General features: G+C 52.8%; 52 protein-coding genes. 39 read left to right on the top strand and 13 right to left on the bottom strand.

Annotation, left to right across the window (positions count from 1 at the left end):
- Positions 1 to 852: 852 nt before the first annotated feature.
- A complete protein-coding gene (gene queG, locus H511_RS0120735) occupies positions 853 to 1,983 on the bottom strand; it encodes a tRNA epoxyqueuosine(34) reductase QueG (RefSeq protein WP_051288340.1) in 1,131 nt (376 codons plus the stop codon).
- Between the two features lie 195 nt (positions 1,984 to 2,178).
- Here queG and H511_RS0120730 point away from each other — a divergent pair, with 195 nt between their 5' ends.
- The 18 genes from H511_RS0120730 to rplI all read left to right on the top strand — a co-directional run bounded on the left by H511_RS0120730 (position 2,179) and on the right by rplI (position 20,516).
- On the top strand, positions 2,179 to 3,684 hold the full coding sequence (locus H511_RS0120730) for a bifunctional ADP-dependent NAD(P)H-hydrate dehydratase/NAD(P)H-hydrate epimerase (RefSeq protein ID WP_027254062.1): 1,506 nt from the start codon (positions 2,179 to 2,181) through the stop codon (positions 3,682 to 3,684).
- Between the two features lie 14 nt (positions 3,685 to 3,698).
- Positions 3,699 to 4,163: a tRNA (adenosine(37)-N6)-threonylcarbamoyltransferase complex ATPase subunit type 1 TsaE gene (gene tsaE / locus H511_RS0120725; RefSeq protein WP_027254061.1), complete on the top strand. Its 465-nt coding sequence runs from the start codon at positions 3,699 to 3,701 to the stop codon at positions 4,161 to 4,163.
- A gap of 4 nt (positions 4,164 to 4,167) precedes the next feature.
- Positions 4,168 to 5,877, top strand: coding sequence for an N-acetylmuramoyl-L-alanine amidase (locus H511_RS0120720; protein WP_027254060.1), 1,710 nt, complete (start codon positions 4,168 to 4,170; stop codon positions 5,875 to 5,877).
- A gap of 14 nt (positions 5,878 to 5,891) precedes the next feature.
- A complete protein-coding gene (mutL, locus tag H511_RS0120715; RefSeq protein WP_027254059.1) occupies positions 5,892 to 7,991 on the top strand; it encodes a DNA mismatch repair endonuclease MutL in 2,100 nt (699 codons plus the stop codon).
- Positions 7,984 to 8,919 carry a tRNA (adenosine(37)-N6)-dimethylallyltransferase MiaA gene (miaA, locus tag H511_RS0120710; protein WP_027254058.1) on the top strand — a complete coding sequence of 312 codons (936 nt, stop codon included), beginning with the start codon at positions 7,984 to 7,986 and terminating at the stop codon, positions 8,917 to 8,919. Before mutL ends, miaA begins: the two co-directional genes overlap by 8 nt.
- A gap of 77 nt (positions 8,920 to 8,996) precedes the next feature.
- The gene (gene hfq / locus H511_RS0120705; RefSeq protein ID WP_027254057.1) at positions 8,997 to 9,263 is read left to right on the top strand and encodes an RNA chaperone Hfq; all 267 of its coding nucleotides are present in this window, start codon (positions 8,997 to 8,999) and stop codon (positions 9,261 to 9,263) included.
- 25 nt (positions 9,264 to 9,288) lie between these two features.
- Positions 9,289 to 10,578, top strand: coding sequence for a ribosome rescue GTPase HflX (hflX, locus tag H511_RS0120700; protein WP_027254056.1), 1,290 nt, complete (start codon positions 9,289 to 9,291; stop codon positions 10,576 to 10,578).
- Positions 10,579 to 10,632: 54 nt separating this feature from the next.
- Entirely contained in the window at positions 10,633 to 11,787 is a 1,155-nt protein-coding gene (hflK, locus tag H511_RS0120695) for an FtsH protease activity modulator HflK (RefSeq protein WP_027254055.1), read from the top strand.
- Between the two features lie 2 nt (positions 11,788 to 11,789).
- Complete coding sequence (hflC, locus tag H511_RS0120690; RefSeq protein WP_027254054.1) at positions 11,790 to 12,788, top strand: protease modulator HflC; 999 nt, start codon at positions 11,790 to 11,792, stop codon at positions 12,786 to 12,788.
- A 91-nt stretch (positions 12,789 to 12,879) separates the two neighbouring features.
- The gene (locus H511_RS0120685; RefSeq protein ID WP_027254053.1) at positions 12,880 to 13,074 is read left to right on the top strand and encodes a DUF2065 domain-containing protein; all 195 of its coding nucleotides are present in this window, start codon (positions 12,880 to 12,882) and stop codon (positions 13,072 to 13,074) included.
- Positions 13,075 to 13,196: 122 nt separating this feature from the next.
- Positions 13,197 to 14,495 carry an adenylosuccinate synthase gene (locus H511_RS0120680; protein WP_027254052.1) on the top strand — a complete coding sequence of 433 codons (1,299 nt, stop codon included), beginning with the start codon at positions 13,197 to 13,199 and terminating at the stop codon, positions 14,493 to 14,495.
- Between the two features lie 191 nt (positions 14,496 to 14,686).
- On the top strand, positions 14,687 to 15,313 hold the full coding sequence (gene motX, locus H511_RS0120675) for a flagellar protein MotX (protein WP_027254051.1): 627 nt from the start codon (positions 14,687 to 14,689) through the stop codon (positions 15,311 to 15,313).
- Between the two features lie 259 nt (positions 15,314 to 15,572).
- Positions 15,573 to 18,116, top strand: a complete 2,544-nt coding sequence (gene rnr, locus H511_RS0120670; protein ID WP_027254050.1) for a ribonuclease R — start codon at positions 15,573 to 15,575, stop codon at positions 18,114 to 18,116.
- Positions 18,116 to 18,853, top strand: coding sequence for a 23S rRNA (guanosine(2251)-2'-O)-methyltransferase RlmB (rlmB, locus tag H511_RS0120665; RefSeq protein WP_027254049.1), 738 nt, complete (start codon positions 18,116 to 18,118; stop codon positions 18,851 to 18,853). Before rnr ends, rlmB begins: the two co-directional genes overlap by 1 nt.
- Before the next feature lie 230 nt (positions 18,854 to 19,083).
- Positions 19,084 to 19,473 carry a 30S ribosomal protein S6 gene (rpsF, locus tag H511_RS0120660; RefSeq protein WP_027254048.1) on the top strand — a complete coding sequence of 130 codons (390 nt, stop codon included), beginning with the start codon at positions 19,084 to 19,086 and terminating at the stop codon, positions 19,471 to 19,473.
- Between the two features lie 7 nt (positions 19,474 to 19,480).
- On the top strand, positions 19,481 to 19,783 hold the full coding sequence (gene priB, locus H511_RS0120655) for a primosomal replication protein N (protein ID WP_027254047.1): 303 nt from the start codon (positions 19,481 to 19,483) through the stop codon (positions 19,781 to 19,783).
- A gap of 16 nt (positions 19,784 to 19,799) precedes the next feature.
- Complete coding sequence (gene rpsR / locus H511_RS0120650; RefSeq protein ID WP_002539422.1) at positions 19,800 to 20,027, top strand: 30S ribosomal protein S18; 228 nt, start codon at positions 19,800 to 19,802, stop codon at positions 20,025 to 20,027.
- 36 nt (positions 20,028 to 20,063) lie between these two features.
- Complete coding sequence (gene rplI / locus H511_RS0120645) at positions 20,064 to 20,516, top strand: 50S ribosomal protein L9 (protein WP_027254046.1); 453 nt, start codon at positions 20,064 to 20,066, stop codon at positions 20,514 to 20,516.
- 101 nt (positions 20,517 to 20,617) lie between these two features.
- Here the strand turns inward: rplI and H511_RS0120640 are convergent, their stop codons facing one another.
- Positions 20,618 to 21,385 carry a DUF481 domain-containing protein gene (locus H511_RS0120640; protein WP_248616631.1) on the bottom strand — a complete coding sequence of 256 codons (768 nt, stop codon included), beginning with the start codon at positions 21,383 to 21,385 and terminating at the stop codon, positions 20,618 to 20,620.
- Positions 21,386 to 21,642: 257 nt separating this feature from the next.
- Here H511_RS0120640 and H511_RS0120635 point away from each other — a divergent pair, with 257 nt between their 5' ends.
- Together H511_RS0120635 and alr are read left to right on the top strand one after the other, a co-directional pair.
- Positions 21,643 to 23,043 (top strand): replicative DNA helicase, encoded by a 1,401-nt coding sequence (locus H511_RS0120635; protein ID WP_027254044.1) that lies wholly within the window; start codon positions 21,643 to 21,645, stop codon positions 23,041 to 23,043.
- Positions 23,044 to 23,068: 25 nt separating this feature from the next.
- Complete coding sequence (gene alr / locus H511_RS0120630; protein ID WP_027254043.1) at positions 23,069 to 24,148, top strand: alanine racemase; 1,080 nt, start codon at positions 23,069 to 23,071, stop codon at positions 24,146 to 24,148.
- A 105-nt stretch (positions 24,149 to 24,253) separates the two neighbouring features.
- Here alr and H511_RS0120625 read toward each other — a convergent pair whose 3' ends face one another.
- Complete coding sequence (locus H511_RS0120625; protein WP_027254042.1) at positions 24,254 to 25,720, bottom strand: RimK family protein; 1,467 nt, start codon at positions 25,718 to 25,720, stop codon at positions 24,254 to 24,256.
- 75 nt (positions 25,721 to 25,795) lie between these two features.
- On the opposite strand from H511_RS0120625, the gene H511_RS0120620 reads away from it, so the two are divergent.
- On the top strand, positions 25,796 to 26,881 hold the full coding sequence (locus tag H511_RS0120620) for a GNAT family N-acetyltransferase/peptidase C39 family protein (RefSeq protein ID WP_027254041.1): 1,086 nt from the start codon (positions 25,796 to 25,798) through the stop codon (positions 26,879 to 26,881).
- 47 nt (positions 26,882 to 26,928) lie between these two features.
- On the opposite strand, the gene H511_RS0120615 is transcribed toward H511_RS0120620, so the two are convergent.
- On the bottom strand, positions 26,929 to 27,525 hold the full coding sequence (locus H511_RS0120615; RefSeq protein ID WP_027254040.1) for an NADPH-dependent FMN reductase: 597 nt from the start codon (positions 27,523 to 27,525) through the stop codon (positions 26,929 to 26,931).
- Positions 27,526 to 27,584: 59 nt separating this feature from the next.
- Between H511_RS0120615 and H511_RS24725 the strand changes: the two genes are divergently transcribed.
- Positions 27,585 to 27,890: a hypothetical protein gene (locus H511_RS24725; protein WP_155804974.1), complete on the top strand. Its 306-nt coding sequence runs from the start codon at positions 27,585 to 27,587 to the stop codon at positions 27,888 to 27,890.
- 221 nt (positions 27,891 to 28,111) lie between these two features.
- A complete protein-coding gene (pgi, locus tag H511_RS0120605; protein ID WP_036760151.1) occupies positions 28,112 to 29,764 on the top strand; it encodes a glucose-6-phosphate isomerase in 1,653 nt (550 codons plus the stop codon).
- 71 nt (positions 29,765 to 29,835) lie between these two features.
- On the opposite strand, the gene H511_RS0120600 is transcribed toward pgi, so the two are convergent.
- The 4 genes from H511_RS0120600 to ypfJ form a co-directional block, all read right to left on the bottom strand.
- Positions 29,836 to 30,045 (bottom strand): cold-shock protein, encoded by a 210-nt coding sequence (locus H511_RS0120600; RefSeq protein ID WP_027254038.1) that lies wholly within the window; start codon positions 30,043 to 30,045, stop codon positions 29,836 to 29,838.
- Positions 30,046 to 30,294: 249 nt separating this feature from the next.
- On the bottom strand, positions 30,295 to 30,759 hold the full coding sequence (locus H511_RS0120595) for a chemotaxis protein CheX (RefSeq protein WP_027254037.1): 465 nt from the start codon (positions 30,757 to 30,759) through the stop codon (positions 30,295 to 30,297).
- Between the two features lie 36 nt (positions 30,760 to 30,795).
- Positions 30,796 to 31,242, bottom strand: a complete 447-nt coding sequence (zur, locus tag H511_RS0120590) for a zinc uptake transcriptional repressor Zur (RefSeq protein ID WP_027254036.1) — start codon at positions 31,240 to 31,242, stop codon at positions 30,796 to 30,798.
- Positions 31,243 to 31,592: 350 nt separating this feature from the next.
- A complete protein-coding gene (gene ypfJ, locus H511_RS0120585) occupies positions 31,593 to 32,486 on the bottom strand; it encodes a KPN_02809 family neutral zinc metallopeptidase (RefSeq protein WP_027254035.1) in 894 nt (297 codons plus the stop codon).
- Positions 32,487 to 33,008: 522 nt separating this feature from the next.
- Between ypfJ and H511_RS0120580 the strand changes: the two genes are divergently transcribed.
- The 9 genes from H511_RS0120580 (at position 33,009) to H511_RS0120540 (ending at position 42,591) form a co-directional block, all read left to right on the top strand.
- A complete protein-coding gene (locus tag H511_RS0120580) occupies positions 33,009 to 34,586 on the top strand; it encodes a S8 family peptidase (RefSeq protein ID WP_027254034.1) in 1,578 nt (525 codons plus the stop codon).
- A gap of 203 nt (positions 34,587 to 34,789) precedes the next feature.
- Positions 34,790 to 35,194, top strand: a complete 405-nt coding sequence (locus H511_RS0120575) for a DUF3597 domain-containing protein (protein WP_027254033.1) — start codon at positions 34,790 to 34,792, stop codon at positions 35,192 to 35,194.
- A 332-nt stretch (positions 35,195 to 35,526) separates the two neighbouring features.
- Positions 35,527 to 36,555 (top strand): tRNA dihydrouridine(20/20a) synthase DusA, encoded by a 1,029-nt coding sequence (gene dusA, locus H511_RS0120570; protein WP_027254032.1) that lies wholly within the window; start codon positions 35,527 to 35,529, stop codon positions 36,553 to 36,555.
- Positions 36,556 to 36,777: 222 nt separating this feature from the next.
- Positions 36,778 to 37,029 carry an envelope stress response protein PspG gene (gene pspG / locus H511_RS0120565; RefSeq protein ID WP_027254031.1) on the top strand — a complete coding sequence of 84 codons (252 nt, stop codon included), beginning with the start codon at positions 36,778 to 36,780 and terminating at the stop codon, positions 37,027 to 37,029.
- A gap of 128 nt (positions 37,030 to 37,157) precedes the next feature.
- On the top strand, positions 37,158 to 37,814 hold the full coding sequence (locus H511_RS0120560; RefSeq protein ID WP_027254030.1) for a TIGR04219 family outer membrane beta-barrel protein: 657 nt from the start codon (positions 37,158 to 37,160) through the stop codon (positions 37,812 to 37,814).
- Positions 37,815 to 37,925: 111 nt separating this feature from the next.
- On the top strand, positions 37,926 to 38,159 hold the full coding sequence (locus H511_RS0120555) for a hypothetical protein (RefSeq protein ID WP_027254029.1): 234 nt from the start codon (positions 37,926 to 37,928) through the stop codon (positions 38,157 to 38,159).
- Between the two features lie 166 nt (positions 38,160 to 38,325).
- The gene (locus H511_RS0120550) at positions 38,326 to 40,146 is read left to right on the top strand and encodes an assimilatory sulfite reductase (NADPH) flavoprotein subunit (protein WP_027254028.1); all 1,821 of its coding nucleotides are present in this window, start codon (positions 38,326 to 38,328) and stop codon (positions 40,144 to 40,146) included.
- Entirely contained in the window at positions 40,146 to 41,837 is a 1,692-nt protein-coding gene (gene cysI, locus H511_RS0120545) for an assimilatory sulfite reductase (NADPH) hemoprotein subunit (protein WP_027254027.1), read from the top strand. Before H511_RS0120550 ends, cysI begins: the two co-directional genes overlap by 1 nt.
- Positions 41,830 to 42,591, top strand: a complete 762-nt coding sequence (locus H511_RS0120540) for a phosphoadenylyl-sulfate reductase (RefSeq protein WP_027254026.1) — start codon at positions 41,830 to 41,832, stop codon at positions 42,589 to 42,591. Before cysI ends, H511_RS0120540 begins: the two co-directional genes overlap by 8 nt.
- A gap of 144 nt (positions 42,592 to 42,735) precedes the next feature.
- Here H511_RS0120540 and H511_RS0120535 read toward each other — a convergent pair whose 3' ends face one another.
- The gene (locus H511_RS0120535; protein ID WP_237584192.1) at positions 42,736 to 43,224 is read right to left on the bottom strand and encodes a DUF2780 domain-containing protein; all 489 of its coding nucleotides are present in this window, start codon (positions 43,222 to 43,224) and stop codon (positions 42,736 to 42,738) included.
- 173 nt (positions 43,225 to 43,397) lie between these two features.
- Complete coding sequence (locus H511_RS0120530) at positions 43,398 to 44,018, bottom strand: BamJ family beta-barrel-assembly machinery protein (RefSeq protein WP_027254024.1); 621 nt, start codon at positions 44,016 to 44,018, stop codon at positions 43,398 to 43,400.
- A 137-nt stretch (positions 44,019 to 44,155) separates the two neighbouring features.
- On the opposite strand from H511_RS0120530, the gene H511_RS0120525 reads away from it, so the two are divergent.
- On the top strand, positions 44,156 to 44,869 hold the full coding sequence (locus H511_RS0120525; protein ID WP_027254023.1) for a LysM-like peptidoglycan-binding domain-containing protein: 714 nt from the start codon (positions 44,156 to 44,158) through the stop codon (positions 44,867 to 44,869).
- Between the two features lie 8 nt (positions 44,870 to 44,877).
- On the opposite strand, the gene H511_RS0120520 is transcribed toward H511_RS0120525, so the two are convergent.
- From H511_RS0120520 to H511_RS0120510, 3 genes are all read right to left on the bottom strand, one after another.
- On the bottom strand, positions 44,878 to 45,342 hold the full coding sequence (locus H511_RS0120520; RefSeq protein WP_027254022.1) for a GNAT family N-acetyltransferase: 465 nt from the start codon (positions 45,340 to 45,342) through the stop codon (positions 44,878 to 44,880).
- 77 nt (positions 45,343 to 45,419) lie between these two features.
- Positions 45,420 to 45,992, bottom strand: coding sequence for a Crp/Fnr family transcriptional regulator (locus tag H511_RS0120515; RefSeq protein ID WP_027254021.1), 573 nt, complete (start codon positions 45,990 to 45,992; stop codon positions 45,420 to 45,422).
- 97 nt (positions 45,993 to 46,089) lie between these two features.
- A complete protein-coding gene (locus tag H511_RS0120510) occupies positions 46,090 to 48,045 on the bottom strand; it encodes a bifunctional 2',3'-cyclic-nucleotide 2'-phosphodiesterase/3'-nucleotidase (protein ID WP_027254020.1) in 1,956 nt (651 codons plus the stop codon).
- Positions 48,046 to 48,441: 396 nt separating this feature from the next.
- Here H511_RS0120510 and cysG point away from each other — a divergent pair, with 396 nt between their 5' ends.
- Genes cysG through cysQ form a run of 6 tightly spaced genes read left to right on the top strand, consistent with a single transcriptional unit; the run spans position 48,442 to position 55,346 of the window.
- Positions 48,442 to 49,854: a siroheme synthase CysG gene (gene cysG / locus H511_RS0120505; protein ID WP_027254019.1), complete on the top strand. Its 1,413-nt coding sequence runs from the start codon at positions 48,442 to 48,444 to the stop codon at positions 49,852 to 49,854.
- A gap of 13 nt (positions 49,855 to 49,867) precedes the next feature.
- Positions 49,868 to 50,776, top strand: coding sequence for a sulfate adenylyltransferase subunit CysD (cysD, locus tag H511_RS0120500; RefSeq protein ID WP_027254018.1), 909 nt, complete (start codon positions 49,868 to 49,870; stop codon positions 50,774 to 50,776).
- An 11-nt stretch (positions 50,777 to 50,787) separates the two neighbouring features.
- Positions 50,788 to 52,212 (top strand): sulfate adenylyltransferase subunit CysN, encoded by a 1,425-nt coding sequence (gene cysN, locus H511_RS0120495; protein WP_027254017.1) that lies wholly within the window; start codon positions 50,788 to 50,790, stop codon positions 52,210 to 52,212.
- A 5-nt stretch (positions 52,213 to 52,217) separates the two neighbouring features.
- Complete coding sequence (locus H511_RS0120490) at positions 52,218 to 53,945, top strand: SLC13 family permease (protein WP_027254016.1); 1,728 nt, start codon at positions 52,218 to 52,220, stop codon at positions 53,943 to 53,945.
- A 24-nt stretch (positions 53,946 to 53,969) separates the two neighbouring features.
- Positions 53,970 to 54,587: an adenylyl-sulfate kinase gene (cysC, locus tag H511_RS0120485; protein ID WP_027254015.1), complete on the top strand. Its 618-nt coding sequence runs from the start codon at positions 53,970 to 53,972 to the stop codon at positions 54,585 to 54,587.
- Positions 54,588 to 54,602: 15 nt separating this feature from the next.
- Entirely contained in the window at positions 54,603 to 55,346 is a 744-nt protein-coding gene (cysQ, locus tag H511_RS0120480) for a 3'(2'),5'-bisphosphate nucleotidase CysQ (RefSeq protein ID WP_027254014.1), read from the top strand.
- Positions 55,347 to 55,974 lie beyond the last annotated feature (628 nt).

Here is a 55,974-nt window from a genome sequence, read left to right as displayed (position 1 = left end):
CGCAACCTTGCCAAGGTTGAGGTCACGCCCGGTTCCTTGAAGATCAGGAACCTCGTGTGTCGCTCAAAATTTCCTACTTGATAGGAAGATCACAGCTTAGTACATTGAAAGCTGTAGAATCACACAACCATTACTGTGAAGTAATAGTCTTTGAGGTCAGAGCTTTGCCTCGCGAGGTTCTATCGGACAATGTCCTGACCACCTCAAGCTTACATAAGTATCAGTGAGCTGAAATCAACATCATCCCAAACCAGTCAAGACAGCCGAAAGGTTGTTTTTTTGTCTGAGAATAAGATGCTCTGTACTCCCATACTGAGAAGTATTGGCGACCATCAATGATGACAGTCAATGTTGTTTAGCCAATATGGGCTACACTACAATATTGTCTGCACGTCAAATCAGCCCCAAGGCACATGAGTGTTTATACACTTGGGTCTGCTGTTATCCAAACTAAATTCTGAATTTGCATCATCTAATGCACAGAGTTATCCACATCATTTTGTATGTGGATAAGTCGGTTGATTAGTTGTGCTGTCTATCTGTGCATAACTCTGTGCATGTAAATAATTATCCCCAGTATCTACAGAAAAACAATCTTTCTTTGATTGTTTAACTCATTGTTTTTTATGTGTTTAATTGTAGTGATTTCAAAGTTGTGAACAGGGTGATCAGATAATGATCATAGTGAATAACATTATTAAATCAAACAGCTTCAGCTTGTGCTTAATAACCAGTGTTCATAACCAAAATGGTGCAAATGAAATTGTTTTCCACATACAAAAAAGGCTGATCGGGATCGCGTTTTGTAGCCCGTGATTCACCCGCAAACGAAGGTGACGTGCGGTACTGGTGTCAGGCGTCTCGGGGAAGTCCTTTTTCGACGATACGGATCAGCCGCTTGGTTTTATTGGCTACGACATCCACACGGGCTTCATCCCGCCTGGCTATTTGACGATGGATTGACCAGTCAAGGTGTTCATCCAGCATACTGTCCAACCCTTTACGTTCAATCAAGGCGTTCAGCAGTGCCGGAGTGTAGGGAGCATTACCAATAGCGACACTGAGATTGCGTAGCCACTTGAGATGGCCGATGCGCCGAATGGGCGAGCCTTCGGTGTTTTTCAAGAACGTGGCTTCGTCCCAGTTGAATAATGTCAGCAGATCTTGCTGATAGAGCTGCGGCCGGCAGTGGTAATCCTGTTCATCCGTGATCGCCGACTCCCGGTTGTAGGGGCACACCAGTTGGCAGTCATCGCAGCCGTAAATCCGGTTACCCATGGCTTCGCGGAATTCTTCCGGAATAGGACCGTCCAGCTCTATGGTCAGGTAGGAGATACAGCGGCGCGCATCGACCACACCTTCAGCGACAATGGCCTGAGTCGGGCAGCTGGTGATGCAGGCCACACATTTACCGCATTGATTGTCTACGGGCTCATCTGTGGGCAAGGGTAAATCAATCAGAAGCTCACCGAGAAAGAACCAGGAACCTGCATCCTCACTTAATATGAGGGAATGCTTGCCCGTCCAGCCTAATCCGGCTTTTTCCGCGAGCGGGCGCTCCAGAATGGGCGCTGAATCGACAAAAGGCCGGTAGCCAAAAGCACCGGTAACCTGCTCGATTTTCTGGCCCAGCTGTTTGAGGCGGTTACGGACCAGCTTATGGTAATCACGGCCGAGGGCATAACGGCTGATATAGGCTTTCTCGGGCTGTTTCAGGGTCTGGGCAAAGCCGGCTTCCGGTGGCAGGTAGTTCATCCTGACACTGATGACTCTGATCGTTCCGGGCAATAATTCCGCCGGACGGGCCCGCATCATGCCATGACGAGCCATCCAGTCCATCTCTCCGTGATAGCCGGCATCCAGCCAGCGTTGTAGCTGCGCCTCGTGCTTTGACAAGTCAACATCGCAGATACCGACATGCTGAAAACCCAGGTCTTTCCCCCATTGTTTGATGTCGTTAGCGAGCTGTTGATAGTCGAGCATGATGTGGCTGCCGTCTGATGGATGAATTGGGGGCCGGAGTGTAGCACAGTTCGCACAGTGAAAAATAATCGGCGATGGCGAAAAATACAGCACGGATTGTTGTGCCCGGAAACGCTTTTCGGCACTATTTTAAAGTATATGCCCAGTATGGTGTGCTTTGATAAGCAGACGTAAAGCGAAGGAAGTCGTACCGACATGACAGAAACGTCGTTACCCAGCTCCGCGTTTCGGGCCGGGCAGGTTCGAGAAGGTGAGAAGCAGGCGGCACAAAAGCTGGGCTGGCCTATGTATCAGTTAATGGAAAACGCGGGGTTGGCAGTGTTTGAGTGCCTTCAGCATTGCCATTCCGCGGCAAAACATGTGCTGGTGTGTTGTGGCGGTGGTAACAATGGCGGCGACGGCTATGTGGTTGCCCGCCTGGCACGTGAAGCCGGGCTAACAGTCACGCTGTGGCAGTTGGGGGAGGCTTCCCGTTTACAGGGCGATGCGGCGCTGGCCCGGGATGCCTGGCTGGCCTGCGGTGGCAAGATTGACACGCCGAAGCCACATATTGATGCAGCGGTCGATGTGATTGTCGATGCTATCCTGGGGACCGGGTTGTCCGGTGCCGTGCGTGGTAATGCTGCTGCACTGATAACAACGCTCAACGCCGCTGCTAAGCCTGTTATTTCCGTGGATATACCGTCGGGCTTGTGTGCCGATACCGGCCAGATATTGGGTGAGACGGTAAAAGCCTGGCAGACAGTCACCTTTATTGGCATGAAAAGAGGATTGCTGACCGGGCAGGCCGCCTTGTACCGGGGGGAGTTAATCTTTGCCGGGCTGGGCGTTGCCGAGCTGCTGGAGCAGCTGCAACCGGCCAGTGTCAGAGTGATTCAGCAAGATGACATTGCCGTCATGCTGCCTCCGCGCTCACGGACAGCTCATAAGGGCAGTCACGGCCGGGTGCTGTGCCTGGGAGGCGATCAGGGGATGGGCGGTGCGGTTCGTCTGGCATCTGAAGCCTGTGCCAGAGCTGGCGCAGGTCTGACGGCAGCCGTCACACATACTGACAATGTGCTGGCAATTGTGGCCGCGCGTCCTGAGATAATGGCTCAGGGCTGGCAATGGGGGCTGGACCAGGCTAATCAACAGCTCCACAGCCGAATTGGCTGGGCCGATGTTGTAGTATTAGGTCCAGGTCTCGGTCAGCGCGCATGGGGAAAAGCGCTCTATGCCAGTCACAGTGTGGTACGACAGGATCAGTCACTGGTACTGGATGCAGATGGATTGAACTTATTGGCTCAGACATCAGACTATAAAGAGAACCGCATTTTGACGCCTCATCCTGGTGAGGCCGCCCGATTACTCAATCTGACCGTCGCAGAGGTCGAAGCCGATCGTTTTGCCGCCGCAGAACAGATCCAGCGGCGTTATGGTGGGGTCGTAGTGCTGAAAGGAGCCGGTACTGTGGTGTATGATGGCTGGCAGCATTATGTCTGTATAGCCGGAAACCCCGGCATGGCGACGGGTGGAATGGGGGATGTATTAGCGGGCCTGATAGGCGGACTGCTGGCGCAGGGGCTGACGCTATCGCAAGCTGGCCGGGCTGGTGTGTGGATTCACAGCCGGGCGGCGGATCTGGCTGCCGAGTCAGGGGAACGCGGCTTGCTGGCTGGTGATCTCTTTGCGTATATTCGACAATTGATAAATCTAAGATAAAGATAACGACAACAATGCAGACATTGAATATTGTGTTGGCCGATGAAGCGGCAACCGTGACCTTTGGTCAACAATTGGCTCAGGCCTGTGAGCGGCAGACGACGATTTACCTTCACGGTGATTTAGGTGCCGGTAAAACGACCTTTTGCCGGGGCTTTATCCGCGCGCTGGGCCATCAGGGCAATGTAAAAAGCCCGACTTATACCCTGGTGGAACCTTATGAACTGCCGCCCTGGCAGGTGTACCATTTTGATCTTTACCGTCTGGCCGATCCGGAAGAACTGGAATTTATGGGGATCCGTGACTATTTCACCCCGGATGCCATCTGTCTGGTTGAATGGCCGGAAAAAGGCACCGGATTATTGCCGGCACCGGATCTGGATATTGAACTTCGCTACGTAGATCAGCACCGTCAGGTCGAAGTGACGGCAAACAACGGCTACGGGATGGCATTGTTAAAGAAACTGGAGCAGAGTTGATTCCATGGGGTGGCGCAGAAGTTTTTCTTTGACGGTTTTTTTTGCCGGGATAGCGAGTGGCTCAGTTCTGGCTAATGAAGTGGAAGGGATTCGTGTATGGCCTGCCCCGGATGAAACCCGGGTGGTGCTGGACATGGAGGAAGAGCCGACTTTTACCTACTTCACGCTGACGAAACCTGATCGTCTGGTGATTGATCTGAAGGAAACTTCGTTGAAATCGTCGTTACCGGTTGTGGTCAAAGACAGCGATGTGTTGACGAAAATTCGCAGCAGCAGCCCGCCGGAAACCGGGACATCCCGTCTGGTGTTTGAAACCCGCTCCACCACATCCCCCAAGATTTTTAAACTGCCACCCACTCCGGATGGTCATTATAGTCATCGTCTGGTGCTGGATCTGCCGCACGCCGCTAAAGCCGAAACCGTCAAATCGGCGGCAGCGGGCAGCAAGGCAACAGCGGTCGACAGCATTCATCTGCCTTACGGCAATGACGATATTATCGTGGCTATCGATGCCGGTCATGGTGGCGAAGATCCCGGCTCTATCGGCCCGAGCCGGAAATATGAAAAAAATGTCACTTTGACCATTGCACGTAAGGTGGCGGATCGCATTAACGCCACACCTGGCATGAAAGCGGTCATGACCCGTCGCGGGGACTACTTCGTCAATCTGAACAAACGCTCCGAAATCGCCCGCAAGAACAAAGCGCATTTGCTGGTTTCCATCCATGCGGACGGCTTTCATAAACCGCAGCCGCAAGGGGCGTCTGTCTGGGTATTGAATACCCGCCGAGCCAATACCGAAATCGGCCGCTGGCTCGAACAGCACGAGAAGCAGTCTGAATTGCTGGGCGGTGGCGATGTGCTGTCCGGTGGTCAGGACGATCAGTACCTGAGTATGGCGGTGCTGGATTTGCAATTCAGCCATTCACAAAAGGAAGGCTATGACGTTGCCAGCCGGGTGCTGAACGAAATGGCCAAAGTGACTAAGCTGCATAAGTCGAAGCCCGAGCATGCCAGTCTGGCGGTGCTGAAATCGCCGGATATTCCTTCCCTGCTGGTTGAAACCGGGTTTATCACCAATCCGCGCGAAGAGCGTTTGCTCAACAGCACCAGCCATCAGAACAAACTCTCCGAGGCGGTGTATAAGGGAGTGCTGGCTTATTTCAATGATAAACCACCGGAAGGGACCTTATTTGCCGCCCGCAAGCACGGCATCAAACACAAGGTCGCCAGCGGCGAGTCATTGAGCGTGATCGCCGATAAATACAGCTCGTCTGTCCAGGGCATCCGTCAGATGAACCAGCTGTCATCCAATGTGGTGAAAGTGGGCCAGATACTGCGCATTCCGGCCGGTAAAACGACCAGCCACAGCAGCGGCACCAACAGCAGTGCCGCCGTGGCCAGCATCACGCAAAGCATTGTGGTACACACCGTGCAGCGGGGCGAGTTTTTGGGTAAGATCGCCAGCCAGTATAAAGTGACACTCGACAGCATTCGTCAGGCCAGCGCTTTGCGCTCCGATGAACTGGCTGTCGGCCAGAAGCTGAACATTCCGGTTCAGCGCAAGCTGGTTGAGCATACGGTACGCCGCGGTGAATTTCTCGGTAAAATTGCTGCCCGTTATGGGGTCAGCGTCAGTAGTATCCGGCAAGCGAATCAGCTAAGCTCAGATACACTGGCGGTGGGCCAGAAACTTAAAATTCCAAGCACTTAATTGCAGACCTGATTATGCCCATTCAGATATTACCTGCCAGGCTGGCTAACCAGATCGCCGCTGGTGAAGTAGTGGAACGCCCTGCTTCTGTGGTGAAAGAGCTGGTGGAAAACAGTCTGGATGCTGGCGCAACCCGTATTGAAATCGACATTGATAAAGGCGGCAGCCGCACCATTCGCATCCGTGATAACGGAGTAGGAATAGTGAAAGAAGAGCTGCAACTCGCGCTCAGCCGTCACGCCACGTCAAAAATTACCACGCTGGATGATCTGGAAGCTATCGCCAGCCTGGGTTTCAGGGGCGAGGCACTGGCGAGTATCAGCTCGGTATCCCGTCTGACGCTGACATCCCGTACCGACGCGCAACCGGAAGCCTGGTCGGCCTATGCCGAAGGGCGTGACATGACGGTGCAGCTGAAACCGGCCGCCCACCCGGTCGGGACGACAGTGGAAGTCTTGGATCTGTTTTTCAATACGCCGGCTCGCCGTAAATTTCTCCGTACCGAAAAAACCGAATTTGCCCATATTGATGAGCTGCTCAAGCGCATTGCACTGAGCCGGTTCGACGCCAGTATATTGCTGCGTCACAACGGTAAACTGATCCGTCAGTACCGTGCGGCAGAGACGCAGGCGCAAAAAGAGCGCCGGCTGGCCGCCGTGTGCGGGCAGGGATTTCTGCAACATGCGCTGTCACTGGAGCTGGGGCACGGCGACCTGCGTCTGTCGGGCTGGATCTGTACCCCGCAAGGGGCGCGGGCACAGAACGACATTCAGTACTGTTACGTCAATGGCCGGATGATGAAGGATAAGCTGATCAATCATGCTATCCGTCAGGCCTTTGAAGGCGCCCTGGCCGCAGAGCAGTACGCAGCTTATGTGCTGTTTATTGAGGTTGACCCGCACCAGGTGGATGTCAACGTTCACCCGGCCAAGCATGAAGTGCGCTTTCACCATGCCCGTCTGGTGCATGATTTTATCTATCAGGGCGTGCAAAGTGCATTGCAGCAGAGTGGAGCTGAAACCAGCCTGTACTCGGCACCAGAGCGAGCATCGGCCCGCGGCGATGCCACCCAGCCGGATGCCTGCCAGATCAAAGAGCCGATGCCGCTCAGCAGACAGTCGGATCCGGCACCAGACGGCGATAGCTCGCGCGCCCCTTCTTCCAACGCTCTGGATGCCATTGCCAATACCCCGGCCTATCCGCGACAAGCGCCGGCAAAAGAATGGCGCCAGAGCGATGAGTCTGCCACTTCAGCCCGCCCGGCTGGTCGTCCAGAGCAGGAGAAGGCCGCTGTTGCCTCGTCGCTGTCAGCCCGCCCGGCTGCCAGTGCCCGGAGTCACTCGCCTCGTCAGTATGGCGGAGAATCGCCTGCCAAAGCGGAAGTCGCGGCCTATCAGGCATTGATGCAGACACCGCCTGTATCGGCACCTGAGCAGGTACCACACCAGCCGCAGAATACGTCACCTGCCAACGCCTGGCGTGACACGCCGGAGCCGGCCAAACGCGATCCGGTACTCAACAGCCAGCCGGAGCACGGACTGGGCAAAGCGCTGACCGTGATTGCCGAGCGTTATCTGCTGGTCAGTCATGGTACTGATGTGGCTTTGTTGTCGCTCACCGAGGCGGATCAGCTGCGCATTAAAGGGCAGTTGCAATTTGCCCGTCATGACGGCCTTAAACCTCAGCCATTGCTGATCCCGCTGGTGATCCCAACCACACAGTGCTTAAGCCAGAGTGCCGGGCAGCACAGCGCGGTATTGCAGAAACTGGGTATCCAGATCCGGGCAAAAGGGCAGGATAAACTGGTGATCCTGGCGGTGAGCCTGCCGCTTCGCCAACAGAACCTGCAAGTGCTGATCCCGGCGCTACTGGCGCAGCTCAGCACGCTGTCAGAGGCCGGGGAACAACTGAGTCACGCTGATTACTGGGAAGCTTTGCTGGATTGGCTCTCCGCCGAACTGTCGGCTCACAGTGAACGCTTCAGCCTGTCTCAGGCCATCACTTTGCTCGGTGAGCTCGAACAACTCTGGGGGAGTACCCTGGAATCTTATTATTCCCGGTTGCTGCGTCCGGTCGATTTGCAGCCGGCATTAGAAGCGTTTAAACATGACTAAATCTCTTCCACAGGCCATTTTTCTGATGGGGCCTACCGCGTCGGGAAAGACCGACCTGGCAATCCGTTTACGTCAGCAGCTGCCTGTTGAACTCATCAGTGTGGATTCCGCACTGATTTACCGTGATATGGATATCGGTACCGCGAAGCCGGATGCCGCTGAGCTGGCGCAGGCGCCGCATCGGCTGATCGATATTCGTGATCCGTCACAAAGTTATTCAGCCGCCGATTTTCGTGAAGATGCCCTAAAAGAAATGGCAGATATCGTGGCGGCTGGTCGCATTCCATTATTGGTCGGCGGCACTATGCTCTACTTTAAAGCATTGCTGGAGGGGCTTTCGCCACTGCCGCAGGCTGATCCGGCTATTCGTGCTGAGATTGAGCAACAAGCCCGGGAGCAGGGTTGGCTGGCTTTGCATCAAGAATTGCAACAAATTGATCCCGTCTCTGCGACACGGATCCATCCAAATGATCCACAACGATTGTCGCGGGCATTGGAAGTTTTCCGAATTTCAGGTAAAACTTTAACTGAGTTGACCCAAACGCAGGGGGAAACATTACCTTACCAGGTACACCAATTTGCGATAACACCCATGGATAGGGCTGTTCTGCATCAGAGGATCGAACAGCGCTTTGACAAGATGATCAAAGCAGGCTTTGAACAGGAAGTTCGAGCCTTGTACGAGCGGGGGGATCTGCATCCGGATCTCCCGTCAGTGCGCTGTGTTGGATACCGACAGATGTGGGATTACTTTGACGGTAATTGCACGCTGGATGAAGCGGTTTTTCGCGGAATCTGTGCGACCCGTCAGTTAGCCAAGCGGCAAATTACCTGGCTTCGCAGCTGGAAAGCGCTGACTTGGTTGGATAGCAGTGATGTAGAGAAAGCGTTACAAACAGTCACAAACTCCGTTAGCCGTGAGGTTTGATTAACGTGTATACTCATCTCTGCTTTGCGTATTGTTTATTGCAACATACAACTACAAACAAATAAGGAAAAGAAAGAATGGCTAAGGGGCAATCTCTACAAGACCCGTTTTTGAATGCGCTGCGTCGTGAAAGAATCCCGGTTTCTATTTACTTGGTCAATGGTATTAAGCTCCAGGGACAGATTGAGTCGTTTGACCAGTTCGTTATCCTGCTGAAAAACACTGTCAACCAAATGGTGTACAAGCACGCTATTTCTACTGTCGTACCGGCTCGCCCGGTCAATCACCACCATTCAGGTGATCGTCCGACAACAGAACGTGGTCAGGAAAAAACAGAAGAATAATATTCTTCGATAAGGAGTTGATTGCTTGTTTGACCGTTATGAAGCCGGTGAACAGGCAATTCTTGTTCATATCAACTTCACGCAAGACGGGGAATGGGAAGATCTCAGCGAGTTTGAAATGCTGGTCTCCTCGGCGGGAGTCAATAAGCTGCGTGTGATCACAGGCAGCCGACAGTCTCCCCACCCTAAGTATTACGTGGGAGAAGGTAAAGCACAGGAAATTGCCGATGCGGTCAGGGCGGAAAACGCCGAGATCGTCATTTTTAACCATTCACTCTCGCCTGCCCAGGAGCGAAACCTGGAGCGGCTGTGCAAATGCCGGGTTCTGGACAGAACCGGATTGATCTTGGATATCTTCGCTCAGCGCGCGCGTACCCATGAGGGTAAGCTGCAGGTCGAGCTGGCGCAGTTACGTCATATTTCTACGCGTTTGATCCGCGGCTGGACCCACCTTGAACGACAGAAGGGCGGGATAGGTCTGCGCGGACCGGGTGAAACTCAGCTTGAAACTGACCGTCGTTTACTGCGCGAAAGGATCAAGGCGATTCTGCGCCGTTTGGATAAGGTATCCAAACAGCGGGATCAGGGCCGCCGGGCCAGAAGCCGGGCAGATATTCCGACAATTTCGCTAGTCGGTTATACCAACGCCGGTAAGTCCACCCTGTTTAACCGGGTGACCGATGCCGGGGTGTATGCCGCGGATCAGCTGTTCGCCACCTTGGATCCGACGTTGCGGAAAATCGATGTGGACGATGTGGGGACCAGTATCCTGGCCGATACGGTCGGATTTATTCGTCATCTTCCTCATGATCTGGTGGCCGCGTTTAAAGCCACACTGAAAGAAACCCAGGAAGCCGCGTTGTTGTTACATGTGGTGGATGCCAGTGATGAGCGTTATCGGGAAAATATCGATGCGGTCAACACGGTACTGGAAGAGATCGATGCCAGTGATGTCCCGGTGCTGGTTGTCATGAATAAGATCGACAACCTGGAAGAGGCTGAGCCGCGTATTGAGCGCGACGAAGACGGTATTCCACGGCGGGTCTGGGTTTCTGCCCGTGAAGGAACAGGTATTGATGTGCTGTTCACGGCACTGACGGAACGGCTGTCCGGGACTATGGTCACCCATACTCTGTGCCTGCCGCCGGCGGTGGTTGGTCGCTTCCGGAGCAAGTTTTATCAGCTTGGGGCGATTGTCAGGGAAGAGTATGAAGAAAATGGTAACCTGATACTGGATGTACGTTTACCCATCGCAGAATGGGCTCGACTGCAAAAAAGAGAGCACCAGGGGCTGGATGACTTTATCCTTGCCTGATGGACTGCTAGAGTAATAAAAACTGTCGTCATATCATATTGATGGAGTTCTATAATGGCGTGGAATGAGCCTGGAAACAACGGTGGCCGCGATAAGGACCCTTGGGGGAACAATAATCGTGGTGGTCGTGAACAAGGGCCGCCTGATCTCGATGAAGTGTTTGCAAAACTGAGTCGTAAGTTTGGTGGTATTTTTGGGAATAAGCGTGGACCTTCAAGCGGCGGCGGTGCTGTCGGCTTAGGTGTTATTGCTGTTATCGCGGCTGCGATTTGGGGATTTTCTGGGTTTTACACTGTTGGCGAAGCAGAGCGTGGCGTCGTACTTCGGTTTGGTAAATTCTATGAAATGGTCGATCCTGGTCTGAACTGGAAACCTACCTTCATCGACGATGTTGAGTTGGTCAACATACAGGCGATTCGTTCTTTGCGCAGCTCAGGCCTGATGCTGACAAAGGATGAAAACGTACTGAGAGTTGAAATGGAAGTCCAGTACAGGGTGTCTGACGCACAGAAGTATCTGTTCAGTGTGACCAATGCGGACGACAGTTTGCATCAGGCGACGGATTCAGCTCTGCGTGCGGTGATCGGTGACTCCACGATGGATGAAGCCCTGACCCGTGGTCGCCAGACTATTCGTGCCAATACTCAGACTGATATCGATAAGATTATCGATAAATATGATATGGGTATTCTGGTGGTGGACGTGAACTTCCAGTCGGCCCGTCCGCCGGAAGCGGTACAAGATGCATTTGATGATGCGATTGCGGCCCGTGAGGATGAGGAGCGCTTTGTGCGCGAAGCAGAAGCCTACAGCAACGATATCCTGCCGAAAGCGACAGGCCGTGCTGAGCGTCTGAAGAAAGAAGCGGAAGGTTATACCGAGAAAGTGGTTAACGGTGCACTGGGTGAAGTGGCTCAATTTGAGAAACTGTTACCTGAGTACAATGCCGCGAAAGAAGTAACTCGTAATCGCTTGTACCTGGACACCATGGAGCGCGTTTACTCCAACACCAGCAAAGTGATGGTGGACTCGGAATCCGGTGGCAATCTGTTGTATCTGCCTTTGGACAAGCTGATCAATCAGTCCGGAGACAGTAAGCAGCAAATGAGTCCATCCAGCTCGTACGGTATTGAGTTAGAGAAGACGGAAAATGCGAATCCTACTTCGGTGGCACCTCGTGCTGATACTGGTCGTCAGGGGAGATATTAATTATGCGTAAGTTAATTATCCCGCTCGTAGTCATTCTCATCGCTCTGGTGTTGATGTCCCTTTTCGTCGTCAAAGAAGGCGAGCGTGGTATTGTGGTTCGCTTCGGGCGAATCATTAAAGATGACACTAGCAACATGACGCGTGTGTATGAGCCTGGCCTGCACTTCAAAGTACCGGTATTTGATCGTGTCCGTAAACTGGATGCCCGCATTCAGACCATGGATGATCAGGCTGACCGTTTTGTCACTTCTGAGAAAAAAGACGTGATCATCGATACCTATGTGAAGTGGCGTATCCAGGACTTCGGTCAGTATTATCTGGCAACCGGTGGCGGTAATACCGCAACGGCGGAAGGACTGCTGAAACGTAAAGTTGTTGACAGCCTGCGAGCTCAGATCGGTGCGAAAGAGATCAAACAGATAGTGTCTGGTCCGGATCGTGGCAACAACGTGGATGATGGCGCTGCTGCACCCGTTGATGAAAGTGTGGCCATTGCATCTGAAATTGTTCAGGAAGTGGCTCCCAAGCGAGAGCTGGAAGGCGAACGTGACCAGATCATGGCAGATGTACTGGCTGAAACTCAGATCAGTGCCCGTGACCTTGGTATCGAAGTGGTTGATTTCCGGATGAAGAAAATCAACCTGCCGGATGAGATCAGCGAGTCTATCTATCGCCGTATGCGCGCCGAACGTGAATCGGTTGCCCGTAAGCACCGTTCTCAGGGCCGTGAAAAAGCCGAGGTTATCCGTGCTCAGTCTGAGCTGGAAGTCGCCAAGATTATTTCTGAAGCAGAACGTATTGCCCGTATTCAGCGCGGTGATGCCGAAGCGAAAGCCGCAGATATCTATGCGACTGCGTTTAACAAGGATCCGGAGTTTTACAACTTCCTGCGTTCTTTGAAAGCGTACGAAAACAGCTTCAGTTCCAAACAGGATATTCTGGTGGTGGATCCGAACAGTGATTTCTTCAAATACATGAAAGAGTCGAACGGCCTGAACTAATAGGGTTCAGTGCGGACAAAAAAGACAAGGCGCTGGCCTTGTCTTTTTTTTGTCCGATACCTGGGGACTGTGAGCCGATAGCGGGGTAAAGATGAGTCAAACATTCTGGCTGGCCGTCGGGCTGGTACTGATTCTGGAAGGCTTGGGGCCATTGCTGGCACCCAGAGGCTGGCGCGAACTGATTCATCAGTTGAGCAGCCAGGATGATCAGACATTACGCCGTATAGGCGGTTGTTTAGTTGTCGCTGGCAGCGTTATTGCTTATATCATGTTCAGCCAGCTGTAAATCCTGATGTGGGGTATTCGTGAAGCCTGCCTTTCGATTTTCTGGGTCATGGTCAAAAAATGACTGCAAGCAAATTTGTAAGGTGCTAGAATCCATTTTTAACTACTGATAGACGAAGAAAGATGGCAAACAATGTAGTCGTTCTCGGCACCCAGTGGGGTGACGAAGGTAAGGGCAAGATCGTTGATCTGCTGACTGAAGATGCACAATATGTGGTTCGCTACCAGGGCGGTCACAACGCAGGTCACACCCTTGTCATAGATGGTGAAAAAACTGTCCTGCACTTAATCCCTTCAGGTATCCTGCGTAACAACGTGAAATGCATTATCGGTAACGGTGTCGTCCTTTCTCCTGATGCTCTGCTGAAAGAAATGGAGCCACTGGAAGCGCGTGGTATTCCAGTTCGTGAGCGTTTATACCTGTCAGAAGCTTGTCCGCTAATTCTTCCGTATCATATTGCTCTGGACCAGGCTCGTGAACTGGCTCGTGGTAAGAAAGCAATCGGTACGACTGGCCGTGGTATCGGTCCTGCCTATGAAGATAAAGTTGCTCGTCGTGGTCTGCGTGTTGGCGATTTGTTCGATAAAGAGGCATTTGCCGAGAAGCTTAAGGAAGTGATGGCTTACCATAACTTCCAGCTGGAGCATTATTACAATGTTGAGCCTGTAAGCTACGAAGACGTACTGGAAACTGTGCTGGCTCAGGCGGACATCCTGACATCTATGGTTATTGATGTAACCCAGGAGCTGGATGACGCACGTAAGCGTGGCGACAAGATCATGTTCGAAGGTGCACAAGGCACACTGCTGGACATCGACCACGGTACTTACCCGTATGTAACGTCTTCTAATACTACGGCGGGCGGTGTTGCTGCCGGTTCTGGTTTCGGTCCTCGCTACCTGGGTTACATTCTGGGTATCGCCAAAGCCTACTGCACACGTGTTGGTGCAGGCCCGTTCCCGACAGAGCTTGATGACGCAGTCGGTGAGCACCTGGGTGTTAAAGGTAACGAGTTTGGTGCCACCACAGGCCGTAAGCGTCGTTGTGGCTGGTTTGATGCCGTTGCAATGCGCCGTGCCGTGCAAATCAACTCAGTGACCGGTTTCTGTCTGACTAAGCTGGATGTGCTGGATGGTCTGGAAGAAATCAAGATCTGTACCGGTTACAAACTGCCGGATGGCAAGATCCTGACTGTGTCACCTATGGCGGCTGATGCATTCGAAAACGTAGAGCCTATTTACGAAACGATGCCGGGCTGGACAGAGACTACCTTTGGTGTGAAAACACTGGAAGAGCTGCCGCAGGCGGCACTGAATTACATCGCACGTCTGGAAGAGTTGACAGGTGTACCTGTCGATCTGATCTCAACCGGTCCTGATCGTAACGAAACCATCATCAAGGTTCATCCTTACGCAAGCTGATTGCTGAGCGATTTGACCTGATGCTCAAAAGCCAACCTTAGGGTTGGCTTTTTGTTGTTCGCTTTCTGAAATTTTGGCTAAAGTCTGTTTGCCTCTGGTCGATAAGGTTCATACCGCCGGGTTTTTATCGTTTTCAGCGAAGAAATGTGGCTGAGTCCAGTCGTAATGTTTCAATGTAAAGAGAGAGCGGAATGGTTCTGCGTGCAATAGTGCTTTCAGCGTTAATGGCGGCGATGCCGGCCAAAGCGATTACAGATGTTGGGGATGCTGTGCCTTTGTATTCAGAGGCGGAACTGATCCATCTGTTTGAGAGCAACCAGCAGTTACAGCGCGTGAAAGCCGATGAGTGTCAGTTGGTACAGGATATTGAAGTGCGGGCAGAGCGTGTTGAACTGCCGGCGTATCAGTTTCTGTATGGTGACATGCTGGCCTGGGGCGTGTGTGTGCAGCGTGACGTTGAACTGGGTCTCTATTACATGGAAACCGCGGCTCGCCAGGGCCTGCCTTCGGCGCTGGAACAGCTGGGCCGTTACTATGCCAGGGGCACACTGGTGCAGCAGGATCGGGAACGTGCGATTCCTTATTTGCGTGAAGCGGCGGCCATGGGACATCTGGCAGCACGTATTCAGCTTGCCGAGTTGCTGCTCAATGACTATGGCAGCCCGTTGGATTACGAAGATGCCTACCGCTGGCTGTATCAGTCGGTCACGGCAGACGGCCGCACCCACAAAAAGATTACTCAGTTACGCCGCAATTTAGAGCAGCGTATGCCTTCCAATGTGATTGCTCGCGCGAAGCGACGAGAGAGCTTCTGGTAACCTCCCTCTTACCGTGGTGATTTTTGGCCTGCGGTATCTTTTCAGGCAGTTAGCGCTTAGAATGTGATCTGAGCGGCATTTAACTTGTCGCGTTGCTTGAGTTGCCGGTGACAGGCAGGCTCACAAAACAAGCGTGTAAGCGACTGATTCACACGCAGATATTATCTTCATTTATTGGAGCGGAATTTGACCTGCTCCCAACTAATTATTGATGGCAGGGATATACTTAGGGTATCTGGCTGCCAATACGGATTATTTTATGTCCAAAGGTACAACTGATTTACCCGTCGATCCTTTCCGCGAGCGGGAAGCTCAAAATTACGAAAACCCAATCCCAAGCCGTGAATTCATTCTGGAAGTGGTTCGCGGCTTTAGTACACCTGTTAATCGCGACCAGCTGTTTACCGAGCTGAAATTGCAGGGCGAAGACCAGTACGAAGGCCTTCGCCGCCGATTGCGCGCCATGGAGCGCGACGGCCAGCTGGTGTATACCCGCCGCCAGTGTTACGCACTGCCGGAAAGGCTGGATTTGATTAAAGGCCATGTTATCGGCCATAAAGACGGCTTTGGCTTTGTGCGCCCTGAAGGCAGCGGCATGGCCCGTCAAGATGACCTGCTGTTACCGTCTCATCAGATGCGCGGTGTTATTCATGGTGATTACGTTCTGGTTCAGGTGGCAGGCGTTGATAAGCGTGGCCGCCGTGAAGGGCGGATTGTCCGTGTGCTGCAGGAATACAGCGGCCAGATTGTCGGTCGCTATTTTATTGAAGACGGTATGGGCTTTGTCGTGCCGGATGATTCACGCATCTCGCAGGATATCGTGATCCCGCAGGAAGTGCGCCAGGGTGCCCGCATGGGTAACGTCGTGGTGGTGGAAATCACCCAGCGCGCCACCCGTCAGTACAATGCTGTCGGTAAAATTGTGGAAGTGTTGGGCGAGAACATGGCACCGGGCATGGAAATTGAAATTGCCCTGCGTACCTATGATATTCCCCATGTCTGGCCGGCAGAGGTTGAGAAGCAGGTCGCGACACTGAAAGAAGAAGTGCCGGAAGAGGCCAAGAAAGGCCGTGTTGATCTGCGGGATTTGCCGCTGGTGACTATCGACGGTGAAGACGCCCGTGACTTCGATGACGCTGTGTTCTGTGAAAAGAAAAAATCCGGTGGCTGGCGTTTATGGGTGGCTATTGCCGATGTCAGCTACTATGTGCGTCCTGACAGCGCGCTGGATAAAGAAGCGATAAACCGTGGTAACTCGGTCTACTTCCCGGCTCAGGTGATCCCTATGCTGCCTGAAGTGCTGTCGAACGGCCTGTGCTCGCTCAACCCTCAGGTTGACCGTCTGTGTATGGTCTGCGAGATGACCATTTCAGCGGCCGGCAAACTGTCCGGCTACCGGCATTACGAAGCCGTGATGAACTCCCATGCCCGTCTGACGTACACCAAAGTCAGCAAGATGCTGGAAGGGGACGAGGAGCTGCGTCAGCGTTATGCGCCTCTGGTGCCGCACCTGGAAGAGCTGTACAGCATGTACAAAGTACTGAAGCTTGCGCGTGAACAGCGCGGTGCCATTGAGTTTGAAACGCTGGAAACCCAGTTCATTTTCAATGCGGATCGTAAGATTGACCGTATTGTGCCGTCAGAGCGTAACGATGCCCACAAGATCATCGAAGAATGTATGATCATGGCCAATGTGGCTTCCGCCAAGCTGGTGGAAAAAGCCAAAGAGCCGGCGCTGTACCGGGTGCATGATACCCCGGGCGAAGAACGCCTGACAGGCTTCCGGGATTTCCTCGGCGAGCTGGGCCTGAATCTGACCGGTGGTCTGGAGCCTGCTCCGAGTGATTATGCTCACCTGGCAGCGGCGATCCAGAATCGCCCGGACAAAGAACTGATCCAGACCATGCTGTTACGTTCCATGAAGCAGGCGGTGTATCAGGCAGAGAACCTGGGTCATTTCGGTCTGGCCCTGAACTCGTATGCGCACTTTACCTCGCCGATCCGCCGCTATCCTGATCTGGCTCTGCATCGTGCTATCAAGTATCTGATTGCCAAAGAGAACGGCACCAATAAAGATCGCTGGACCCCGACCGGTGGCTACCACTATTCCTTCGACGACATGGATGTGCTGGGCGAGCAATGCTCAATGACAGAGCGTCGTGCCGATGATGCCACGCGTGATGTGGCTGACTGGCTGAAATGTGAGTACATGCAGGACCACGTCGGTGATGAGTTTGAAGGCGTGATTGCCAATGTCACGGGCTTTGGCTTCTTTGTCCGCCTTAATGAGCTTAATATTGACGGCCTGGTACACATCTCAAATCTCGATAACGATTACTATCAGTTCGATCCTATCGGTCAGCGACTGGTGGGGGATGCCTCCGGCAAAATTTACCGTCTGGGTGACACGGTTCAGGTCAAAGTCGCGGCGATCAACCTCAATGACCGCCAGATTGATTTCGAGCTGGTGGGCGGCGGCAGAAAGTCCCGCCGGCCGGGTAAAACCGCGCAAACCCGTGAGAAGCAGCAACGGATGCGCAAAGCGGAAGGGTTGCAGCGTCAGAACCTGAAAGCGTACCGCGTTGAAAACGGTGAAGCGCAACAGGAGCACAAAGCGGAAGCGAAGAAAGAGCGCACTTCTGTCCGTCAGCAGCTGAAAGCCGGTGTGATAGCCAAGCCTGGCAGCGAAGACGACAGGAAAGGCAAAAAAGCCAAGAAAAAAGACAAGGCGAAAAAGAAATCGGTCAAGGCGCGCAAGCCGCGGGCCGGTAAGAAAGAACGAGCGGCGAAGAAGACTAAGTAATGCGTAATGATATGATTTTCGGCATTCATGCCGTCAGCGCTGTGCTGGGTGCCGACCCGGCACGCTTCATTGAAGTCTTTGTGCTGAAAGGGCGTCAGGACGAGCGTGTATTGCCGCTGCTGAACGAATTGCAGCGATTAGGGGTGACTATCCAGCAGACCGGCCGTAAGGCACTGGACGATAAAGCCGACGGCGGCAGCCATCAGGGTATTGTGGCGCGGGTAAAACCGGGTAAACAGTACAATGAACAGGATCTGGATGACCTGCTTGAAGGCAGAGACAATCCGTTGTTGCTGATACTGGATGGCGTGACCGATCCGCATAACCTGGGCGCGTGTCTGCGTAATGCCGATGCCGCCGGTGTGGTGGCGATTATCGTGCCGAAAGACAGGGCCGCCCAGTTGAACGCGACTGCGTCTAAAGTGGCCTGTGGCGCTGCTGAAGTGGTGCCGCTGATCCGGGTGACCAATCTGGCCCGTACTATGCGTGCCTTGCAGGACAAAGGGATTTGGATTGTCGGCACCGCCGGTGAAGCGACTCATGACCTCTATCAAAGCAAACTGACCGGGCCGCTGGCCATAGTGATGGGCGCGGAAGGGGAAGGGATGCGTCGTCTGACCCGCGAGACCTGTGATGATCTGATTAAGATCCCGATGGCGGGCACTGTCTCCAGCCTGAATGTGTCGGTTGCAACGGGGATCTGCCTGTTTGAAGCAGTGCGCCAGCGTCAGGGATAAAACAAAAAGACCTGCCAAATCAAATCAAATGCCATCCATTCGGGTGGCATTGCTGTCTGCGGTGAAAATAAACACCAGCACAGGGCGATATCGCTGTTCTTTTAGTTGCGCTGAGCGGTGTAATTCTGTACTATCTCGCGCCTAAATTCTCGGTTTTATTTTTTCGTTCCTTGCTTCCCCAGGATAACCGAGCTGAACAGGGAAGCTGAATAATCCGTAAGGAGCAAACCATGCGTCATTACGAAATCGTATTTATGGTGCACCCTGATCAAAGCGAGCAAGTTGCTGGCATGATCGAGCGTTACACTGGTGCTATCAAAGATTCTGGCGGTCAAATCCACCGTCTGGAAGATTGGGGCCGTCGTCAACTGGCTTACCCAATCAACAAACTGCACAAAGCACACTACGTTCTGATGAACGTTGAAGCTGAGCAGTCTGTGGTCGACGAGCTGGAGTCAAGCTTCCGCTTTAACGATGCTGTGATCCGTAACATGATCATGCGCACTAAAGGCGCTATCACTGAGCCATCTCCAATGATGAAGGCTAAAGAAGAGCGTGCCCCACGTCGTGAAGATCGTGCCGATGCACAATCTGAAGGTCACATGGCCGACGCTGAGTAATCATTGAATGACCAATCGTCTGGAGCTGTCTGGCACTGTTGCCAAGCATCCCAAACGAAGCCAGTCCCCGGCGGGCGTTCCTCATTGCCATTTTGTGCTTGAGCATCGTTCCAACCAGGTGGAAGCTGACTTAACACGGCAGGTGTATTGTTACATCAATGTGGTGGTCAGCGGCAAAGGTCAGCAATTACTCACTCATGATTTAGCTGTCGGAAGCAACATTAAAGCCGGGGGATTTATCTCGTGGCAAACCGGCCGGAATGGCATAGGTAAGTTAGTGTTGCATGCCGATCATATTGAAAAAATTTAGTTCAGGAGATAAGCCCATGGCACGTTTCTTCCGTCGTCGTAAGTTCTGCCGTTTTACTGCAGAAGGCGTACAAGAGATTGACTACAAAGATGTAGCCACTCTGAAAAACTACATCACTGAAGCTGGTAAAATCGTACCAAGCCGTATCACAGGTACTCGCGCTAAGTACCAGCGTCAGCTGGCTCGCGCTATCAAGCGTTCACGTTACCTGGCTCTGCTGCCATATACTGACAAGCATCAGTAATAGGCCCGGTTTAATTAAGTTTAAGAGGACAAGATAATGCAAGTTATTCTACTTGATAAAATCGGTAACCTGGGCAGCCTTGGTGATCAGGTAAGCGTTAAAGCTGGTTATGCTCGTAACTTCCTGATCCCTCAGGGTAAAGCAGTTATGGCTACCAAATCTAACGTTGAAATGTTTGAAGCTCGTCGTGCTGAGCTGGAAGCAAAAGTTGCAGAGCAACTGTCTGCTGCTCAAGCTCGCGCTGAGAAAGTTAACGCTCTGGAAGCTGTCGTTATTGCTTCTAAAGCGGGTGACGAAGGCAAACTGTTCGGTTCAATCGGTACTCGTGATATCGCTGATGCAGTAACTGCTGCTGGCGTTGAAGTTGCGAAAAGCGAAGTACGTCTGCCAGAAGGTGCTCTGCGCACTACTGGCGAATATGAGATCAGCCTGCAGCTGCACTCTGACGTATTTGCAACAGTTAAGCTGGAAGTTGTTGCTGCTGAGTAATCAGCACCGGCACTTCTGCGAAAAAACCAGCCTCAGGGCTGGTTTTTTTATGTCCGGAGAACGGCTGTCAGCAGGATGGCGCAGCTCAGTAATGAGGCTGATCAGTAATGAAATAGCAGGTTGATTGTCATGGTACCGTCGCGTTTTTGCAGGCCGTCCGGTACCCAGCTGTTGAACTTCTGAGTGTTGCTGAGCTTGATGGCGATATGCTCTGAGATTGCACTGGTGAGAGACACCTGGGTTTCCAGCGTGCTGTTACTGTTACCGGCTATGCCGGTCAGCCGGACATTCAGTTCGACATCTTTGGACGGTTTCCAGATCCAGCGGGTGCTGCCACGCAGGATCAGCTCATCGACGGTTTCAGGGACTATGATGTCGTCATCGTCTATTTCGTCGATGTTCGGTTCCTGATGCCGGTAACCCGGGCCGGCTTCTATCTCCATCATCATGCTTTCCAGCCGGATCACCCGGTAGCCGATACCGGTTGCCAGGGTGAAATCCCTGAAGTAGGGGCCGTATTTGTCGTCGATATAGCTGGTATTGCCCAGCACATACGCCCGTTCATTAATGATGAAGTCGCTCTGCAATTCGAGCTGGCCTTTGCGTTTTTCTTCCTCACCGTCTTCTTCTGCCAGCAGGTATTTGGCTTCGACCTGCTGACGAAACTGATCTTTGACATAGGTCAGCCCCAGCCGGGTATTGAGCGATTTGGTATTCGAGTTGCCGGAAAGCGACTGGTATCCCAGCTCCAGTTCACTGGACCAGGGCGAGGTGATCGGAGGGAGCTCTGGCACCTCTTCTGCGCTGGCCTCAGCCATCATGAGCAGGCCGGATACCAGCACAGGAAGCAGTATGCATTTATTTGCCACGTGCCCTCCCAACTACTGACACAAGAAACGACGGCTTACACACAAAAAAGTGCAGAAAAGGTGTAGGCGGCGGAGTGTAGCTGAAAAATGTCAGCTGATCGTCAGGATGTTGCGCTATTAGACATAAATTTTGCTGAAGTGCCGTAAGATTGGGCAGCGCAGCTTTTACCGGGTCTTTTTTGTCTGGATGGCTGCCAGCTCGCAGGAATGTTCAGGTATACTAACAGGCCGGATTCAGGTCAAACGTGCAAGTGGTTATGGCAGAGAAAAGTAAACCCAATCGCCCCAAAGACAGTCAGATGGATGCGCTCAAAATGCCGCCTCATTCGCTGGAGGCAGAGCAGTCAGTGCTTGGCGGCCTGCTGCTGGATAATGAGCGCTGGGACAGCGTCGCAGAAAAAGTGGTCGCGCGTGATTTTTACAGCCGTCCGCACCGGATGATTTTTGAGTCTGCCGCCGGGTTGCTGGAATCCGGCCAGCCGCTGGATTTGATCACCCTGTCAGAACGTCTTGAGCTGCATGATCAGCTTGAGGATGTCGGTGGCTTTGCCTACCTGGCCGAGTTAGCCAAGAACACCCCTTCTGCGGCCAATATTACCGCCTATGCTGAGATTGTCAGGGAGCGTGCGCTGATCCGCGACATGATAGGGGTCGCCAACGAGATTGCCGATGCCGGTTATGACCCTCAGGGCAGAACCAGCGTCGATCTGCTCGATATGGCAGAAAGTAAAGTGTTTGCCATTGCCGAGCAGCGTACCAATGAAAATGAAGGTCCGCAGAATGTCGATACCATTCTGGAAAAAACCCTGGAACGTATCGAACTGCTGTATCAGTCGCCTCAGGATGGTGTCACCGGGGTCTCAACCGGCTTTACCGATCTGAATAAGAAAACTGCAGGCCTGCAGGGATCGGATCTGATCATAGTGGCAGCCCGTCCGTCGATGGGTAAAACGACGTTCGCGATGAACCTGTGCGAAAACGCAGCCATGGAGCAGGAAAAGCCGGTGCTGATTTTTTCGCTGGAGATGCCCGCCGAACAAATCATGATGCGTATGTTGGCCTCGCTGTCGCGGGTGGATCAGACCAAGATCCGTACCGGTCAGCTGGACGATGAAGACTGGGCGCGCATTTCGTCGACCATGGGCATACTGATGGAAAAAAAGAACATGTACATTGATGACAGTTCTGGCCTGACCCCGACAGATGTCCGCTCTCGTGCCCGCCGTATTGCCCGTGAACATGGCGGGCTCAGCATGATCATGGTCGATTACCTTCAGCTGATGCGGGTGCCTGGCTTGCAGGATAACCGTACGCTGGAAATTGCCGAGATCTCCCGCTCGCTCAAAGCCCTGGCGAAAGAGCTGAATGTACCTGTGGTGGCGCTGTCTCAGCTTAACCGCTCGCTGGAGCAGCGGGCCGATAAGCGTCCGGTAAACTCGGACTTGCGTGAATCTGGTGCCATCGAGCAGGATGCGGACTTGATCATGTTCATCTACCGTGATGAGGTATATCACGAAGACAGTGCACTGAAAGGCATTGCTGAAATCATCATAGGTAAACAGCGTAACGGCCCCATAGGTAGTGTGCGCCTGACTTTCCAGGGTCAGTTTTCCCGCTTTGACAATTATGCCGGCCCGGCCTTTGATGATGAGTATTAGCGTTAACCCAGCAGCAGGATAATGAATGAAAGCAGCTACCGCCTATATTGATACCCGGGCTTTGCGCCAGAACCTGAGTCTGATCAGACAGCAGGCGCCCGGCTGCAAGTTGCTCGCCATGGTCAAAGCCAATGGTTACGGACACGGTCTGGAGCAGGTTGCTACCGGGCTGCCGGATGCCGACGGCTTTGGTGTCGCGAGGATTGAGGAAGCCCTCTCGCTGCGCGCCTGTGGGGTGGTGAAACCGATTCTTCTGATGGAAGGTTTTTACTCGCCGTCGGATCTGCCTGTGCTGGTGACCAATAATATTCAGACCGTGGTCCACACCATAGAGCAGTTGGAAGCTCTGGAGCAGGCAGTGCTGGAGATGCCGGTGAAAGTCTGGCTCAAAATTGACAGCGGCATGCATCGTCTCGGCGTGCGTCCGGAAGAGTTCCAGGCATTTGTCGATCGCCTGCATGCCAGCCCGAATGTGGCCCAGCCGCTGCGGTATATGAGTCATTTTGCCTGTGCCGATGAGCTGGACAGCCCGGTGACAGACAGCCAGATCCAGACTTTTATGTCGCTGACGCAAGGCTGCCGGGGGGAGCGCTCTCTGGCCAATTCCGCGGGTATTCTGGCCTGGCCGGACAGCCATCTGGAGTGGATTCGTCCTGGTATTATCATGTATGGCATTTCGCCGTTCGCCGATAAGACGCACTCTGCCGAAGCCTTTGGTATGCAGCCGGTGATGACACTGACCTCCAGTGTGATTGCGGTGCGGACACTCAAGCAAGGGGAAGCGGTCGGTTATGGCGGCATCTGGGTCAGCGAGCGGGATACCAAAATCGGCGTGGTGGCCATAGGTTATGGCGACGGTTATCCGCGCACCGCGCCGAATGGCACGCCTGTGCTGATCAACGGCCGCTGGGTGCCGATTGCAGGTCGGGTCTCTATGGATATGCTGACGGTCGATCTGGGGCCGGATGCCACCGATTGCGTGGGCGATGAAGCGGTATTATGGGGGCAGGGATTACCTGCCGAGGTGGTGGCCGAGCATGTCGGTACCATAGCGTACGAACTGGTGACCAAGCTGACATCGCGCGTGGCCATGGCGTACCGATAATGAGTCAGTATTGATGCCGGCAAGTTATACGCTGTTGGCCGGTGTCCTCATTGAACAAAGGAATGAAAACGCACAAGGCGGGTCACTGGCCCGCCTTGTCTGTTATCAAAAGCCGCGCAGCTGAATGCGGCGCAGAAACTCTGTCATCACCCGGTCGTAGAGCAGATCGCCAAGGAAAGCATCTTCGACTTTATGATCGATACTCGGGTTGTCGTTCACTTCTATCACCACCACCTGGCCATTCACTTCCTTCAGATCGACGCCGTACAGACCTGCACCAATCTGGTTGGCGGCTTTGAGCGCCACCTCGATCACGTTCTTTGGCACCTGTTTCAAATCCAGGGTTTCAAAGCCGCCCGAGGTGACCCGGCCGCTGTTGTGGTGCTGGTAAATCTGCCAGTGGCCGCGGCTCATGTAATACTTACAGGCAAACAGCGGCTGACGGTTGAGGATACCAATCCGCCAGTCAAAATCTGTCGGCAGAAACTCCTGGGCCAGAATCAGCGTACTGCGCGCAAACAGGGCCTCCATTTGGGTCAGCAATTCTTCCCGGTTTTTGACTTTTACCACGCCGACAGAAAAAGCACCGTCCGGCACTTTGAGTACCATAGGAAAACCTATGTCGTTTTCAGCCTGTTCGAGCCAGTTAGGATCGAAGCTTTTCAGCACCACACTTTTCGGGGTCGGGACTTTGTGCAAGCGCAACAATTCGGTGAGAAATACCTTGTTGGTGCATTTCATGATCGACTCCGGATCGTCCATCACGATCAGGCCCAGCTTCTCCGCCGTTTTGGCAAAACGGTAAGTGAAGTTACCGATATTGGTGGTGGCACGGATGAACAGGCCGTCAAATTCGCCCAGCCGCGACAGATCATCCGGGGTAATGGCCTGCAGCCGCATGCCCAGGCGCTTGGCGGCTTTCTTAAAGTTATGCAGGGCTGCGCTGTCTGACGGCGGCATCTTTTCGTTCGGATCGACTAGCAAGGCCAGATCGTAGCGTGCATTCTTGCTCGGCTTGGGTGAGCGCCACACCTTGTTGGAAAAGCGCTCCAGTGCCTCGGCAAACAAATCCTGCTCAGGATCCGTCAAATCCTGAAACGGGAACGGCGTGATCTGATCGACCTGCCAGTGCGAATCGGAGCGGCGGATGATCACTTTAATCACAGGCACCATAAAGTGCTCGAACAGGCGGCGCGCCATTTTTTCAAAACCGGGCACTTTGGACTGACCAAAGTAAATTTTTTCTTCGAGCTGATCCCCAGACGACTGCAACTGGTGCGCAAAGGCTTTTTCCAGCTGGTCTGACGGTACCGACAACAGGAAGGGCTGAGACAAGTCATTAATCGTCATCACACGGGGAATTACCCTGTGCCCGCGGGCTTCGGCCATCAGCGAACAGTAATAACCGCTGCTCATATAACCGTAGTCGCGGCACAGGTTTATGACCTGAGTGGCTTTGTTTTCACAAAACGCACCCTGCTGCAAATATGTGTCGACAGTGACAACCCTGTCAGAGGGAAAATACTGCCGCCAGTCACTGTCGTTGTCGGTAATAATGAGGACTTTTGTCATCTTTTTCTTCACCTATAGCCTTACGGCTAATTTTGGGATTAAATCGAACTAGTCCACTCAAGCGTGAATAAGTCCATGATAGTCCGTATTGCACAGCTTTATGCTCTAGATAGTTTAAATGCTCTGGAGGCTCAGCTTTTTGACGGGGATCGTATTTCACCCCGTCAGATGCGGCGGTTTATTAAATCGCCCCAGAGCGTGCTGTTTGTCGCGGAAGATGAAGGCCGGATAGCTGGCTATGGGCTGGTGTTATTTCACCGGGGCACCCAGCTGGCGCGGTTGTATTCCCTTGCCGTCGATCCCGTTTATCGAGGCAGGCACATTGCTCAGCAGTTATTGTCTGCCTGTGAAGCGGCGGCACTGGAAAACGGTTTCAATACATTAAGGCTGGAAGTGCGCAATGACAATGTTGCGGCGCGAAATCTTTATGAAAAATGCGGTTATAAACCATTAAAAATTTTAATCCATTATTACGATGATCTGGCCGATGGCGTCAGGATGCAAAAACGTCTGAGTCCTATGGAAGCTAAGCACTTGCTACCGCTTCCTTTGTATGTACAGACCACGCCATTCACCTGTGGCCCGGCATGCTTAATGATGAGCCTGTCTTATCTGGATTCGGCCTTTCAGCCCAGCCGTCAGATCGAGATGCAGCTGTGGCGGGAGGCCACCACTATCTTCATGGCATCGGGCCACGGCGGGTGCAGCGGGCAGGGGCTGGCACTGGCGGCGCACCGGCGCGGGTGCAAAGTGGAATTGTGGGCGCAGTCGCTGTCCACGCCTTTTATCGACAGTGTTCGCGATCCCAGGAAAAAGGACATTATCGAGCTGGTCCATCAGGATTTTTGTCAGCAGTTGGACGAGGCCGGTGTGCCTGTAGTGGATGCCATGCCGGCGGTCAGTCAGATTGAAGACTGGCTGAAACAGGGCTGCTGTTTGCTGATGCTGATCAGCACCTATCGCTTTAACGGCTGCAAAGAGCCGCACTGGATTGTGCTGAGCGGCGTCAGTGAACAGTTCTTTTTCTTTCATGACCCCTTTGCCGAAGACAAGGCAGACAGCAGCCATCGTGCTCATATCCCGCTCAATAAAGCCGGGCTGAGCCAGATCCTCGGGTTTGGCCGCCAGAAACAGACGGCCTGTGTGGTGATTAAACCCTAGCGGGCTCTGGATTGTTTCATGGCAGCAAAGGGGCATGATGGTTTTTGTCACATGCCGAACGGGAAATCTTTCATCCCCTGTTGCAGTTCTTCTCGCACCGGGCTTAAGGCTCTGGCATAGGCTGCCAGAGATTTGATGGTATATCTCGCCCGGCCGTCGAACCGCTCATCACTGACGGCTTGGTCCGCTGCCAGCAGAGTTTCACAGTCGCGGAAGATCAAATGATCCGGGATGAAACATGCGTGGTTGTTCTTACTGCCTGTCATGCGCAGCTCACTGATAGGGTAGACACCGTTTACGCTTGCGGAAACACTGACCAGCAGTACCGGCTTGTGACCCAGTTCTGCCGAGGTGCACAGCAACAGGAAATTTTTGAGGGCCGGGGTTGCCATGCCGTGCCATTCCGGTGTGATCAGTACCACCGCATCCGATGTTTTCAGCCCTTCAGCGAGCACCCGCCAGCCACTCCATTCATCGCTGCCACTCCAGACCCCTTCATTCCACAGCGGCAGATTAAGGGTACTCAAATCCATGATCTCTGTTTCCTCGAACCCTTGCTCATCGGCCAGAGTCTGTAAATAGGCTGCCGCCTTCATGCTGTATGATTGTTCGCGGTGGCTGCCTGAAATAATGCTGAGTTTCATGGTTCTTTTCCTTTTGTCATTTCTGCGGACGGGTTCAGTGATTGAAAAGAGATAGCTCTATGAAAAGTATCTTTTATCAAAGATACTTAACTAAAGATAAGCCTGATAAATCTTTTTATCAAGTATCTTTTAATCAAAATAATCAGTTCTGGTACGACACAGTGATGAATAAGAGCCATGGCTGGCGCTCTGATCAGGCAGGTAGCTGGATTAAGAGGGTTACTGATCCGGCAGCATCATTTTTAATCTGTTGTTCAATTTCATCAGCCATGGTCAGGAAATCAGGGCAGGATGCATCCGGGTGCTGCTGCATTTTAAGCTGGCAGTCGCTTTTCTCTCTTTATTTCTTTCAGACTGCAGGATAATTTCCTATAGTTTAGCGGCTGTAGACGATTCGCCGAAAGCGTGACCTGGAGCAAGGCAGGTAGGGCGGTGGCGGCGGCATAATTAACAATAAGTTGTAAAATTACCAAAATATCGCCATGCTTATGGCCAGTTTGGCTGTGCAAACGCCGTTGAATTGGATATTCACTGCCGCACCACCGGTTGTGCTGTAGTGAAAAAATAACACATCAGGAACGTCATTATGTTGAAAAACATTAACCCCACGCAAACAACTGCCTGGCAGGCACTGACTGCCCATTTTGAACAGGCACAGGATCTTCAGCTCAGCGAGCTGTTTGCTAAAGACTCATCACGTTTCGAGACGTTTTCCGCGGCGTTCGGCAACGATATCCTGCTGGATTATTCAAAGAACCTGATCACGGAAGAAACGCTGGCCAGGCTGTTTGAGCTGGCTGAACAGACCGAACTGAAAACCGCCATAGCGTCTATGTTCAGCGGTGAAAAAATTAACCGCACCGAAGATCGTGCCGTGCTGCATGTCGCGCTGCGTAACCGCAGCAATACACCTGTGCTGGTGGACGGCGAAGATGTAATGCCGCATGTGAATGCTGTGCTGGCGAAAATGCAGCAGTTCTCCGACCGTATTATTGGCGGTGACTGGAAAGGGTACACAGGCAAAGCGATTACCGATGTGGTCAATATCGGCATCGGCGGCTCTGATCTGGGCCCTTACATGGTGTCGGAAGCACTGGCGCCGTACAAAACCCGTCTCAACCTGCATTTTGTCTCTAACGTGGACGGCACCCATATTGCCGAGACCCTGAAGGGGCTGAACCCGGAAACGACCCTGTTCCTGGTGGCGTCAAAAACCTTCACCACTCAGGAAACCATGACCAATGCCCATTCGGCGCGTGACTGGTTTCTGGCTGAAGCCAAAGATCCAGCGCATGTGGCGAAACACTTTGCTGCACTGTCGACCAATGCCGATGCGGTGTCCGCCTTTGGTATTGATACTGACAATATGTTTGAGTTCTGGGACTGGGTCGGCGGCCGTTATTCACTGTGGTCAGCGATTGGTTTGTCGATCTGCCTGGCTGTGGGTTACGAGCATTTTGAAGAGCTGCTGGCCGGTGCGCATGCGATGGACAAGCATTTTGCCCAGACACCGCTGACCGAGAATCTGCCGGTCATTCTGGCGCTGATTGGCCTGTGGTATAACAATTTCTTCGGTGCTGAATCCGAAGCTATTCTGCCTTACGATCAGTACATGCACCGTTTTGCGGCTTACTTCCAGCAGGGCAACATGGAATCGAACGGTAAGTATGTTGACCGCGGCGGCAATCCTGTGGATTATCAGACCGGGCCTATCATCTGGGGTGAGCCGGGCACTAACGGTCAGCATGCGTTTTATCAGCTGATCCATCAGGGCACTAAGCTGATCCCGTGTGATTTTATTGCCCCGGCAATCAGCCACAATCCGCTGGGTGATCACCACCCTAAACTGATGGCAAACTTCTTTGCCCAGACCGAAGCGCTGGCATTCGGTAAAACCCGCGCGCAGGTGGAAGCGGAATTCACCGCGGCAGGTAAAACACCGGAGGAAGCGGCAGAGCTGGCGCCATTTAAAGTGTTCGAAGGTAACCGCCCGACCAACTCGATTCTGGTCAAGCAAGTGACCCCGTATACCCTGGGCGCGCTGATCGCGATGTACGAGCATAAGATCTTCACTCAAGGCGTGATTTGGAATATCTACAGCTTCGATCAGTGGGGCGTTGAGCTGGGTAAACAGCTGGCTAATCAGATTCTGCCGGAACTGGCGGACAACGCACCGGTGAGCAGCCATGACAGCTCGACCAATGGCCTGATCAATACCTTTAAGCAATGGCGTCAGTAATCCAGCCGGAAGCCTGAAATGATAAAACGCCGCTTTTGCGGCGTTTTTCTTAGTTGCGGCATGCCTTAGGGTTAAGACAGGGCGACCACTTCGCTGGCTTGTGGGCCTTTCTGGCCGTCAGTAACGATAAACTCAACATTTTGGCCCTCTCTCAGGGTACGACGTCCCTGAGCCTGAATGGCGCTGAAGTGAACAAAAACATCTTTGCCATCAGCAGCAGAGATAAAACCAAAACCTTTATCATCGTTGAACCATTTAACGGTTCCTGTCAGTTTGCTCATTTGACGATCTTTCCTTTGTAATCTATTCCTTGCGTTACCCGAAGGCAGGCAACACGAATGCTATTAACAGGTATCTTTATAGGTGAGTAGATGCCTAAATAGCATTTCCAGTCTAGATCGTAACCGGAAGGCGGGGCAATGATTTATGCGTTATTTATGCAAAAAGAGTGAAAGAGTTACGCATAGTCACGCCAATAGGTCAGGCCAGTTCGCACTGGCCTGCAGAAAAAGAGGTGGTGTTTGAAAGCGTTAGCGGTCGAAGCTGATTTCGATGAAGGCTTTGCCGTATTCAGATTCAAACGGCATGATAATGATCGCCCCTTCGCTCTTGTGCGTGATGGTGTGGCCGCGGCCAGACACAACAGCGGGCGTGGCCATTTCAAAGTCGTAGCCTTTTTCAGACAGAATACGCTTGGCGCCACCTGTGACCATATTGGTGATCTCGCCAACCATATCGGTCACTTCATCATTGATGCCATTTGGCCGTTCACCCAGCATGCGCTGCATGATTTCCAGCGCGAGGCCTTCATCAAAGGTAATGGACATCGAACCTCTGGTCTGCGGGCCAATCATACCAATCAGGCCAGATACATCACCGCGGGCGACTTCATCTTTTTTCAGCAGAGGTTTTTGCGGGGCCAGCTCCATTGACGCCATGGTCTTGAGCACATTCAGCAGAGAGGCCAGAAACGGGTTTACAAATTCTGCTCGCATAGGATCTGGATTGCCTTGTTGTTGTTCAGAAACGGACTACTTCTTATGTTGGCATGCTTGGCACACACCGTGGCTTTCAACCACATGGTGAGAAATCTGAAAGCCCTGTTGTTGTGCCTTTAGTTTTAGCATTTTAGCCAATTCATCGTCGTGACATTCCTCCACATGACTGCATTCATCGCAAATTAATAGCTGTGAACAATGAGAGGCATGGTCCAACAGATTGCAGGCGATATAACTGTTTGTCGACTCGACTTTATGGACAAAGCCCTGGGCCAGCAGAAAGTCGAGTGCGCGGTACACAGTGGGAGGCTTGGCCTGAGGTTCAGTTTCCCGAAGCAAATCAAGCAGCTCGTAAGCACTGATTGAACTTTGGCGCTCAACAATCAGTTCCAGTACTTTCTGGCGTTGCGGGGTCAGCCGGACTCCACGTTTATCACAGAGTGTTTGGGCCTGATTCAGCAGTTGCATATGATTTGCCATACTTCCTCAAAAAAAGCGACTAGCGTCATAGTCTATCATAGCATTTCAAAAACCTAGCTCTGAGAGACATAATCCAGCACGGATGGACAAAATTTTCGTGTAACTGATCACATTCGCATCAGCGGTTAAGTCGCTGACGGTATAAGCGATTGGGTCACTGACTGGTTTGTAAGTCAAAAGTTGCCGCTATTTCCGGACATGGTTCCTGCAGCGTCGGCGCTCATCTGTTATCGCCGCCACCCTGAACAATGCGAGGCAAAGTGTATGCACAAACCGTTAAATGGCAAGCAGGACTTAGGGACCTGGCCGATCTTTTCAGGGCCAGCATGTCGTCTGGCCCCGGATCAGCGTTATTGCAGGTTCTGGAAGGTGTCGCAGTCGTTCGGGTTGCCGCTTTCAAACCCTTTGCGGAACCAGCTCGAACGCTGCTCAGAGGTACCGTGGGTAAAGGCATCTGGCTGAACGGCCTGGCCCGCCATTTCCTGCAGTCGGTCGTCACCCACTGAGCTGGCGGCTTTCAACCCCTCTTCAATGTCGCCGGGCTCCAGCAACTGCATGTCATTGTGGACATAGTAGCCCCAGACCCCGGCATAGCAGTCGGCCTGAAGTTCAAGCATCACGCTCAAGCGATTGGCTTCGGTTTCGCTGGCCTGCTGCTGCATCTGGGCGACCTGTTTGTTGGTACCCAGCACATTTTGCACATGATGACCCACCTCGTGCGCTATCACATAGGCAAACGCGAAATCGCCGGGCGCCCCCAGTTTTTTCAGCTCATCCATGAAGCTGAGATCCAGGTAAACCTTGCTGTCCGCCGGACAGTAAAACGGCCCGGACTGCGCCTGACCCATGCCGCAGCCTGTCTGGGTGATATTGTTGTACAACACCAGCTGTGGTTCTGGATACTGGCCGTCGAGCAGTTTGCTCCACACGGTTTCTGTGGTACCCAGAATCGCCGCGACAAACTGAGCCTCTTCGTCACTGGCCGGTACGCCACCGGTTTGTGCGCCTCCCTGTTGCTGCATCGCCCCGGAACCGGGCTGCACATCCATCATCCCGGCACCGCCGGTAAGATACTGGTAAGCCAGGTATATCCCGCCGACAACCAGAATAAGTTTACCTACTTTGGTTTTGAGCAGAAAAGGGAGAAAACGCAGCAATCCAGCAACCGCCATCCCGGAGGGAGCTGGCCCCTGACCGCGTCTGTCATCAATGTTGGTACTTTGTTTGGTCTTGCGCCAGCGCATAGGTTTTCCTCTGAGTCGTGAAGAGGTTCTCACCAAGTCTGAACGAAAAGCGCACATTTTGCCTGTTACACCCTGAGACGGGTCGGTCTTTTTATTCAGCAGCACAACACACTGTTCAATTAGCCGAGATCTTCTGTTTTGCAAATTTGAGCAAAATCAGCATTTTGGTCTGCTGTAAAGCCTGAGCTCTGTAACCTTATGGCTAATTTCTGTTATTTAATGATTAACTTAATGAAATATAACCACTATTGATCAGATTTTTTACCTGTTCGGATTTGTTTACATCCTTCCTGTATCTGATTAAGTCCACGACTATGGCCGGATAACGATATAAAAACAGCAAGTTACTTATGCCTTGTGATGAGTCTCAACTTGGATGTAACCACGCATCTCTCTGTTTCATTCGAGAATTTCGGTATTTTCATCTTATGTATAAGGGCTTAGTTGCGTATAGGTTTTAACTGTGCCTGATGTGAGGGGTAGGCAATTCCAAGTAACGGACAAACATAAAAAGGAAGAACAATGTTTAAGACAATGCTAGGTTGCTGTATCACGTCTGCGCTGGTGTTAGCCAGTGCTGCTATTCAGGCTGAAGACTCACCGTTTGCAGCCAGTTCAGAGCCACAGGCCAGGCTGATCACCGCGGCACCTGAGAAGGCCGTCGCTAATCAGTATATCGTGGTGTTAAAAGAGCCGGCGTATATCGCCAATGATATTGCCGCGCGTGCCGAATTTGTGGCCCGTACTGTTGAGTCTATCAGCACACTTCATGCCGTGACTGCTGAAAGGGTGTTCGATTCTGCCCTGAGCGGCTTTGTCGCTGAGCTGACGACAGAGCAACTCAAGGCTCTTCGTCAGGATAATCAGGTTGACTATATAGAGCAGGATCAGCGGATTTCACTCGATCCGGTTTTCCCCGAAGCTTTTGATGCCCAGCAGACCAATGCCACCTGGGGTCTGGACCGCGTGGATCAGCGCAATCTGCCGCTGGACGGTAATTTTGTCACCCAATATAACGGCGCAGGCGTGACGGCGTACGTCATTGATACCGGTGTTACAACTACCCATGCCGAGTTCGGCGGCCGTGCCCGTTCCGGCTACGATTTCGTCGATAACGACAGCAATGCCACCGACTGTAATGGTCACGGTACCCATGTTGCCGGCACCATTGGCGGTACGCGCTACGGTGTGGCGAAGAACGTCAGCCTGGTCGGGGTGCGGGTACTGAGCTGCAGCGGTTCGGGTACTACCTCAGGGGTGATTGCCGGGGTGGACTGGGTGAAGCAGAATGCCACTGGCCCTTCTGTGGCGAATATGAGTCTGGGCGGCGGCATTTCGACCGCACTGGACAGCGCCATCAACAGCGCGGTGAATTCAGGCGTCAGCTTTATGCTGGCAGCGGGGAATGAGAATCAGGATGCTTGTAATGTTTCACCCGCCCGGGTGGCAAATGGCGTCACTGTCGGCTCGACAACCAGCTCTGATCAGCGTTCCAGCTTTTCTAACTGGGGCAGCTGTGTCGACATTTTTGCCCCGGGATCCTCCATTACCTCCGCCTGGTATGACGGCAGCTATAAAACCATCAGCGGAACGTCCATGGCGACACCGCACGTGGCCGGTATCGGCGCGTTGTATCTGGATGAATACCCGAACCTGACTCCCGCTCAGCTCAGTCAGCTTCTGGCCCAGCGCGGCACCACAGGTAAAGTGAGTGATCCGCGCAACAGCCTTAATCTGCTGGCTTACAGCGGTACAGATAATGGCGGCGGCGATCCGGGTACCCCGTCAGACGGCAAACTGGAAAACGGTCAGGTGCTCAGTGGCCTGAGCGGGACGTCCGGCAGTGAGCAGCATTACTACATTGATGTCACCGCAGGACGTACCCTGACGGTTCGCACCTCTGGCGGAACAGGAACAGGGGATGCCGATCTGTATGTCCGCTTCGGGCAGAAAGCCACCAAATCCAGCTGGGATTGCCGGCCTTACCGCGCAGGCAACAGCGAAACCTGTTCGATCACCCCCACTCAGTCTGGTCGCTACCACATCATGCTCAATGGCTATAACGCTTTCGGCAGCCTGTCGCTGCAGGCCAGCTTCTGAGTCGTTATCACGAATAAAATCATTATTGCCGCGCCCAGGACAAGGACGTTCAGGGCGCTTTTTTGTTAACCCGTTGCCAGTCGTTGAAATGCGACGCTCTGCAGCGAATAACCCGACTAGCTTTAATGAAGCTGAGCGAGCACTTCTGCCGCTCTGTTTTGCCTGTCATTCGCAATCCGGCCAACACCGGTTAAGGAGCAGTAATGGGTTTGTTCAACGATATTCTCAACAAGCTTGGCTTTGGAAAAAAGTCGCCCCAGACACCAACGCCATCTGCCAACGTCACATTTGCCCCCGATGAAACACCAGCACCCGCCTCTCCGGCTGAGCCAGCCGCTCCGGCCATGGAAACTGTTGATGTGGTCGCCAAACTGGAAGCTATGGCGACCGGCCATCCGGAAGCACTGAACTGGAAAACCTCTATTGTCGATCTGCTGAAACTGCTGGGTCTCGACAGCAGCCTGTCGGCCCGCAAAGAACTGGCGACTGAACTGGGCTGCCCCGCAGACAAAATGGCCGACTCCGCCCAAATGAATATGTGGCTGCATAAAACCGTGCTGCAGAAACTGGCCGACAACGGTGGTAACGTGCCGGATGAGCTGCTGTGACTGAATAAGTAAAAATCGTTTTCTGCATAACCCATCAGCCCCGGACTGACGTGGGCTGATTTGGGTCGTGCCCCCTGAACGACTATCTTTGACCGCTTAGGCTGCCTGAGGCCTGCTTGGCGTGGCGCCTTTTTCCTGATCATTTTGTATTCTGCATGTATAATACGCCCCTGCTTTTTAACGAACACAGTTGCTTTGTACCGCCTGTTATCGCTCTCGGGTGTTGTTTTCGACGATGAATGAAGCGAGATGGTCCTGCTCTGGAAGGGGGACGGCGAGGGTACAGTGAACGGAATTCGGGCAATTTCAATTGAAGTGACAGGAAATTCAGAATGACGCGACACACTGAAAATACTCAGGAAAATCACAGCCTCGCTGGCGAACACCCTTCATGCCGTTTTTCTGTGGCACCTATGTTGGACTGGACGGATCGTCACTGCCGTTATTTCCACCGACTGTTGTCGCAGCATGCGTTGCTGTACACCGAGATGGTGACGACCGGGGCGATTATTCATGGTAAGGGTGATTTTCTGAGCTTTAACGAGGAAGAGCATCCGGTGGCGTTGCAACTGGGCGGCTCGAACCCCGCGGATCTGGCGCATTGTGCCAAGCTGGCGCAGGAGCGCGGGTACGATGAAGTGAACCTGAATGTCGGTTGCCCGTCGGATCGTGTGCAGAATGGCCGTTTTGGTGCGTGCCTGATGGGCGAGGCGGATCTGGTGGCTTTGTGTGTGTCGGCCATGCGTGAAGTGGTGGATATTCCGGTGACGGTGAAAACCCGGATTGGTATTGATGAGCAGGATTCCTATCAGTTCCTGGCAGATTTTGTCGGTACTGTGTCTGAAAAAGGCGGTTGCGATAATTTCACTATTCATGCCCGTAAAGCCTGGCTGAGCGGTCTGAGCCCGAAAGAAAACCGTGAAATCCCGCCGCTGGATTACCCGCGTGTCTATCAGCTGAAGAAAGATTTTCCGCACCTGACCATGGCGATTAACGGCGGGGTGAAAACGCTGGCCGAGATCGAATCCCACCTGGCTCACCTTGATGGGGTGATGGTCGGGCGTGAAGCGTATCAGAATCCGTATATGCTGGCGGAGCTGGATCAGCAGTTATTCGGCAGCGCGCGTCCCATCATTAAGCGCCGCGAGGTGGTTGAAGCTATGTATCCGTATATTGAGCGTCAGCTGGCGAACGGTTCGTATCTGGGTCACATTACCCGTCATATGCTGGGGTTGTTCCAGAATATGCCGGGCGCACGCCAGTGGCGCCGGCACATCAGCGAAAATGCCCACAAGCCGGGGTCGGGTATAGAAGTGGTTCAGCAGGCGCTGGATAAGATTCCCGCCCATCTGGATGTGTGATTAGCCTGCAAGATATAGTGAGTTTAACCACTCGTTATCGTCAAATTTGCTAACTTAGCCTGTAACGCCGCGAGCTGATAACGCGGCGTTTTTGTATCTGCTTGAAAAATAAGTGTTTGTTTGATGGCTGAATGTTGGCCCGAAACCTGCGGTTAACTTGCAGTAAAGCAGGAAGGGGCAGAACGGGTTCTGTTCCCTGCGGATGTGAGCGGAGAGATTGGAATGGTCGAGTTTTTATTTTTACTGGTGTTTGCTGGTGTGCTGGTCATGACAGGGATCAGCCTGATGGGCATGGTTATCGCGATAGCGGCCGGTTTTGCGGTAATGGCGCTGGCGGGTTTATTGGGGGTGGTGATTAAACTGCTGCCATGGATTATTTTGATTGCGGTTGCTGTCTGGTTGTACCGCGGAGCACGTCGCGAGTCGCCGATACGTTCGTCGCGGCACCGTGATATGCATAGACGCAAATATTAGCATGTTCAAAAAGTGAGCTTGAGCCAAATCCCTGATTCCCGGCGATGAAATGCGGTTTTCTTACATAGCATCTGGTATAGTCTGGCGCAGAAAATTAAAGCACAATTATAAAGAGCGGAGACTCAGAAATGAAAAAAAACATGCTTTCAGCAGTGGCCGTAGCAGTGGCAATTGCAGCTTCGGTACCTGCTCAGGCTGACATGCTGCTGGGCGGTACAGTAGGCGCGGATGCCTGGATGAGCAGCGCTGAAATTAACGATACAGTGGACGGTGGCGACAAAACCATTCCGTCTTTTTATGCATCGTTTGAACATTTTGTTCCACTGATTCCAAACGCACGTATTGCTTACGCCAATGTAGAAGCGGATGCGGTGGCATTTAAACAAACAGACTTTACTCTGTACTACGAGATTCTGGATAACGATCTGGTTGCCGTGGATGTCGGTGTGTCTCTGATTAAATTCGGCGACGGCGAGTACAACGCGCAAGGTCACGTGCAGATGTTTGATGATGAGTGGCAGCCGGCGGTTTACGGTAATGTTGAAGTTGGCATTCCTATGACACCGCTGACGGTATTTGCGGAAGGTAACGTCGGTAGCTTCGATGATACCAGCACACTTGATGCCAAAGCCGGTATGAAGTTTACCATTCCTTTGGTGGCGGCCGATCTTAATCTGCGTGGCGGATACCGCGTGATGGATTACGATTTTGATGCGATTAATAATCCTGCCGGCAGCAAAGTGAAGCTGGACGGATTTTTTGCTGGTGTTGAAGTCGATTTCTGATCGGTTTATCACTGCTGACCTAAAGCCATGCTAATCGCATGGCTTTTTTGTTGCCTGTTTGCTGAGTTATAGGCCATTTTTAAAGTGGGCATTGATGCAGGAATCAGGCAGATGACAATTACCGAGTTACAGCGTTTATATGCGGACAGCGAAATCGTGGAAGCTGTGATTGAGCCTTCACTGCAGGCTAACGGCTGGGTGGTCGAATTTCGTCATCGCCGTGGTGGCTTTGTCACCCTGACTGACGGCTCTGGCAGTGAAAAGTGCTACCGGGACATAGACACAGCCACTGAGCGTGCCTTTGAAGTGGGTTTTCATCAGGTACGTATTGCCGATCATTTCTGAATGCCGCGGCGCTTGATCCCCCGGATTGGGCGTCTTGGTGCCGCTTTATTTGCTTACCTTCTGCTTTTCTCTTCCAAAAAGTTATAAAACATTCTTATCTATTCTTTCTTGTTATTTCGTCGAGTAGCTAATCTACCCTTACGCAATGTAAAGGGATCGTCGTGTCATGTTACTTAAGGAACTCTCGGCTTTAGCCAGCCCTCTCAATGATCAGCAGATCGGTCAGCTGCAACAGACAGTCGCAGAGCTGTCACCACAGCAACTGGCGTGGATTAGCGGTTATTTCTGGGGATTAAGTCAAACCCAAACGGCGGGCCAGCAGCCTGCCGGTCAGCCGATCGCCGCTGTGGCAGCGAAACCGGCTGGCAAACTTACCATTATTTATGCCTCGCAGACGGGTAACGCCAAAGGCGTGGCTCAGGCGCTGAAGGAAGAAGCGGTTGCGGCCGGTATCCAGGCTGACGTGTTTGCCTCTGGCGATTACAAAGGCAAAAACCTGGCCAAAGAAACCCACGTGATCATAGTGGCTTCAACTCACGGTGAGGGTGAAGCGCCGGATGACGCCATGGAGCTGCATGAATTCCTGCAGTCCAAGCGTGCGCCTAAGCTGCCGAATCTGAACTATGCCGTGCTGGGCCTGGGGGATTCCAGCTATGAATTCTTCTGCCAGACTGCCAAAGATTTTGACAGCTACCTCAGTAAGCTGGGCGCCAAACCGTTTGTCGATCGTATCGACTGTGATGTTGATTATGATGCCCCGGCCGCCGAGTGGCGCGCCAAAGCGCTGGAGACCATCAAGGAAGAGCTGCTGGGCGGCAATGATGCCGAAGTGGTTCAGCTGCACGTGGCGCAAAACGCGACGGCGGCTGTGTCTCAGTACAATAAGCAAAATCCGTATGCGGCAGAGCTGCTGGTCAGCCAGAAAATTACCGGTCGTGATTCCGGTAAAGATGTCCGCCATGTGGAAATCGATCTCGGTGAATCCGGCCTGACTTATCAGCCGGGCGATGCGCTGGGCGTCTGGTATGACAATGATCCTGCCCTGGCTGAAGCGCTGGCAGCGAAAGTGGGTCTGTCCGGTGATGAAAGCGTTGAGGTGGACGGCCAAGCCTGCAGCCTGAAAGAGGCGCTGATTCACAAATACGAAATTACGGCTTCTAACCCCCAGTTGGTGACCAAGTTCGCTGAACTGTCTGGCAGCAAGAAACTGCAGAAGCTGGTGGAAGACAAAGATAAGCTGCGTGAGTACGCGGCGAACACTCAGGTGATTGATGTCTTTGCCGAGAAGAAAACCCAGCTGAGCGCCGAGCAGTTACAAGGCCTGCTGCGCCGTTTGACGCCGCGTCTGTACTCCATTGCGTCCAGCCAGGAAGAAGTGGGTGAAGAAGTGCATCTGACTGTCGGTCTGGTGGAATATCAGCAGGGCGAAGAAAGCCGCTTTGGCGGTGCCTCCGGCTTCCTGTCACACCGTCTGGAAGAAGGCGCGAATGTTCGTGTGTTTGTTGAAGATAACAATAACTTCAAACTGCCGGCAGATGATAATACCCCGGTGATCATGATCGGTCCGGGCACGGGTATCGCGCCTTTCCGCGCTTTTGTGCAGGAGCGTGATAACCGCGATGCTGAAGGCAAAAACTGGTTGTTCTTTGGCGACCGCACTTTTACTCAGGACTTCCTGTATCAGGTGGAGTGGCAGAAGTACCTGAAAGACGGCATTCTGACCAAGCTGGATGTGGCTTTCAGCCGCGATCAGTCTGAGAAAGTGTATGTCCAGCACCGTATTCTGGAAAATGCGGCAGAAGTTTGGCAGTGGCTGCAAGACGGCGCACATATTTACGTGTGCGGTGATGCCAACCGGATGGCAAAAGATGTGCATGAGGCACTGATCACTGTTGTTGAGCAGCAGGGCGGCAAGAGCCGCGCAGATGCCGAGCTGTATTTGAATGATTTGCGTAAAGCCAAACGCTACCAGAAGGATGTGTACTAATGACTGAGAAACTGTCCGATAACGAACGCCTGAAACGCGAGAGTAACTTTCTGCGCGGGACCATTGAGCAGGATCTGCAGGACCGCATTACCGGTGGCTTTACGGCTGATAACTTCCAGCTGATCCGTTTCCACGGTATGTATCAGCAGGATGACCGCGATATCCGCCCTGAGCGCCAGAAGCAGAAACTGGAACCTTTGCACAATGTTATGCTGCGCGCCCGTATGCCGGGGGGCATCATCACGCCGGAACAATGGCTGGCGATTGATAAATTCGCGCAAGACAAAACCATGTATGGCAGTATTCGTCTGACTACCCGCCAGACGTTCCAGTTCCACGGTGTGCTCAAGCCGGACATCAAGCTGATGCACCAGACTCTGAACGAGTACGGCATTGACTCGATTGCCACCGCCGGTGATGTGAACCGCAACGTGCTGTGTACTTCTAACCCGGTCGAGTCAGAACTGCACCAGCAGGCGTATGACTGGGCGAAGAAGATCAGTGAACATCTGCTGCCTCAGACCCGTGCTTATGCGGAAATCTGGCTTGATGGCGAAAAAATTGAAGGGCATCAGGATCAGGAGCCGATCCTGGGTTCAAATTACCTGCCGCGTAAGTTCAAAACCACAGTGGTGATTCCGCCGCAAAATGATGTGGACGTGCATGCGAATGACCTGAACTTTGTCGCCATTGCCGAGAACGGTCAGCTGATCGGCTTTAACGTGCTGGTGGGCGGCGGTTTGGCCATGACACACGGTGATACCGCGACTTATCCGCGTCGCGCCGATGATTTTGGTTTCGTGCCACTGGACAAAACGCTGGACGTCGCTGCCGCGGTGGTGACCACTCAGCGTGACTGGGGTAACCGCTCAAACCGTAAGAACGCGAAAACCAAATACACCCTGGACCGTGTGGGTGTTGACGTCTTCAAGGCGGAAGTGGAGAAACGCGCCGGCATTACCTTTGAAGCCAGCCGTCCTTACGAGTTTACTGATCGCGGTGACCGTATCGGCTGGGTGGATGGCATCGACGGTAAATACCACCTGACGCTGTTCATTGAAAACGGCCGTATTCTGGACTATCCGGGTAAACCGCTGAAAACCGGTGTGGCTGAGATTGCCAAGATCCACAAAGGGGATCTGCGCATGACATCCAACCAGAACCTGATCATTGCCGGTGTGGCCAAAGAAGATAAAGCGACGATCGAAAAGATCGCCCGCGATCACGGCTTGATTGATGACGCTGTCAGCGTGCAGCGCCAGAATTCAATGGCGTGTGTGTCGCTACCGACCTGTCCGCTGGCGATGGCGGAAGCCGAGCGTTTCTTGCCGGAATTCGTCACCGATTTTGAAGGCTTGCTGGAAAAACACGGCCTGGGTAAAGACGAGCACGTTATTTTGCGTGTGACCGGCTGTCCGAATGGCTGCGGACGCGCCATGCTGGCGGAAATTGGTCTGGTGGGTAAAGCCCCGGGTCGTTATAACCTGCACCTTGGCGGCAATATTAACGGGACACGCATTCCTAAGATGTACCGTGAAAATATCACTGTTGATGAAATTATGACGGAACTGGATCAACTGGTGGGCCGCTGGGCGAAAGAGCGTGAGGACGGTGAAGGCTTTGGTGACTTTACTATCCGTAGCGGAATTATTGCCCCTGTTGAAGTCTCTGTGAGGGATTTTTATGCCTAAATATGCGTTGGCGGATTTGCTGAGTGCCACCAAAGTGGAGCAGATCCTTCAGCTGGCGGAAATTAACGCCGAGCTGGAGCAGATGACAGCCCAGGAGCGGGTTCGCTGGGCGCTGGAATTTCTGGATGGCAACTTTGCGCTGGCTTCCAGTTTTGGTATCCAGTCTGCGGTCATGCTGCATCTGGTGACTCAGGAGTCACCCAATGTACCTGTGATTCTGACGGACACGGGATACCTGTTTCCTGAAACCTATCAGTTTGTCGACTTTCTGACCGAGCGGCTGGCGCTGAATCTGAAAGTGTACCGCTCAGAGCTCAGTCCGGCCTGGCAGGAAGCACGCTACGGCCAGCTGTGGACTCAGGGCGTTGATGGCATTAAGCAGTACAACAAAATGAACAAGGTTGAGCCGATGCGCCGCGCACTGGAAGAGCTGGAGGTGAAAACCTGGTTCTCTGGCCTGCGCCGGGAGCAGTCGTCCTCCCGTGCGACTTTGCCGGTACTGGCTATTCAGAACGGTAAATTCAAATTCCTGCCGCTGATCGATTGGTCAGAGCAGGACATTGATGAATACCTGCTGAAATACGATTTGCCTTATCATCCCTTGCTGGCCCAGGGCTATCGTTCTGTCGGTGATGTCCACACCACAGTGAAGTGGGAGCCGGGAATGAAAGAAGAAGAAACCCGTTTCTTCGGTCTGAAGCGGGAATGCGGTCTGCATGAGGATGATGCAGAGAGCGACGGTTCAGGTATCTAATCCGACAGCTTTACATTGTGGAAATAAAAAACCTGATCGGGAAACCGGTCAGGTTTTTTTTATTGGTAATCAGAAAATTGACCTGAGGCTGACAGCCGAAAAAGGTGAAATCGTTACGCTCGCTGCCCGGTATCAGGTTATTGGTCAGCTGGCTGGCGTCCAGATTTTGGTCAGGGTATCAATCAGCCCGGCACTGGCGCCCTGGGTGCCCAGAAACTGTGTGATGATGGGAACGAACTGGCTGATCATACCGGCATCTAACCCTAATGCGGTGAAGACCGGGCCGAGGGCATCCATGTTGTTAAGCATGCCGCCCAGTCCGGCAGGAATGGCGTCCATCAGGTTTTCTGAACCTGGGATCAGCTTGGTCAGCTCGGTGGCCTGATCGCCGCTTAACTGGCTGGCCGCCATGGACAGCAGTGCACCGGCACCACCCGCTGCCTGTTCAGTGCTGACACCGAGTTGATCGGTCAGCATACTGGCGAGGGGGTTGTCGGCCAGGGCTTCCATTTTATCGTCACCGCCGCCGAATAAGTCGGAAAGGCTAAAAGCATGGGCGGCAGGGCTAAGCGCCAGACTGGCCAGTAATGGCATTGCAACCAGCCAGCAGCGTTGGAGTAGAGCTCGGGTCATAGTGTTCTCCTTAGAATCGTTATGAGATTTTCCCGTGGGGAAGCCGTAAGCTACTCTAAGCGTAGTCTGGAAAAGAAAAAAGAGGGTGTCTGTCAGGTTATTGTCAGGGTATGTTGCTGATATGAGACAAAAAAACGGTGCCGAAGCACCGTTTTTCAGAAGGGCGGCAGGACTTACAGAATGTCCAGCAGCTCAACTTCGAAAACAAGTGCAGCGAAAGGTGGGATGGCAGCACCTGCGCCACGCTCACCGTATGCCAGGTTTTGTGGAATATACAGTTTCCACTTAGAACCGACAGGCATCATTTGCAGAGCTTCTACCCAACCCGCGATAACGCCGGTGACCGGGAATTCTGCTGGCTGACCGCGTGATACTGAGCTGTCGAAGACAGTGCCGTCAGTCAGTTGGCCGTGGTAGTGAACACGTACTTGCTTGTCAGACGTTGGGGTTTCGCCGTTACCTTCAACCAGGACTTCGTACTGAAGACCAGATTCGGTGACTGTTACTTCTGGACGCAGTGCGTTATCTTTGAGGAAGGCTTCGCCTTCAGCAGCGGCAGCTTGAGCTTGTACCTGACGAGCTTCTTCAGCGCGGGTGTGCAGATCACGCAGTGCGTCGTTGATGTCGTCTACAGCGATTTCTGGCATGTCGCCAGTCAGCGAGGTCGCGATGCCTTTGGCAATGGCTGCAACGTTCAGGCCTTCCAGGCCACTTTGAGCCAGTTGCTGGCCCATTTGCAGACCAATACCGTAGCTCGCTTTAGTTTCAACTGTATCTAGTTTAACGTCAGACATAGTGTCGTCTCTTTATGTCGAGTGAATTAAGCGGGCAGGATAACAGTTTCAACCCTCAGGGGTAAACTTTTGTGAACAGAGGTCGCATCAAAGCGTGACCCTGAAGTTTTGGCGCAGAGTGATGGAGAGTAGTTGTTATGGGACAAGCGAAACGCCGTAACCGGAAGAAATCGGCCCCGGCCCTGACACAGGTGTCGCTGACAGAATGGAAAACCCGGCTCAGCCAGCTGAACTGGCGGGAAGCAGGTCAGATACAATGGCAGAAAATCAGACTGCGGGTACAGCCTTACTGGCAGCAGTTACCGGGCTTTCATCGCAAAGCATTAATGATCCTGATCCCTGTAGTGCTTATCCTGTTTCTGCTGCCGGCTTCAGAACCCGATCTAACAATTCCCGGCAGCGAGCCCGTGCGTCAGGAAGTGGCGCTGAACCTGGCTGAGCTTGAGCCTGCGCCTTTGCCTGTCGGTCAGCGTCCTGAGCCGGCATCGCCTCCTCGGCCGGTAAACGCAAAACCCGTGGCCTCGCAAACTGCTGTGACATCGCCGTCGTCTTCGGCGACGACAACGCCCCGGCAGTCCGCTTCTGCAGAAAACTGGATGAATTATGAAGTCAAGAAAGGTGAAACGTTGGCGACCATCTTTCGTGCCAAGTCGTTACCTTTGACTGATCTGTACGCTATTGCTGCGATTGAAGGCAAAGACAAACCGCTCAGTGACATTAAATCTGGCCAGTTATTGCGTTACAAACAACTGGCCAATGGTGATCTGGATGCCCTGCAGATTGAGAGCCGTGGTGGCGATCCTGTGATGTTTTTCCGCCGCTCTGACGGTAGTTTTGCCCGCGGCCAGTAACTGATTGATCAGGCGGTTGCCGGGTTTTTCGTCAGCCGCATATCAATATGGGGAATGCCGTCTTCCAGATATTCGTCCGAGCTTGGCTCAAAGCCAAAGCGCCCGTAATAACTCTGCAAGTGCGACTGAGCGCCGATGTCAATGTCCTGCCCCGGCCACAGTTGTTCTGCGTACGCCAGTCCTTGCGTGAGCAAGGTATTTCCGACCCCTTTGCCGCGCGCCGCTTGCGCGGTGATCACCCGTCCGATACTGACATTATCGTAGGTAGTGCCTGCCGGCAGTAACCGCAGATAAGCCATCAGAGTGCCATTGTCATAAGCCACTAAATGATGGACATCCCGGGCTTTATCGTGGCCGTCGAGTTCCGGATACGGACAGTTCTGTTCAACCACGAACACATCTACCCTGAGTTTCATGATGTCATAAAGCTGATCAGTGCTGAGCTGATCAAAGCGAAGGCATTGCCATTGCATCGATTGCGTCCTTTTACTACTGCTTTTATAGCCTGGCACTCAGCATAAAATGCGCGGTGAGAGACCGCAATAGGCGTTTATTTCCCCGAGGCGGCCAGGTGGCGCTGCAGGCTGTCCAGCTGACTCAGTGACAGGTTCAGAAACGACGCCAGTTGTGGCGTTGTGATGTGGGTTGCCAGTTCACCGACGCTGTCTGTGAACAGGGCGTAGCGTCGTACCGGGCTGTACAGACGCATGAACTGCTCTTTTTGTTCCCGGAACAGCAGTTGCCTCTCGGCCAGCGCTATGTACAGGGCGGGCATGTCATCGCGCCAGCGAAGTATCAGCTCGGCTGGCAGGGCCTGAATCAGGCAGGGTGACAAGGTTTCCAGCAGATAGGGTGATCCCTCCTCGGTCAGCAGGCTTTCAAAGCCAATCAGCAGATCCTGTTCCCAGAAGAAATCTTTGCTGATGGTTTTACCGTCTGCTGTGATGTAGCAGGCATGACACAGGCCATCAATCAGGAAATACGCCTGTGTTGCCAGTTCTCCCTGATTGATCAGCACATGCCGGGTAGGCAGTTCTAACGGTTCGGCCAGTGACAGTGCCTGATCGACAGTGGCCTGATCGGCACCGTGCAGGGCCAGAAATTGCGCGAGTGGTGAGGTCATAGTGTTCTGTCGCTGTTGAAGTCATCTATATCTAGCTTACCAAAAAATACCGCGACCACAGGCCGCGGCATAGTGATAGCGTTATGACGCTGTGCTATCAGTGTTGCAGGTCAATCCGGTAAACCGTAAAGCCGGCTGCATCGGTAGCCACTTGCTGCATCGGATACTGACCCTTGTCTTTGATAAAGGATGCCGCTTTGTCGCTCGGTGAGGTTTCAAAACGGATATCCAGCGGCGTTGTGCTCCTGAGCGGGGCAAAGCGCCAGTTATTGTCGGCACTCGGTACAACTTGTCCGTCGTCTTTACTGACCCTGCTGATGTAACTGGCCAGCACAGTGCGGTTTTCATCCGGTGCCGCAAAGGCGACATACTGCTCGCCTGTGCCGGCAAACTTGCCACTGTAAGCGCGGTAATTGTTGGTGGCAATAATAAAGGGTTGGGCCGGGTCGATGGCTTTGCCCTGATAGGTCAGTTGCTTAATTCGCTCAGCTGCCGGGTTGATCAGCTTGCAGTCACCGTCGTAACGGGCGGGCTGAGAGACATCCACCTGATACTGAACACCGTCAATCACGTCGAAGTTATAGGTGCGGAAGTCTTCCCAGTTGATCAGCGATTGTGGCGCGCCTGAGCTGAGATCAATCTGGTTAAATTGCCCGGCAGAGCACTCCAGCCATTCTTTGACTTCTTTGCCTGTTACTTTCAGTGCCACCAGGGTATTGGGGTACAGGTACAGATCGGCTGCGTTGCGAAAGGTCAGCTGGCCGGCTTCCACTTCGGTGTAGTTGCCCGGATCGTTCGCCCGGCCGCCTGCCTTGAACGGGGCGGCAGCCGACAGCACAGGCAGGCCGTCTAAATCCGGGTCGCCCTGAATAAAGCGCTCCACGTAATCTTTCTGTGCCAGGTTCACTATCTGCACGGTCGGATCATCCTGTACCAGCGCCAGATAGCTGTACATCACATCACTGGCTTTACCGATTGGCTGGTTGACGAATTCCCGTGTTCCCTTGTGATCTTCCATCACGGCTGCGACCAATCTGCTGTCCGCCGCCACCTGCGCTTTACCATCGGCAAATATCGGGCGGGCCTGGGTTTGACGCTCAGTCACTGCCCACTTGCCATCCTGCCGGGTCAGCTCCAGATCTATCACCCCCAGATGATCGCCCCAGCGGCCGGGCATTACCGCCGCGACACCATTGATAGTGCCCTTCGCTATGTCGGTATTGGGCAGGCTGGCAAAAGTTTGACTCGGGAAGACCGCGTGGGCATGGCCGAACGCGATTGCATCTATGCCTTTTACCTGCGTCAGGTAATAGACAGAGTTTTCCGCCATGGCATGGTAAGGATCGACAGATACGCCTGAATGCGGAATCGCGACTATGATATCGGCGCCTTCGGCTTTCATCTTAGGCACGAAATAGTCTGCCGTTTGTTTGATGTCTCTGGCGCTCACCTTGCCTTCAAGATTCTTTTTATCCCAGGTCATGATTTGCGGCGGCACAAAGCCGATGTAGCCGATCTTGATGTCATGCTCTGCGCCGTCGGTATCTTTCAGGCGATAGGTTTTAATCAGATAAGGGGTAAAGAGGTTTTCCCCCGTCTTTAGGTCGTAGACATTGGCATTGATATAGGGGAAGTTTGCGCCTTTTAATGCCGCTTGCAGGAAATCCAGCCCGTAGTTGAATTCATGGTTTCCTATGTTGCCTACTTCGTAATCGAGCGGGTTCATGGCTTTATAGACAGGGTGAACATCACCGTCTGCCAGGCCTTTTTCCGCCAAGTAGTCACCCATCGGGCTGCCCTGAATCAGATCGCCGTTATCAACCAGCACACTGTTAGTGACTTCGCGTCTGGCCTGCTCGATTAAGGTGGCGGTCCGGACCAGCCCGGTTTTCTCGGTCGCTTTATCTTTGTAGTAGTCATAGTCCATGACATTGGCGTGAATGTCGGTAGTTTCAAGAATGCGCAGTTGAATGGTGTCTGCCAGTGCCGGGCCTGCTGCTGCCAGCAGTGCGCCCAGTACGGCAAGTGAAAGGGGTTTTGCTCTTAAAGACATGATTTCACCGTCATTAATGGAGTAAGTAACGCGCTAAAAGTAGCAAAAATACTGTCTCTGAAATGCAAGAGCTTGTCAGATATGTGACCTGAGTGTGCTTCCTTGCTCTGCATCAGGTTTCTTTCTCACATCACTGCACTTTGGCCATGATGATTGGCGAAATAGTTAGATCTTAAAGGCATAAGATAAGCTTTTTTTATGAGAAAAAACCGGAAAAGTGATTGTTTTATACGGTGTTAGGGGCGATTTGCTGTCATATCCGGAAGGATGGTAGCCACAGGACGCTTAAGTCAGCCAAGCTAAACTTTTGGGAATAAAAAATGAAATTTTAGAATTTCAGGTAATATCCTGCCCCGTCTATAGTGCTGTTACGTACAGAGAGTAAGAGCAGTGACTATGGACTATTTACCTATTTTTGCCGATTTAAAGCGTCGTCCATGCCTGGTGGTAGGCGGTGGAGAAGTGGCCTGGCGTAAAACCCGGATGCTGCTCAAAGCCGGTGCCGACGTTCGTGTCATTGCTCCTGAGCTCAATGCCGATTTTCTGCAGGCAGCAGATAACGGTGACATTACCCTTATTGCTGAGCAATTTATGCCAGAGCACCTTGACGGTATCTTTCTGGCTATCGCAGCAACCGATCGCAAAGCCATCAATGCTCTGGTGTACCAGTCGGCTAACCAGCGCCAGGTGCTGGTGAATGTGGTGGATGATACCCAGCGTTGCAGCTTCATCGTACCATCTATTGTTGATCGCTCTCCTCTGATTGTGGCTATTTCATCTTCTGGCAAAGCGCCGGTACTGGCGCGTCTGGTCCGGGAAAAGCTGGAAGCCTTGCTGCCTCAGCATCTTGGCAAGATGGCGACTCTGGCAGGCCAGTTTCGCGATCGTCTGAAGAATACGGTGAAAAGCCTGTCTGCCCGCCGTCTGTTCTGGGAGCAGGCCTTTGACGGCCGCTTCGCCGAGCTGGTGGCCGCCGGGCAAGACAAAGAAGCCGAGCAGGAATTGGTTCGCCAGTCCCAGCAGGTGACCCCCCAGGGCCAGGTTGCACTGATTGGCTCCGGCCCCGGTGACGCCGGTTTACTGACCCTGCGTGCGTTGCAATTAATGCAGCAGGCCGATGTGGTGCTGTATGACTATCTGGTATCGGACGACATTATGGATCTGGTTCGCCGTGATGCGGAGCTGGTCTGTGTCGGTAAACGCGCCGGTTATCACAGTGTGCCGCAGGAAGAAACCAACCGCCTGCTGGTGGAATACGCCAGTCAGGGCAAACGGGTGGTTCGCCTGAAAGGCGGTGATCCTTTCATTTTCGGCCGCGGGGCAGAAGAGCTGGAAGTGCTGTTTGATGCCGGCATCCCTTTCCAGGTTGTGCCGGGTATTACCGCCGCAGCAGGCGCTACAGCCTATGCCGGTATTCCTCTGACACACAGAGATCACGCACAAAGTGCCATGTTTATTACCGGTCATACCAAGCCGGACAGCGACAATCTCGACTGGTCCACCCTGGCACGCGGTAAGCAGACGCTGGTGATTTATATGGGGCTGATGAAATCAAGCCACATCCAGCAACAACTGATCCAGCATGGCCGCGCAGCAGAAACGCCGATTGCGATTATCGAGCGTGGCACGCAGGCCTCGCAAAAAGTCTTCAGAGGCCAACTGAGCGAGCTGGCTCAACTGGCAGAAAATGCAGAATCGCCGTCACTCATCGTGGTGGGTGAAGTGGTGACTCTGGCAGATAAACTACATTGGTTCGGAAAGCAGGAACAACAAGGGCAACCACACCCCGCTGTCGTGAGCCTGGCTTAACATGGAGAGAAAGATGGATCCGAAACGCCTTACCCACCTTAAGCAGCTCGAAGCGGAGAGTATTCATATTATCCGTGAAGTGGCCGCTGAGTTTGATAACCCTGTGATGATGTACTCCATCGGTAAAGATTCATCGGTGATGTTGCATCTGGCCCGCAAAGCTTTTTATCCGGGAAAGATCCCTTTTCCGTTGCTGCACGTCGATACTGACTGGAAATTTCGCGAAATGATTGAGTTTCGTGATGCGACAGCGAAAAAATACGGTTTTGACCTGCTGGTGCATAAAAACCCGGAAGGCATGGCGATGGGTATCAGCCCGTTCGAGCATGGCTCGTCAAAGCATACCGATATTATGAAAACCCAGGGACTGAAGCAGGCACTGAACAAGTACGGTTTCGACGCCGCATTTGGTGGCGCCCGTCGCGACGAAGAGAAATCCCGTGCCAAAGAGCGCGTGTATTCTTTCCGCGACAAGAACCATACCTGGGATCCGAAAAACCAGCGTCCTGAGTTGTGGAAAACCTATAACGGCCAGATCAACAAAGGCGAGAGCATCCGAGTGTTCCCGCTGTCGAACTGGACCGAGCTGGATATCTGGCAATACATCTACCTGGAAGGCATCGATATTGTGCCGCTCTACCTGTCACAGGAGCGTCCTGTGGTTGATCGCGACGGCATGCTGATCATGGTGGATGATGACCGCATGAAGCTGCGTCCGGGTGAGCAAATTGAACACAAGAGCGTACGCTTCCGTACCCTGGGCTGTTACCCGCTGACCGGGGCGATTGAATCTGAGGCCAAAACTTTGCCTGAGATCATCGAAGAAATGCTGGTGGCCACCTCCAGTGAGCGTCAGGGACGGGCGATCGACCACGATCAATCGGGATCGATGGAATTGAAGAAACGTCAGGGTTATTTCTAAGGAGTCGGGACATGAACAGCGCAATTCAACAACAAGTAGCTGAGCTGGGCATTGAAGCTTACCTGGATCAGCACCAGAACAAGTCTCTGCTCCGGTTCCTGACCTGTGGTTCAGTGGATGACGGTAAAAGTACGCTGATTGGCCGTCTGCTGCACGATTCACAGCAAATTTATGAAGATCAACTGGCCGCGATTCATGCTGACAGCCAGAAAGTGGGCACCACAGGCAGTAAGCCGGATCTGGCCCTGCTGGTTGACGGTCTGCAAGCGGAACGTGAGCAGGGCATCACCATTGATGTGGCTTACCGTTATTTCTCGACCCAGAAACGCAAGTTCATCATTGCCGACACCCCGGGGCATGAGCAGTATACCCGCAACATGGCGACAGGGGCTTCTACCTGTGATGTGGCGGTGATCCTGATTGATGCCCGTAAAGGTGTCTTGGATCAAACCCGTCGTCACTCCTACATTGCCAGCCTGCTGGGGATTCGCCAGTTTGTGGTGGCCGTCAACAAGATGGATTTGGTCGGTTTTGAGCAGGCCCGCTTCGAGCAGATCCGGGATGATTATCTGGCGTTTGCCAAAAAGCTCAATGCGGACATCAATATCCAATTGGTCCCGCTGTCGGCACTGGAAGGCGACAATGTGGTGACCGCCAGTGAGCTTACACCCTGGTATGAGGGCGAGCCGCTGCTGTCTTTGCTGGAAAGCGTGGAAATCAATAAAAAAGTGGACGGCGAATTACGCTTTCCTGTGCAATATGTGAACCGCCCGAATCTGGACTTCCGCGGCTTTGCGGGCACGCTGGCATCCGGTATTGTGTCCGTCGGGGATGCGGTGAAAGTGTTGCCATCGGGTAAATCGTCAACGGTTGCCCGTATTGTGACCTTTGACGGTGATCTGGAGCAGGCCCATTCTGGTCAGGCAATTACGCTGACCCTGAATGATGAGATTGATATCAGCCGCGGTGATACTATCGTTCATGCCGCTGACGACGTTGCACTCAGCAATCAGTTGTTGGCCGACATTGTCTGGATGGCCGAAGCACCACTGGAAACCGGTCGTCAGTACGATATCAAAGTGGCGGGCAAGAAAACGCTCGGCTCGGTCAGTGCGATTCGTCATCAGGTTGATATTAATAACCTGGACACCTTTGCTACCGATGTGCTGCCTCTCAACGGCATTGGCCTGTGCGAAGTGGTGCTCAATGAGTCTATCGCGATAGATTCTTATCAGAACTGTGCCGATACCGGCGGTTTTATTCTGATTGACCGCCTGACCAATGTGACTGTGGGTGCCGGCATGGTGCGTGAGGCGCTGACGGAATCCGCCCCTTCTCAGCAGGCATACAGCGCCTTTGAGGTAGAGCTCAATGCACTGATCCGTAAGCACTTCCCGCACTGGGATGCCAAAGATCTCAGTAAGTTGCTGGGGTAATGCCAATGGCATGGGAGCAAGCCCTGGTACTGGCGATGCTGGTGGTGATCATCACCTGTTTGATCACCACCAGAATCAAACCTGCCTATCTGTTTGCAGGTACAGCCTTTATTGGTTTTCAAACCGGGATGATTGAGCTGTCGACCCTGGCGGGTAACTTCACCAATGCGTCGTTACTGACCCTGGTTCTGCTGATCCTTGTTTCCATTGCTCTTGAAAAAACGCGCCTGATCAGTTGGGTCGGGCGCCAAATTTCTCAGGGAGGACAAACGTCTGTGGTGGCCAAACTTGGCCTGTCGACGGCCTTCCTGTCTTCCTTTACCAATAACACGGCAGTGGTGGTGTCTTTGATTGGCGCCATAAAGCGCAATCAGCGTCATGCGCCGTCTCGTCTGTTAATACCACTGTCCTATACCGCGATATTGGGCGGTACGCTGACCCTGATTGGTACTTCGACCAATCTGATTGTGAACAGCTTTGTCGAAGATGCCGGGTTACCCAGCCTGGGCTTTTTTGCGCCTTCAATGATTGGACTGGCGGTGTTGCTGGTCGGGCTGGTGTTTTTGATCCCCCTCAGCCACTTTCTACCTAATTACGATGACAGCAGCCAGGATGAACTGCCGTACTTTCTGGAAGCCAAAATCGAGCCGACCTCATCGCTGGTTGGCAAGTCGGTTGCTGAAAATGGTTTACGGGCACTGCGCCGCTTGTTTCTGGCGGAAATCATTCGTGACGGCAAGACGATTGCCCCTGTGTGCCCCGAGACGGTATTGCGGGCCGGCGACAGTTTACTGTTCTGTGGCGATATCGAAAGTGTCACGACCTTACAGGAAATCGACGGGCTGAGGTTATTTGGTCAGCACCACCTCAATGGGCAGTCCATGATGGAAGTGGTGGTCAGTCATTCTGCCGGCATCCGTGGTAAAACGCTGAAAAGCGTGCAGTTCCGCGAACGTTTTGATGCTGTGGTGGTGGCGATCCGTCGCGGCCATGAACGTCTGGCCGGCGGGCTGGGCAATATTGAATTGCATCCCGGTGATACCCTGGTGATTGTGCCCGGCAAAACCTTTCATGAGAAAAAGCAGACGTTAAACCGTGAATTTGTCCTGATCAACGGTCTGGACTCCAGCGCCCGGCTGGACAGCACCAAGAGCATGGCCGTGCTGGGCGGTTTTGTTGCTGTGATTACCGCGGGTCTGTTGGATGTTTTACCCCTGATCAAAGGACTGGCCGGTTATCTGTTGCTGTTGCTGGCGACCGGTATCATCAGCTTTGCCGAAATTCGCCGCCGTTTTCCGATTGATATAGTGGTGATTGTTGGCTCGGCGTTATCACTGGCACAACTGATGCTTGCCAGCGGCCTGTCTGAGCGGATGGGCAATATCATGATGACGTCCTTTAATGGCTGGGGCGTCTACGGCGGGTTAGTGGCCGTGTATCTGCTGACCTTGCTGATGACTGAGCTGGTAACTAACAATGCTGCAGCAGCCTTGTCTTTCCCCTTAGCGTACAGTTTGGCACTGAGCTATGGGGTCGATCCTATGCCCTTTATTATGGCGGTGCTGTTTGGTGCCAGTGCCAGTTTTATTTCACCTTATGGTTATCAGACGAATTTGCTCGTTTACACCGTAGGCAACTATAAGTTGCGAGATTATCTACGGATCGGATTGCCGTTTTCCGTGATGTACTCAGTGGTTGTATTAGCCCTGATCCCGCAGTTCTTTCCTTTTTAATGTGTTTTAGCAACGGAGTGTAAAATGACCGCTGTCGTTCAACCCCATGAAAATGAAAACGTGGTCTGGCACAATCACCAGACAGATAAAGCACAGCGTGCTCAGTTAAAAAATCAGAGACCCTGCGTTCTGTGGTTTACCGGGTTGAGCGGTGCCGGCAAATCGACGGTGGCCGGCGCGTTGGAAAATCGCCTGGCTGAACAGGGCTTCCATACTTATCTGCTGGATGGCGATAATGTTCGCCATGGCCTGTGCAAGGATCTGGGTTTCTCTGCTGAGGATCGTAAGGAAAACATTCGACGCATCGGGGAAGTGGCTAAGCTGATGGCGGATGCTGGTCTCATCGTACTGACCGCGTTTATCTCTCCTCATAGAGCTGAGCGTCAGTTGGTTCGTGAACTCCTGCCTGAGGGAGAATTCATTGAAGTCTTCGTGGACACACCTCTGGCAGAATGTGAAAAGCGCGATCCTAAAGGCCTGTATAAGAAAGCCAGAGAGGGAGAGATTAAAGACTTTACCGGCATCGATTCTGAATATCAGCCGCCGGCGAATCCTGAGATTCATCTGCAAGCGGGCAATGCATCGGTTGATGAGCTGGTTACTCTGTGCGTGGAAGCATTAAAACAGCGTCACATTATTTAAGACAAGGAGTACAGCGTGAGCGCACTACTGGAGTCTATCTATCAGGTTGCACTGGAAGCAGGGCAAGCCATCATGGACTGCTATCACAGCAATGTCCGGGTTGAGGAAAAAGCGGATAAGAGTCCGGTCACTGAAGCTGACCTGGCTGCCAATGCGGTGATAGTCCGCCATTTATTACAGCTTACGCCCGATATCCCAATTCTCTCTGAGGAATCCGCTCATACTGAATGGCGCGACCGTCAGCACTGGCAATCATTCTGGCTGGTGGATCCGCTTGATGGAACAAAAGAGTTTCTTCGGAAAAACGGCGAGTTCACGGTTAACATTGCCTTGATTAAAGAAGGCAGGCCCGTGCTTGCCGTAGTGCATGCGCCTGCTTTGGGTAAAACCTGGCTGGGAGACGGTAATAAAGCCTGGTTGCAAACCAAGGCTGGTCGGGAACCAATCCGAGTGAGAGAAGCAACAGTGCCAACCGTGGTGGGTAGCCGTTCTCATCCCAGCCCGGACATGGCTGACTTTCTCAATATGTTAGGTCAGCACAAGATGACTGAGGTCGGGTCATCCCTGAAATTTTGTCTGGTCGCAGAAGGAAGGGCGCAATTCTACCCACGTTTAGGGCCAACCATGATGTGGGATACCGCTGCCGGTCAGTGTATAGCAGAAAGTGCAGGTGCATCCGTCACCTTATTTAATCAAGAGCCACTGCAATATCACAGGGAAGAGTTGCTGAACCCTTCTTTCCTGGTTAGCTGTAAGTAAATGCTTTTATGCCGTCGGGGTTACCCGACGGGTTGCTCTTCTGCTCTAGTAGGTTGAGCTGATCGTTTCCTCGGTTGCTACGCTCTCCTCTGAGTCTCTGTTTCTTTATCTTGTCTGTCCCATGCCTGTTTTGGCTGTTTTTTTGTGTTTTTTATCAGTTTCAGAGCAAAAGGTAGCCGGTTGCAATAAAATCACCAAAAAACACTTGCTGCTTTCAGCTAACCCCCTATAATGCCGCCTCACTGACAGGGCACACACGGGTTTGAATAAGTTCTTGGTAACTTGTGAATAACTTGTGTGAACTGAAAGTGGCGCAAAAAGAAAGAGAAACAGGGTTGACACTCGTTTTTGTTTTTGTAAAATGCGCACCCTCACCGAGTAAAAGGTGCTAAAGGTTTAAAACCAGAAGTTATCCTTGGTGAGCTCTTAGTTAAGAAGGTGTTTGAAAAAGTTTTTAAAAATAACGCTTGACTGAGAAAAAATGCTGGGTAGAATACGCAGCCCTGACCAACGAGACATAACGTTGAGTCAACGCTCTTTAACAATTTGACCATGCAATCTGTGTGGGCACTCGACAATGATACAGTCATAAAAGATTTATCAGTGAACTGAGTGACCAATTGGTAGC

Source organism: Photobacterium halotolerans DSM 18316 (assembly GCF_000425165.1).
GTDB classification, from domain to species: domain Bacteria; phylum Pseudomonadota; class Gammaproteobacteria; order Enterobacterales; family Vibrionaceae; genus Photobacterium; species Photobacterium halotolerans.
The sequence above is the reverse complement of the archived record's forward strand: the minus strand, read 5'-3'. Positions and strand labels throughout refer to the sequence as shown.

Coding starts and splice junctions, on each gene's coding strand:
- hflC (WP_027254054.1), top strand. CDS start 11,790: ATGCGTAAGTTAATTATCCCGCTCGTAGTCATTCTCATCGCTCTGGTG.
- H511_RS0120600 (WP_027254038.1), bottom strand. CDS start 30,045: ATGAGCAAACTGACAGGAACCGTTAAATGGTTCAACGATGATAAAGGT.
- H511_RS0120575 (WP_027254033.1), top strand. CDS start 34,790: ATGGGTTTGTTCAACGATATTCTCAACAAGCTTGGCTTTGGAAAAAAG.
- hfq (WP_027254057.1), top strand. CDS start 8,997: ATGGCTAAGGGGCAATCTCTACAAGACCCGTTTTTGAATGCGCTGCGT.
- ypfJ (WP_027254035.1), bottom strand. CDS start 32,486: ATGCGCTGGCGCAAGACCAAACAAAGTACCAACATTGATGACAGACGC.
- motX (WP_027254051.1), top strand. CDS start 14,687: ATGGTTCTGCGTGCAATAGTGCTTTCAGCGTTAATGGCGGCGATGCCG.
- cysC (WP_027254015.1), top strand. CDS start 53,970: ATGACCGCTGTCGTTCAACCCCATGAAAATGAAAACGTGGTCTGGCAC.
- H511_RS0120625 (WP_027254042.1), bottom strand. CDS start 25,720: ATGACAAAAGTCCTCATTATTACCGACAACGACAGTGACTGGCGGCAG.
- H511_RS0120620 (WP_027254041.1), top strand. CDS start 25,796: ATGATAGTCCGTATTGCACAGCTTTATGCTCTAGATAGTTTAAATGCT.
- H511_RS0120720 (WP_027254060.1), top strand. CDS start 4,168: ATGGGGTGGCGCAGAAGTTTTTCTTTGACGGTTTTTTTTGCCGGGATA.
- H511_RS24725 (WP_155804974.1), top strand. CDS start 27,585: ATGAAAAGTATCTTTTATCAAAGATACTTAACTAAAGATAAGCCTGAT.
- hflK (WP_027254055.1), top strand. CDS start 10,633: ATGGCGTGGAATGAGCCTGGAAACAACGGTGGCCGCGATAAGGACCCT.
- H511_RS0120510 (WP_027254020.1), bottom strand. CDS start 48,045: ATGTCTTTAAGAGCAAAACCCCTTTCACTTGCCGTACTGGGCGCACTG.
- cysG (WP_027254019.1), top strand. CDS start 48,442: ATGGACTATTTACCTATTTTTGCCGATTTAAAGCGTCGTCCATGCCTG.
- H511_RS0120685 (WP_027254053.1), top strand. CDS start 12,880: ATGAGTCAAACATTCTGGCTGGCCGTCGGGCTGGTACTGATTCTGGAA.
- H511_RS0120550 (WP_027254028.1), top strand. CDS start 38,326: ATGTTACTTAAGGAACTCTCGGCTTTAGCCAGCCCTCTCAATGATCAG.
- H511_RS0120595 (WP_027254037.1), bottom strand. CDS start 30,759: ATGCGAGCAGAATTTGTAAACCCGTTTCTGGCCTCTCTGCTGAATGTG.
- H511_RS0120580 (WP_027254034.1), top strand. CDS start 33,009: ATGTTTAAGACAATGCTAGGTTGCTGTATCACGTCTGCGCTGGTGTTA.
- H511_RS0120555 (WP_027254029.1), top strand. CDS start 37,926: ATGACAATTACCGAGTTACAGCGTTTATATGCGGACAGCGAAATCGTG.
- mutL (WP_027254059.1), top strand. CDS start 5,892: ATGCCCATTCAGATATTACCTGCCAGGCTGGCTAACCAGATCGCCGCT.
- H511_RS0120635 (WP_027254044.1), top strand. CDS start 21,643: ATGGCAGAGAAAAGTAAACCCAATCGCCCCAAAGACAGTCAGATGGAT.
- rpsR (WP_002539422.1), top strand. CDS start 19,800: ATGGCACGTTTCTTCCGTCGTCGTAAGTTCTGCCGTTTTACTGCAGAA.
- priB (WP_027254047.1), top strand. CDS start 19,481: ATGACCAATCGTCTGGAGCTGTCTGGCACTGTTGCCAAGCATCCCAAA.
- pgi (WP_036760151.1), top strand. CDS start 28,112: ATGTTGAAAAACATTAACCCCACGCAAACAACTGCCTGGCAGGCACTG.
- queG (WP_051288340.1), bottom strand. CDS start 1,983: ATGCTCGACTATCAACAGCTCGCTAACGACATCAAACAATGGGGGAAA.
- miaA (WP_027254058.1), top strand. CDS start 7,984: ATGACTAAATCTCTTCCACAGGCCATTTTTCTGATGGGGCCTACCGCG.
- H511_RS0120680 (WP_027254052.1), top strand. CDS start 13,197: ATGGCAAACAATGTAGTCGTTCTCGGCACCCAGTGGGGTGACGAAGGT.
- rlmB (WP_027254049.1), top strand. CDS start 18,116: ATGCGTAATGATATGATTTTCGGCATTCATGCCGTCAGCGCTGTGCTG.
- H511_RS0120540 (WP_027254026.1), top strand. CDS start 41,830: ATGCCTAAATATGCGTTGGCGGATTTGCTGAGTGCCACCAAAGTGGAG.
- H511_RS0120535 (WP_237584192.1), bottom strand. CDS start 43,224: ATGACCCGAGCTCTACTCCAACGCTGCTGGCTGGTTGCAATGCCATTA.
- rplI (WP_027254046.1), top strand. CDS start 20,064: ATGCAAGTTATTCTACTTGATAAAATCGGTAACCTGGGCAGCCTTGGT.
- H511_RS0120560 (WP_027254030.1), top strand. CDS start 37,158: ATGAAAAAAAACATGCTTTCAGCAGTGGCCGTAGCAGTGGCAATTGCA.
- H511_RS0120515 (WP_027254021.1), bottom strand. CDS start 45,992: ATGACCTCACCACTCGCGCAATTTCTGGCCCTGCACGGTGCCGATCAG.
- cysD (WP_027254018.1), top strand. CDS start 49,868: ATGGATCCGAAACGCCTTACCCACCTTAAGCAGCTCGAAGCGGAGAGT.
- H511_RS0120530 (WP_027254024.1), bottom strand. CDS start 44,018: ATGTCTGACGTTAAACTAGATACAGTTGAAACTAAAGCGAGCTACGGT.
- H511_RS0120520 (WP_027254022.1), bottom strand. CDS start 45,342: ATGCAATGGCAATGCCTTCGCTTTGATCAGCTCAGCACTGATCAGCTT.
- pspG (WP_027254031.1), top strand. CDS start 36,778: ATGGTCGAGTTTTTATTTTTACTGGTGTTTGCTGGTGTGCTGGTCATG.
- H511_RS0120490 (WP_027254016.1), top strand. CDS start 52,218: ATGGCATGGGAGCAAGCCCTGGTACTGGCGATGCTGGTGGTGATCATC.
- rnr (WP_027254050.1), top strand. CDS start 15,573: ATGTCCAAAGGTACAACTGATTTACCCGTCGATCCTTTCCGCGAGCGG.
- H511_RS0120730 (WP_027254062.1), top strand. CDS start 2,179: ATGACAGAAACGTCGTTACCCAGCTCCGCGTTTCGGGCCGGGCAGGTT.
- cysI (WP_027254027.1), top strand. CDS start 40,146: ATGACTGAGAAACTGTCCGATAACGAACGCCTGAAACGCGAGAGTAAC.
- H511_RS0120615 (WP_027254040.1), bottom strand. CDS start 27,525: ATGAAACTCAGCATTATTTCAGGCAGCCACCGCGAACAATCATACAGC.
- cysN (WP_027254017.1), top strand. CDS start 50,788: ATGAACAGCGCAATTCAACAACAAGTAGCTGAGCTGGGCATTGAAGCT.
- alr (WP_027254043.1), top strand. CDS start 23,069: ATGAAAGCAGCTACCGCCTATATTGATACCCGGGCTTTGCGCCAGAAC.
- rpsF (WP_027254048.1), top strand. CDS start 19,084: ATGCGTCATTACGAAATCGTATTTATGGTGCACCCTGATCAAAGCGAG.
- dusA (WP_027254032.1), top strand. CDS start 35,527: ATGACGCGACACACTGAAAATACTCAGGAAAATCACAGCCTCGCTGGC.
- zur (WP_027254036.1), bottom strand. CDS start 31,242: ATGGCAAATCATATGCAACTGCTGAATCAGGCCCAAACACTCTGTGAT.
- H511_RS0120525 (WP_027254023.1), top strand. CDS start 44,156: ATGGGACAAGCGAAACGCCGTAACCGGAAGAAATCGGCCCCGGCCCTG.
- tsaE (WP_027254061.1), top strand. CDS start 3,699: ATGCAGACATTGAATATTGTGTTGGCCGATGAAGCGGCAACCGTGACC.